The following is a 57,671-nucleotide window of genomic DNA, read 5'->3' as shown; positions in this document are numbered from 1 at the left end:
CAATACCGCAAAAAGTGCGATCTCAATCATTTTAGACCTCCTTCGACGGCGGGTTCGGCAAGGGGGGAAAACAGCGCGCGCAGATGCACCAGCAGGTGCCAGGCTGTAAAGATCATCATCAGGACCAACCCGACAAACAAAGCGGCATCGACATAGAAGGTCGGCAGGTACAGCGTCGGGCTTTCGCGCCAAACACGCATCGAATATTTGGTGAAGTCCCAAGCCCAGGTGGTCAGCCAAATACCAACAATCAGGCTGATGACCTCACCTATGACCGCAAGCACCTGATGCTGGCGTTCGGTAGAGAGAAAAATTTCAAGCACATTGGCCCGAATATGCGTGTTCTCGCGCGAGGCATTGACCGCCCCCAGCATGTACAGCCACAGAGTGGGGTAAAGCAGACTTTCTTCCAGCCCCATAACCGGGATTTCCAGCACATAGCGTGTGATCACCTGCACAAATTGCCCAAGAGCAACCAGGCAAATCAGGACTGTCAGCAAGACGCTAGCAAAGCGTGTCATTTCCCCCTCCGTCATTGCGAATGCATGCGGCGCATTCGTGGCGGGAAAATCACGAGTTGAGCATATCAAGTCAAAACGATTAAATTGATTGCTGAATAAAGTTAGTTTATGAGGTGACAAAAAGTTAAGGATTAACAAAGGCGCATGAATCTCAGCTTTCGCCAATTGCAGGCCTTTCGAGAGGTTATGCGGACAGGATCTGTATCTGACGCCGCCCGAATCCTTGGCCGAACTCAGCCTGCTGTGAGCGCGCTAATCGCAAATCTCGAGGCCGAATTGGATATCGCTCTGTTCCGCCGACAGCGCGGGAAAATGGCCCCCACCCCCGAGGCGCAATACTTCCTCACCGAGGCCGAGGCGATTCTGGATCGCCTGTCGCTTTCAACCCGAACGATGCGCGAAATCGGGGCGCTGACGAAGGGGCGCCTGAACATTGCCTGTATGCCAGCCGCCTCCGGCCTTTTAATGCCGCAGCTTCTGGGTGAGTTCTTGTTAGACAAACCAGACGTAAAGGCTTCGTTGATGATGCGCGCGTCCCCGGTGATCGAGGAGTGGGTTGCATCTCAGCAATACGATATTGGATTGGGGGAAACCCCGAAACCCACTGCTGCAATTGATACGGTCGATTTTGACATGAAATGCGTATGTGCGATCCCTGCGGGTGATCCACTGGCTGAACTTGAAACAGTCCAGGCTCACCACCTGTCGGGTCGTCCGATGGCCGGGTTGCAGGAAGGGCACCCGAACCTGATTGCAACCCAGAGAGCATTCACCAATCAAAAAGCCAGTTTCGAACAACGGTTCGAACTCAGGACCTTTCACCCGGCGTTAACTCTGGTTGAAAAAGGGCTCTGCTACTGTGTCTGCGATCCCATTACCGCAGCTGGGTACGCCAACATGCGACCCGAGCCGAGACCCATCGTCTTTCGGGCGTTTCACCCCCATGTCGTTTTGAACGTCTCAATTATGCAACCGGCGCATCGTCCTCCATCTGCATTGGCCAGTGAATTTGTTCTGGATTTGGAGGCGGCTCTGGAACGCGTTAACAATCAGTTTTGAGAGGAACCGTTGCAAAGTTTTGACCGTTGTGGCTCACCAAGGTAGCCAGTGAATGGCTGTCAGTATTTTTCTTCGAAAGACGATTCATGATCTCTTTCAAAGGCGCACAGAATCCAAATGATGTGATCATGTGCGCGGTCTTCTTCTTTGTTCGGTTTGGCGTGTCGTATCGTGATCTGGAAGAGATCATGCATGGGTGAAGCGTTGCGGTGGATCAAACTACGCGGCAACGCTGAGTACCACGTTATGCACGCGCAATTGCTGAAGTAGCGCGTCATCGTAAGGGACTGTGCGACCGCTCCTGGAGAATGGCTGAAACGTATATCAAAGTGAATGGCAAGTGGGTCTATCTCTATCGCGCTGTAGATAGAAACGGCAAAACCCTGGGTTTCATGCTTTCAGAGCGGCTTAATTTGCCGGCTGCCAAAAGGTTCTTCGCCCGGATGCTTGACGTCGACGGTCTTCCACGAAAGATCGTTATCGACAAAAACGGCGTTAACACCGCGGGCATCAAGGCAATTAACAAGATGCTTGCGGGCTTTGGTTGCCCGATCCCGGTGAAGATGGTCAGGCGGAAATATCTGAACAACATCGTGGAACAGGACCATCATTTCGTCAAAAGACGAACTCATGACCGGCTCAGAATACCTGTGGTCTGGGCGGTTTCATGCGTGATTGCAATTTTCATCCGCCAATATGCGCGGATCGCACGTGATTGGGTGATGCCAATTGAGTTGGGGGCGAGCACTTACGGCACACATTCAATACACGGACAAACGTGACACAGATCCACAAGAAGACCGGCAACCTGCGGGAACAGCAAATCTTGCTCTGCCATACAAAGATGGACAGCACAGTTCGGTATCTCGGTGTTGAGCTTGCGGACGCATTGGCAATAGCTGAAGCTATTGAAATTTAACGCTTCCGGGCCGCTTTTCATGGGCGGTCCATTGCGAAAATTTGACCGAGTTTCATTATGCTGCGTTACGGCCCGCCAAACCTGCCATTCACTACGAGCGTAAAAAAACTACTCGTTGAGCTAGCGGTTCGCGGGCAATACTGACGTTCCCTTTGCCGCTTCAATTGATCACCTTGCTTGTATGCTCGTAATTCCAAAAGGTCAGGGCAACTATCGAGAAACATTGCCTTGCAGGCTGTGGGTGTCGGCTCCTTCTCAGATTCTGGAGATACTATCCGACCGTCACATTTCTACTTCCAGTCCCAAGTACTTTTACTTCTAACCAGTGGAACCCCAAAGCGATCACACCCGCTACGATAATATAAAACACGGCTAACAGGATCAGCGGCTCGTAAATAATGAACGTGTCCGAACGTACCCGCGAAGACACAGCGTAGATGTCGACAACAGTGATGGTCGCAACCAATGGGGTTGCCTTCAATTGCAGGATGGTTTCACCTCCCAGTGTAGGCAGAACGTTGCGGATCGCCTGAGGTAACCAGATACGGCGGAACATGGTCAGCCTTGGCATGCCAAATGATTTCGCTGCTTCAAGCTGCCCCTTAGCGACCCCCTTGAAGGCACCACGCATGACCTCGCCTTCGTAGCCGGCATAAGACAACGTCAGCGCCAGCACTGCATAAGGCCAAGCCTGTCGCAAATAGGGCCACAGCTCTGAAGAGCGTATCCATGGGAACTGCGGAAACAGAGACCCAAGCCCATAATACAATAACCAAAGCTGCAGCAGCAGCGGTGTGCCGCGGATGATGGTACAAAATGCCTTTGCAGGGGCGGCAAGATACCAGGGCCCGACCGCCTGCGCCAGTCCAAGCGGAACTGCGAGAAGGAAACCAAGAACAACGGTGACAACCAACAACCAGATAGTTGTCCAGATGCCCTGAACGGCGAGCGGTGCGTATTTCGGTATCCATTCCCACTGAAGCGAGACGGTGCACCAGACGACGATCCCTGCAAATATCAGCATCATCACGATGCGATGTGGCTGCATCAACGATCTGGAATCGATCATCTGCTCCCTCCCTTCACAGAGGGTTGGCCGCGACGGGCCCATTTCTCAATCCGGGCGAAGATACCGCCAGAAAACAACGTGACCATGAGATAGAGAAAACCCGCTGCCAGAAAGAAGGTGAAATAGGCGCGCGTACTGCTGGCGGCCTGTCGCGTTTCCAGCGTCAACTCGTTGAAGCCCACGACCGCAAGCAGTGCCGTATCTTTGGTCGCAATCAGCCATAGGTTCGCCAAACCAGGCACCGCAAAGCTCATCATGGCGGGGATTGTGACACGCCGCATGGTCATGAAGGCAGGCATACCGTAGGATTTGGCAGCTTCGATCTGACCGGGTGGAACTGCCTGAATGGCACCGCGCAGAATCTCGGTCGCGTATGCGCCCTGAACGACGCCCAGCACCCATATGCCTGCGCCAACGCCGCTTACCTCGACCCGGCCACCCCCCATGGCGGCAGAGATTTTGTTGATGATGTCAGATCCCACATAATACAGGATCAGAATCAGCACCAGTTCCGGTACGGCCCGGATGACAGTCGTGTAAATGGCGAGGAGATCGCGCGTAACCTTCCCGCCGTATAGTTTGCCGTAAGCTCCGAACAATCCGATCACGAGGCCGAGCGCATATGCGCCAAAAGCGATCTGCAATGAGTGGGACAATCCGCGCAGCAGATTGCCCCCCCACCCCGGTGGCGAGAGCGACAGCAACTCTGCGCTCTGCGCCAATCCAAGTGAATCCAACAGTCCGGTCACGGCAGCAGCTTAGTAGATGCTGGCCGAGAAATAGTTCGAAGTGATTTCCTCGTGCGTACCATCGGCGAGAATAGCAGCGATGCCCTTGTTCAGTGCCTCGCGCAAATCATCCTGCCCTTTGCGGACGCCAGCACCTACACCGCGTCCCAGAATAGCGGGGTCATCTGCAACGGCACCTTTAATTTCGCAGCAGGCCCCAGCATCAGAATTCACAAAGTCAGCCATGGCGATGCTGTCCGCCTGCGTGGCATCAATGCGGCCTGCGAACAGGTCCTGGTTGGCCTCATCCTGAGTCTGGTAGACGCGCAGTTCGGAATCTTTGAAGTATTCCTGTGCATAGGCCTGATGGATAGTCGAAGCTTGAATGCCAACAACTTTACCTGCAAGCGACTCTGGGGTCGCTTCGATATCCATCGATTTATCCGCGACGATGACGGCAGGTGTGTTGTAGTAAGGGTCGCTGAAATCAATGGTTTTCAACCGCTCTTCGGTGATCGACATGGAAGCCATGATGGCGTCGATTTGCTGCCCGGTCAGCGACGGGATGATACCGTCCCAAGCCACCGGTGTGATGACACAGTCAAGCTCCGCAGCGGTGCAAACAGCATTGATGACATCGATCTCCCAACCAACCCAGTTGCCTGAGCTGTCCAGCGAAGCGAATGGCGGATATGGCTCGGCCGCGATGCCAATCTTGACCTCTTCAGCACTGGCAACACCAGCCGAGAGGATAGCGGCGGTAAGCCCGGACGCGAGCAATTTCTTGACGTTCATTTTGTTACTCCCTTTGGGTTCATTATGTTGTTTTTACTGGATCAGGCGACCGAGCTGAGGAACTGCTTCAGGCGCTCTGATTTTGGGTTGCCGAAGACCTCGGCAGGTGGGCCCTGCTCTTCGATGCGGCCCTCGAAGAGATAGACAACGTGGTCTGCGACTTCGCGTGCGAATTTCATTTCATGGGTGACAAGCAGCATTGTGCGCCCTTCGGCGGCAAGATCGCGGATCACGGTCAGAACTTCGCCAACAAGCTCGGGATCAAGCGCCGACGTCGGTTCATCGAAAAGCATTACCGAAGGATCGACCGCAAGCGCCCGGGCAATGGCGGCGCGCTGTTGCTGACCACCCGAAAGATAGGCCGGATAGGTGTCAGCCTTGTCGCCGAGCCCTACCCTTTCTAGCAATTCATGCGCCCGTGCGATGGCCTCTGCTTTTGGTACCTTGAGAACATGCACCGGCACCTCGATCACGTTCTCCAGAAGCGTGCGGTGTGTCCAAAGATTGAACTGCTGGAAAACCATGGCCAGCCGCGTACGGATACGCTCGATCTGGCGGCGGTTGGAGGGGCTGCCATCGGCGTGCATCTCAACCAGTTCGCCGCCGATGGTGATCTTTCCCGAACTCGGGGTTTCCAAGAAGTTGATGCAGCGCAGCATGGTGGATTTACCAGAGCCTGATCCCCCGATGATGGCAACAACATCCCCCTTGTTAGCTGTCAGGGACACACCCTTCAAAACCTCCAGCGTACCAAAGGATTTGTGCAGGTCCTCAACCTTTATCGCCTCATCGGACGTGGTTTCATCGAATGTGGGTGATGCTGCTTTGGCTGTGTCCATATCCAAGAATCTTCTGATTTCAGCTTGCAGTAAGCCCCGAATCTCGCAATTATGCAAGTGTATAATAACTCCATGCCATGGATGACCCGGACGTGCAGGACGACAGCCGCAAATTTACACGTGAGTCTGCTGAGTTTCGCCGCGAAGCGCTGATACTGGCAACTTTGGACCTTATCGCTGAGATGGGCGTTCGCGGTGCCACGGTGCGTGAGATTGCAGCCCGTGCAAACGTGACCCAAGGGTTGATCCGGCACTACTTCTCATCCAAGGAAGAGCTTGTGCAGGCAGCGTATGAGCATCACATGAATACGCTGACCGATCAGACAGCCGCCTCATCAGGGAAAGGCAGCGCGGTATCTCAGCTGACCAACTTTGTTGACGCGTCGCTGCGACCACCAATCGTTGATCCAAGCGCTGTGGCCTTATGGGCTGGCTTCCTTAACAAAGTGCAGCATGATCCGAAAATGCAACGCATTCACCAGCAAACCTATAATTATTTCCGGGATCACCTTGAGAGGTTGATCGTCGCCGCATTGCAAGAATCCGGGCGCTCAGTCGTACCGACGGAAGCAACGCAACTGGCCATTGCCAGCAATGCGGTGATCGACGGCCTTTGGTTGGAAGGCGGTGCGCTTCCGGATGCTTTTTCCGATGGCCAACTGGCGCAGATCGGGTTGGATTCTGTCAGCGCCATCGTCGGGATTCGATTAACCAAAAAGCTGGAGCAGCCATGAAGACCACATCTGTGACTGAACGGTTGGCAGGCTTGGGTGGCGCCAAATGGGGCGTACACCTGAAAGCGCGCGACCTTATCAAAACTGGAGCGGATATCGTCGAAATGACGATTGGAGAGCCGGACGTGCCCGTTCCGGACGCGTTGATTGAAGCCACCGTAAACTCGTTGCGGGCTCAGCGGACAGCGTATTCCAATGGGCGCGGTGAAGCCGGGCTGCTTGACGCACTTGCTGCACGCTATTCAGCCTCTCGCGGGCGGGCTTTTGTGCCTGAGAACTTTCTGTGCTTTCCCGGAACTCAAACGGCCCTGTTCGCGGCCATGGCTGGGGTTGTAGAGGCTGGTGACGAAGTTCTGGTCGGTGATCCGATGTACGCAACCTATGAAGGGGTCGTGCGTGCATCCGGGGCGGAAATGGTGCCCGTACCACTGCGGCCTGAACACGGGTTTCGCATGCAGGCCGAGGATATCGCTGCATGCATCACTCCGCGTAGCCGCGCCATTCTTCTGACAACGCCGCACAACCCGACGGGTGCGATCCTAACCGCCACGGAAATTGCCGAAATTGGCCAGCTCGCGATGGCGCATGATTTGTGGATCATCTCGGACGAGGTCTATGAAGAACTGATCTTTGACGGGGCCGGATTTGTTTCACCATTGGCAGACCCGGGACTGGCGGATCGTGTCATCGGTGTATCATCCATCTCAAAATCACATGCCGCCCCGGGGTTCCGCAGTGGCTGGTGTGTTGGACCCGCTGCGTTTTGCGAAGCGCTGCTGCCTTACTCTGAGACCATGCTCTTTGGCAATCAGCCTTTCATCGCGGACATGACGGAAAAGGCGATCCGAGACGGGTCCGAGGTTGCCCCCGGCATGGCTGCCCGATTCTCTGGACGCGCCACGTTACTGGCCGATCGACTAGAAGCGGAAACGGATCTGACCGTTCACCGGCCCGAGGCAGGAATGTTCGCCCTCATCAATGTCTCTGCCACCGGGATTGATGGCGAAGCTTATGCCTGGGACCTGCTGCAGGCCGGGGTAGCTGTTATGCCGGGATCCGCCTTTGGGGACAGCCTGAAAGATTGGGTTCGGGTAGCACTGACGATTAGCGAAACCGATTTTGCCACTGCGGTCTCTCGCATCATCGATCACGCCAACCGCAAATCACGTGAGGTTGCATGAGCGGAATGACAATCGGTGAAGCTCTGGTTTCCCAGCTTCGCCAAAGGGATGTGACCTGCGTCTTCGGAATTCCGGGCGTTCACACGATTGAGTTGTACCGCGGGCTTGCGGCCTCGGGTATTCGTCATATTACACCCAGGCACGAACAGGGTGCGGGCTTTATGGCCGATGGCTATGCGCGCGTGTCGGGCAAACCGGGTGTGGCCTTTGTGATCACCGGCCCCGGATTGACCAATACGCTGACCCCGATGGCCCAGGCGCGCGCAGATTCAGTGCCAATGCTGGTAGTGTCCGGTGTCAACAAAACCGCGTCGCTCGGCAAGGGCTTGGGACATCTGCATGAATTGCCAGACCAACAGGGGCTGGCCAAAACAGTTGCGTTGGTGTCTGAACAAGTCTCCTATGCCAACGCACTGGACCCGGTCTTGGACCGCGTTTTTCACAGCCTCACCAACGGTCGCCCCGGGCCGGCGCATATCGAGGTTCCGTTGAATATTGCAGCGATTGAAAACCAGGGAACACCAATTGAGACGCTCGGTTCAGAGCCACCGGTTGACCCGATATTGATTACACAAGCCGCAAAGCAACTGGCTGAAGCGAAGAAAGTTGTCATTCTGGCGGGTGGCGGCGCAAAACGTGTTGAAACTGGACTACAGGCACTGGCCGAAGCTCTGGATGCCCCCGTGGTGCAAACCGTCAACGCGCGCGGCCTGCTGCACGGGCATCCACTGACCGTTCCCGCCAGCCCCAGCCTGAACGCCGTACGCGCACTGATCGAAAGTGCCGATTGCGTACTGGCCTTGGGAACCGAGCTGGGGCCGACCGACTATGATATGTATGCCACCGGTCAATTTGCGGAAATGTCCGGCCTGATCCGAGTTGATCGGTGCAGTGATCAACTGACCCGACACGAGGCAACGCTCGCCATTCAAGGTGACGTTAACGTGGTTGTGCCGGCGCTGTTTGAGGCATTGCCGCAAAAGACAAAGCAAAGAGATGGTGCGGAACGTGCCAGCAAAGCACGCGACGCAGCGTGGGAGGAGCTTAGTCCGGACTATCGCCATCAGGTAGAAATCCTGAATGCAATACGCTCTGGGGCTCCGAATGCGCTGATGGTCGGAGACTCCACCCAACCAATTTACGCCGGCAATCTTTTCTACGACCACGACCGGGCCGGAGGTTGGTTCAACGCAGCAACGGGCTATGGCGCGCTCGGCTATGGCATACCTGCAGCCATCGGCGCATCGATCGCCGATCCGACGGCACGGGTGGTCTGCATTACCGGCGACGGCGGCGCGCAGTTTTCATTGCCGGAAATCATGGCTGCAGTAGACGAAAATCTGCCAGTCACCTTCCTAATCTGGAACAATCATGGATATCGGGAAATCGCCACGTCAATGCAGGATGTGGGCGTGACAGTCATAGGATGCGATCCCTCACCCCCCGATTTTGCAGCAACGGCCAAGTCATTTGGCATCTCATTCACCACGGTTCCCGCGGAACCACAGGCTGTGGCGCAGGCGTTGCGCGAAACCACCGCACTGAATGGGCCGACAATGATCGAAGTCACCGCTCCGAAATACGAGCCTCAGAAAGATTGAAACATGTCAGACCCGACCTTTGAGTTTTCCCGCGCCATCACCCGTCGTCCGGCCCCAACCATTGCTGGCGGATTGCGTGCAGAAGATATCGGAAACCCGGATTTCGACGGGATGATGGCGGCGCATAAAGATTACGTGGCTGCGCTGAGAAGCACCGGGGTTGAGGTGATCGAACTTGATCCCCTCGACGCGTTCCCTGATGCGCAGTTTGTCGAGGATACGGCCCTTTGCCTGCCGCAAGGCGCTGTGCTGATGCGGCCCGGCGCACCATCGCGAATGGGTGAAGTGGCCGAAATGGCTCCGACACTTCGCGCCTGCTACGAAACGGTCCTTGAAATCAAGGGCCCCGGCCATGTCGAGGGTGGAGATATCCTTGTAACCGGCCGCGAAATTCTGGTGGGCCGGTCAGACCGCACGGATGCTGAAGGTGTCGCCGAGCTGGCGAAAATCACCACTGAGTGGGGGTATAAACTGCGCGAGGTGTTTACGCCGGTTGGCGTTTTACACTTCAAAACAGATTGTTCACTGATGGATGCCGAGACAATCCTGTCGACCCGACGGTTGGATGCATCGGGCTGCTTTGAGGGCTACCGCGTGCTGCACGTCGCCGATGGGGAAGAAGCTGCCGCCAATGCGATCCGCTTCAACAATCTGGTGTTGATGGCCGCGGGCTTCCCACGCACCGCAGAAATGCTGGATCGTGAAGGGTATGAGATCGTTGAGATAGACAACACCGATTGTGCAAAGCTGGATGGTGGCATGTCATGTCTTTCACTGAGATTTTGAGGGGTTTGTCACTAACTTTTCGTCATTGGCGTTCTTGAAGCTAAACAAGCGTGGAACCGTCGTCATGGACTCCACTGACCAGACATTTGTAGATCATGCGGCAATCGACATATTGGGCTCACTGCCGCCACCGGAGCAAACGCAACATCTGCACAGGAAACGCATTTCGCTCCTGGGAAACAGCCCAGAGCTGACGTTGGTCCACTGGCACCGTTGCTACGATGCCGCCTGTTACAGGAGACACTCGCTGCGATCGTCTTATGATTGAACGCAGGCATCTTGCTGAGCCTCTATAACGAGAAACACGAACTATTACCTGAATGGCCGGCAGAGATTTTCCTGATGGGTGATTGAACGATAAAGCCCAACCCAGGGGCTTCCACACGCCATGCAGAAACCATTGCGAAAGCTAGCTTTCAAAAAGCTTTGCAAGAGCGTCTTGGTCAGCGTCGTTATGCAGCAATCCAATCATGAGAAGTAGGCGAGCTTTGGCAGCAGGAAGATCTCCGGCCAAGATGCAACCGGCCTTCTGTAGCGTTTCACCGCCACCTGGATCTCCATAAATCGGTTCAACGCTACCATGATAAACCCGGGTCGCGACCACGACTGCGATGTCTTTTGCCAAGGCGTATTTGATCGCCTCAAATACGTCTGAATTGACATTGCCCGCCCCTACTCCGTTGACAACAATACCCTTGGCACCGGTATCGACCGCGTGGCGTAGCAATCCGCCATCAGACCCGGCATAGGCCATGATCAAAGGCACATCTGGCAACGTGTCCGGAAGAGATTTTGGCAACGGAACCCGCACCCGATGCAGCCGATCATTGAAACGCTGCACCTGTTTGCCGAACACGTAACCAAGATAACCCTTTTCACCCGAGTTGAAGGTCTGAATATTCGTGGTTTGCGTCTTGCGCACGTGACGCGCTGAGTTGACGTATCGATTGAGAGTTACCGTAACACCCCAGTTCCGGGCTTGGGGTGACAGCACTTGAACCACAGCATTGTATATGTTCCCCGGACCATCTGGATTTGGGGTCGAGGCATCGTTCATGGCACCGGTGAAGACGACCGGCTTGTCGCTTTTCAGCGTAACATCCGCAAAGAACGCCCCATCTGCCATTGTGTCCGTTCCATGAGTAACAACGGCTCCGCTGATATCTTCCCGAGAAAGAACCTCGTCCAGCTTGGCGCTGAGCTGCGCCCAATCCTTGGGCGTCATCTGAGATGAGTCAATATTGCTAAATTGCAGGACACCAATGTTCGCAATGCCTGACAATCCGGGCAAAGCCGCCACAAGGTCTCTGGCCGAAACAGCGGGAACAGCACCACCGGTCGTAGGATCCGTCTTCTCTGCGATTGTCCCTCCGGTGGCGATGATCGCTACTGATGGTAGATTGTCGTTACGGGATGCAAATTCCAATTCCGAATTCTGTTGATCAGCTTCTGCCGCTCCGAAGAAAAATAACGCCAGGCAGGCCAACGCTGACATCGAATTTCGAATACAACTCATGGCTGACCTTCCAAATCCTACAAAAAAACCGTACGAAATGCGCCGGTATTCGTTTCGCGAAACATGCTGCACGTTGTCGAGGCTGGCAAGCTACTTGTTCAAACCTTTTGGAAACACGACCGACACATCCATCCGGAATGCAAAGCCATCCGGCCCACCCTGCTGGCTATCGGCCCAATAGGTCACGCAGCCCATTATCTGAATCGGAACCTCGCGGAACTGCACCAGTTATCCAACTTCTGCAGTCTACCGGAACCCATCATTCATCTGCGGTCCGATTGTATTCGCTCTCGGCGAATATCTGGATGGTCCATTGCGACGCGTTGGTGTAGGCCACAAACGGCTCAAGGAAAGTCGTGTTCACACTTGAGACGTTATTCCGCGTCTCCCAAACGCCCCAATGATAGGTGACCAACCCGCCACAGGTCCAGCCGTTCTTTTGCACCAAAGCGGCGGCTGTAGAACCAAGCGCCATAGTGCCTTCCCCAAGCAACGAATCTGTACTGGTCGGCCACGTCACCTGTACCCCAGCTCCCAAAGAGAGATCGCCAAGTTTCGTTTACTTGGCTTTGGATGCGAAAAAGAACCCCTGCTCAAAATCGCCGAAGCCAAACTGACTGCCGGACGATCCGATGATGTCGTTCTGCTGGACCAGCGGTATGGTTGTCCGGATCGTCAGATTGAGATTTGAGCTCAAGTGCAAAGGGTAAATCGGCTGAAAACTGAGAGAGGTTCTGTAGCCATCCTCAGATCCGATATTGGGCGTGTATTCCGGGATTAAAGGCAACACAATCAGATCCGCGAATGGATTGGCGAGGTCCTTGGCGATTTCTGCAGCCGCGTCGCTACTTTGACCCGACGCAACTCCTGCGATTGAAAACATGATTGCAAAAGGTGACATGTTATCGACCCTGAGAATTGATCACCCTTGGCATTATTTGTGGCGCAAGCTCTGGACTTGCATCTTTGACAGGCAATGCGAGGACTCCATTCGCAAAAATAAGCGGTATCACATTGCATTGGATGGGTCGTTGTGACGGATTCCCAAAATGACTTTTTTTGGTACAGCACAAACCTACGGAAGACGAGTTATCTTCACCTGATTTGGAAGAACGTCATAAGATTGCCAAATGGCTTGCAGAAAAAACCTGGGTCAGAGATCGAAGACAGGGTAGGTCGCGCGGTCCAAGGCTTATCGCGAGATCAAGTGCAATTTTTCAAAACACAGAAATAATGGAATTGAAAGGGAACTAACTTGTAACGAAAATCGGGCCAGAAGTTGATTAAGCTCTGGCCCGGTTCTTTGTGTATTACACGGAAATCAGAACGACCACCTCAGACCCGCCTGGAAAAACGGCCCCTGAGCGTCGCTACCGATTTCCTGTTCCGCATTCGCTTCGAATTGCATGTTGGGAACGAACTCGTGTTCATACCCGATCAGCACACTGGCGCCGGTGAAATCCGTTGATGGGAAAGACAGCGACTGCGTGGTCGAGAAAACTGTCACGTTCGTGTCATTGTCCCCCAGATCACGCCGCAGAACTCCCGACAGCTGTCCGACAATAACACCGCCGGTATTCAGCGCCTTCTCGGCCTCGACACCCAGACGGGCTTCGATCACTTCGGTGGTGCTGTCTCCGACCGTGGCATTCGCGGATGACCCAGTTTCGGTATAACCGTCATCGTCCTGACGGGTATAGCGGACATCGCCAAAGCCCAGCAGTCCGAAAGCGTCACTGACGTCGAATGCTCGCTCGACACCCAGATAAGCCGTCAGCAGGGTGCTGTCGTAATCGGCATCCGCGTCTGCGCTACCGGTGATCTCGCGCGACCGTTCGGTCGACAACAAGCCATAGCCCAGCCCGGCTTCGATCGTGTATGATCCGATCTGGCGACCCAATGAGGCGTCCAGATAGAATCCATCGGTGTCGAAATCCGTGGTGTCGGTGTCACCGTTGGACCGGAACACACCCAGCCCCAGTGCCAGCGCCAATCCGTTGTCCAATTGCCCGGAAAACCCGGCGCTGCCGTTGAAAATCGCGACATCAGTATCAACCCCGGGCACGTTTTCGATTTGGCGTGCGGCACCGTCAACCGCCACGTAGGGACGGAACGGGCCGAATGTCACGCCTGCGATACGACCCGTGGTCGAATTGCGCGTCACCTGAGCCTGCGCCCCATAGCTCAGCGCATTCGTCGAACCGCTGATGGTGCTGCCATAGAAGGCTACGACATCGCCCGAGGTCAGCACCTCGGAAGAATCAACGCTGGCATAAATCGGAGCCGCGCCGCCTTCGTCCTGCACGAACCAGGCCGAACGACCATCTGACACTGTCGTTGTAAAGGTTCCGGACCCCGTTGCGGCGTCTTCGAACTCGAAAATCGCGCTGCCACCATTTGCATCCAGGTTAACGTTGTGATCCTGAACGCGGATCAGACCATCAACCTTATCGGTGCTGACAAGGTTCAATGTCCCTGTGCCTGTCCCAAGGAAGATCGCATAGGCATCACCGGTGTCAGAGGTCGCGGAAATCTCACCAACTTCTGTGATCACACCATCGAAATTCTCAAAATACAGGCCATAGGCATTGGATTCTGCCGCGCCCGATGCCGTGGCGGTGATCACACCACTGTTCGAGAACGTCCCCTGCACGTCATCGGCCAGAACACCAACTGCAGTCCCCTGAAAGAAGTCTGTGTCATTGGTGATCGTAGCTGAGGCCGTCAAGGTGCCGGTGTTCGTAAAGCTGCCTGCAAACGTATCGTCCAGGAAAACCGCCTGCGCCTCGGCTTCGGTCGAACCTGTGGCAGATGCCTCAACACCGCCGCCGTTGAGGACCGTTCCGTCGGTTCCGTTGCGCATATAGAGACCCCGAGCTAACGCCTCTTCGGTCTCTGACGTAGCGGTGGCGGTGATCACACCGGAATTAGACAGCGTCCCGTCAAATTCGGAAACAGTGACGCCATAAGCCGTCGCAGAGGCGCTGGTGTTTCCACGGGCCGTCACCTGAATCGTACCGGAGTTCGTTACGTCACCAATTGTCGTGCCACTGGAATAAAACCCGTAGGCTTCTGCCGAACTGGTGTTATCCGTAACAAGCACTGTGATCGAGCCGGAGTTGGAAAAATCACCGTCCAGACCACTGGTAATGTAAATCCCAGCACCCGTGCCTTCCGAAAAGCCATGGGCCTCAATGTCGATGGAGCCGGAGTTCAGAACATTCCCGGTCATGCCACCACTGACATAAAAGCCATAAGCCTCGGCTTCTTCGGTCTGATCGGTGGCAATCGCAGTGATGGTACCAGTGTTGGTGAAATCACCGTCCAGTCCGCTCGAAATATCAAAGGCGTATACCGTCGCCGATGAATATCCATCACCTCTTACGAAGATAGTGCCGGTATTGGTGATGTTGCCGGTCATACCGCTGCTGACATCAAGGACATATGCCTCGGCTTCCTCGGTTTGGTCCGTGGCAATCACGCTGATGGTGCCGGTGTTGGTGAAGTCACCTTGCAAGCCGCCCGAAATGTCAAACGCGTAGACCGACGCGGACGAGTACCCGTCACCGCGTACGGAAATAGTCCCAGTATTGGTGATGTTGCCGGTCATACCGCTGCTGACGTCAAGAACATAAGCCTCGGCTTCTTCGGTCTGGTCGGTCGCTATAACGCTGATGGTGCCCGAATTGGTAAAACTCCCCTGCAAACCACCAGAAATATCAAACGCGATTGCTGTGGCGTCCGAATATCCATCACTTCGCACCAGAATATTGCCGGTGTTGGAAATGTCTCCAGTCATCCCACCGCTGACATCCAACAGGTATGCGTAGGCTTCGTCATCCTCCAGATCGGTGGCATGTACAGTGATCGACCCGCTATTCACGAAACTGCCGTCGAGGCCGCCACGGATTTCAAACGCCGTTGCAGTTGCAGAGGAAACCCCGTCAGCGAGGACCGAGATAGAGCCGCTATTGGCAATATCTCCGGTCATCGAGCCGCGGACATAAAGACCGACGGCTTCGGCTTCTCCAGCTGTTGCGTTCGCGGCAACTGAAATCGTTCCGGAGTTGTCGAAACTTCCGTTCAGGTCGCCCGACAGATAATAGGCCGACCCTGAGGCGGACTCGGAGGCGCTGCCAATGGCAACTATAGTTCCGGTGTTGGTAATATTGCCGGTCGTGTCACCCTCGACATAGACAGCTGCACCGTCCGCGCTGCTAAACGTGGTGTCGGCGATGGCGCGGATCGTCCCGGTGTTGGTGAGGCTTCCGGTTTGATTGCCTTCAACGTGATACCCCCAGGCAACTGCATCACTCGCCGATCCCTCGGCCCTGGCAACAATTGTGCCAGCATTGTTCAGCGCACCATTTGCGTCGCCCTCAACGCGAACACCTACGGCTTCGGCTTGACCGGCAGTCTGAGACGCTGTGGCCTGGATTGTGCCGGTGTTGTCAATGTCACCGTTCAGATTATCGGTTACCAGAATGCCGATTGCTTCCAGTGTGCTCGCGCCTCTGGCAGCTGCCGTGATGGTTCCATCATTGACGATATTCGTGTCCATGTCTCCGTCGGAAAGCAACCCGATGGCTGTTGCGTTGCTTGCACCCGACCCGCTGGCCCTTGCCGTGATCGAACCTGAGTTGGAAAATGATCCGGTTGCGTCGATACCGCCCGTGAAAAGAACGGCAAGGGCGGTTGCATTGGTAGAAGTCGCGCTCGCCTGGGCGGTGACTGTCCCGGTGTTCACGAAATCACCGGCAAAGTCCCCACCCATAAGGTAGCCAAGCGCTGCCGCAAATGACGAGGCATCGACGTTAACGTTGACTGTGCCGTTGTTGATGATTTGTCCGGTTGCCAACAAATCGTCGGTCAAAAGCACGCCAAACCCGACAGAACTGGATGCGGAAGGACCAGAGATCGTACCATTGTTAATGAATGTGCTGGAATAGTCAGTATCAATGACGACTGCCGGACCACCCCCAGTGGTCAGGTTGACCGCGCCGGTGGCCGTGATCGTGTTGTCTTCGTCATTCAAAAACACCTGTCGCGTGTTTTGCGGTGCCGATACCACCTCGGCTGTTGCAATCCCGACAGACAACGCCGCGACAGACACGGACGCTAGGAAAACCGATGGCGCAACACTGGCCACCCGCCCTTTCCATTTCACAACACGACCCCCACGCGCCACACGTTCCCGTGTGCGCTCAGTTGCGCAACCTTTCATTTATGAAGTCCCTTCCTTAGGAGATAACTCGTTAACTTTTTGTTCATTTTGCTACCTAGGAGCGAAGCAGGGCGCAAATATGACCACCTAAAAAATCTTTCGAATATTTCGTGGTATTGCATCAAGAACACACAATATATCGTATTGATACTTGGGAATACTTGACCCAGCCAACGGATGGACGGCAGGGAAAGAATGTTCTACCACACGTGCGCCAGCGCTATAAATAAGCGGTTCTCAATCAGATCTGCGCTGGTCGGCAGGAGGCATTCTTATGGCAGAACAGCTGCAGATTTCGGTGCAGGAAGCATTCGCCCGGGCGATGTCGCATTATGAAAAAGGGCAGTTGAAGCAAGCCGCCGCTCTTTTGTCGGAGATTGTCAAAGCCGCTCCGCAACACGCGGACTCACACCACATGCTGGGCCTAATCGCATTTCGGGCCGGACAATTGGACCCTGCGGTGAAGGCTGTTGGCCGCGCCGTTGATTTGCGACCGGACTACGTGATTTTTTTGACCAATTTCACCGAAATATTGCGTGCGTCCGGGCAACTGGAAAAGGCCCGCGCCATTGGTGAGCGGGCGGTGCGGCTGGCACCCGGCCACGCGGCGGCCCATTCGAATTTGGGCCTTGTTCATTATGATCTGAAAGAGCTTGAGCTTGCGCGCACATCGCAAGACCGTGCGCTGGCCCTGTCGCCGGACTTTGACCGGGCCCTCAACAATCTGGGCAGTATCGCCCGGGATCAGGGTGATCGTGATAAAGCTGCGGACCTGTACCGACAGGCCCTACGGATAAACCCGGCCTCTTCCGAGACCGCGAACAACCTGATCTCGGTTCTGATTGAGGCCGAGGACATCTTCGCCGCCCAATCCGTTGCCGTAGCCCACGCCAAGCAAGCGCCGCGCGATGCAGAGTTGCACCGGAACTTTGGCCGGATATTCATGCTAGAGAACGATCTGGACAAGGCGGAGAACGCCTTTCGAAACGCGATCTCGCTGAACGGTCAAAAGGCCGAAAGCTATGTTGGCCTGTCTCAGGTTCTGTTTGAAAAGAACCACCCCAAACTGGCCCTGATCGAAGCGGAACACGCATTACGTCTGGATCCCGAAAATGCCGCCGCCTGCCATCAGATGGCGCTAGTTAAGGCGCATCTTGGCGACACGGACACGGCGCAAACCCTGTATGCCAAAGCGATTGAGCTCAAACCCGACCTAACCGCAAGCCGCCTGGCCCTAGGACATCTAGCCATGGAACAGGGTGACTTTGACAAAGCGCGCCAATTGTTCAACACGGCTGCGACCTCGGCGGATGATCCGCTCAGCGCGCAAATCTCATTGGCGCGGCTGGACACGATCACCAAAGACAGCCCGGTCTTTCATGCGCTTGAGGCTGCCCTGCCCTCAGCCGATAAGATGTTGCCGCAAAAGGCTGTTTCCTATCGTTTCGCAATGGGTGATTGCTATGAAAAGTTAAAACGTCATGACGAAGCTTTCGCGCAGTTTCAAAAAGGCGCAGCCTTAAAAAGATCGCTGATCACATATGACCCAGCTGAAACGGACAAGCTTACGGATGATTTGATTTCGACATTCGATGCCGACAGGATCAAGCAACTCGGCCAATGTGCGATCCCGAGTGAAAAACCCATCTTTGTTGTCGGAATGCCCCGTTCAGGCACCACGCTGACGGAATCCATCCTCGACGCCCACCCGCAAGTATTCGGGGCCGGAGAGCTGAACGATTTGCAGAACCTGTTCGGGCGTCAGGCCGATGGCCGTACGAATGTGCCACAGGCGACGGCCTCGGCTTCCTACGATCAGCTAAAACGGCGGGCCGAAGACTATGTTGAAGTTCTGTCGCGCCTTGGGGGGGATTACCCGCGCGTGGTGGACAAGATGCCGGCAAACTTTCAGATGATCGGGCTGATCCACGGCCTGATGCCAAACGCCCGAATTATCCACGTCACCCGTGACCCCCTGGATATCTGCCTATCTTGCTACACGCGCCTGTTCGAACGCAGCCAGTTGCACAGCTATGATCAGGTCGAGTTGGGGCGCTATTACAACAATTATGTCCGGATCATGGAACACTGGCAGAATACCCTGCCACAGGGTGCATTCCACACGATCCGGTACGAAGCGCTGGTGGACGATATCGACACCGTCGCGCGCGGCATTGTTGACTATTGTGGGCTGAACTGGACCGAAGCCTGCCTAGAGTTCTATTCGGGCAAGCGCCGTGTCCGCACCGCCAGCGTCCAACAAGTTCGCCAGCCACTTTATTCGACATCCAAGGAAAAATGGCGGCGGTATGAAAAACACCTGCAACCGCTGATTGACACGATCGGTGATAACCGCACTAGGTGACTTAGGAATCCCGCGTGGAACCGCTTTTCTTCAGGTTTCGGGCCATCTTGCTAAGATCCGCATAGAGGTCACCCGCGGAGGGATACCATCGGGCCACGTCAGCACCCTGGCTGGAAACGACCATGTCGTCCCCCCTGGCCGCTGGACCGGTTAAGGCCTGTTGCGGGCCAAACGCAGCCACGTTTTCTGCCGTACTATTCAGAAGCTTGGTGTTGAGTTGTTGCGCCACTTTGTCGGCAACGCCTGCTTCGGCCCAAGCCTCACGTGCGATGGCCTGCAATACCACTGTGAAGTTATTCGAGATCACCGCGGCGGCGTGATAAAGACTTTTGCTTTCTGACCGGATGGAAAAACACTTGGCGCCTATGTTTTCCAACAAGGGCACAATAAACTCCTTGGCATTTGTGTCCCCTTCCAGCCCGCAAAGCGCGCCTTTGAACTGATCCCGTGCCGCCAGAGGATCGGCAAAGGACAAAACGGGATGCACGCTTGCAAGATGCCAATTCAGTTGACGCAACGGTGCCATCTGCTCGGCCGGGAAATAGCCGCTGCAATGGAAGGCGACCGGTGGTTGGCCATTCGATATTTGATCCCTGAAAACCCTTTCTAGCTCAGACGCGGCAGCGAAGATTTGAGTGTCAGGGACAGAAATGATCCATAGGTCGGCAGGCTGCAGCCCTGAATACTCTTCCACAGCCCGCCCATTTGCGGTCAGTTGGACTGCGTCCCGCGCGGATTGAAACCTGGCACTCAGTACGTCCTGCACTGAATAGTCATCGAGAGTGTCCAGCAAGTGGATCAGGGTTTGCCCCACCCGCCCGGCTCCAATGACATTCACTTTGAAAGGGCACATATTCGAACCTCTTTATTGCGACAACCTCTCTGTCCGCCAGCATTTGTCCAGCCTACAAATGGGGCAAGGCAATTTAGATCCTACAATCTCCAGCCAGCGCTTCTTTCGAATTGCGCGAAAACCTCATCTTGGCGTTTAAGCTTTTCATAACAGTTGCCCATCACAAAATGATAGGAAACGTGCTTGTGCGGCAACATCTTGTCGGTTGCAGGGTCAAAACACCCCATTGTCATTCACCTTCGCAATAGTCATCACAAGATCGCCAGCGTCATCTTTGACAAAAATCTTCGAAGCGGCAGCATTGGAAGCAAATCCCTTCGAATACGTGTCGTGAATTCCAAGCGCGCTGCCTGACCAACAAACTCAACTGGACACGGGGTAGTTCCGGATGGTGGATTGGCATTGGACAACCAGGACTATAAACGTGCTTTCAACGCTACTTTTGCGCTCTGTTCAGGACCAAATCTTGCTCGGTCGTAGACCGATACGGCAAAGCTGAGCGCCCCGGATAGCCCAACAGAAATCAAGGCGAGCAACGCCAGTGCAATCAGTAGCTCAAAAGGCTGAGGCCGGATCGCGCGTTCATTCCGGCACCCTAATTCAGTAGCCTGAAAAGTACTTTGCCCACCATATCTTCAACCTCAATCGCCAATTGCATCAGATCAAAACTTGAACCTGTTCCAGTATAGGGATCGAAGCGTTGACACAGTGTCCAGCTTCCAATTCTTTTAGTTCTTTCACCTATGGTCAGAGGCCGCGTGATACCCAGTTCACTCAACCCGGAATACGCAAATTCCGCTGCAACGGTCTTTTGGAATCTGGAGGTAGAGCGTTCTAGAAACTCCGCCTGACGTGGCAAAACCACAGCGTGCACCATCGTAATAACCTCAGATGCGATCAGTACATCAAACAATGGATACCCTGCCCGTCTATTCATCGGATGAAGCTCTCGAAAACTGTTCGAAAAAGGTGACAGAGTTAGAGTTTCCTGGCGTGCACCGACCTCCAAGCAAATCTCGTCACCCTCCGCCGTCACATCAGGCATGAAGCTCAAATTCAACGTTTCATTGTCACAGTCGGTTATTGCGATGCCGATCATCTGGCCCGATCTGATTGCACGAAGACGTGCTTCGCTGACCCGTGAAGCAAGTTCTGAAACCCACTGGCCTAATTTCGTTTCATCTGAAGGTCGGCGAAACCCTGTAGCAGAAATAACGACGGCCATCGCAAGGGCCGAAAGAGCAACTAACAGTTCGAACCAAGAATAGCCTGCTGCATACTGCGCGGGTGCTGGCGAAAAGGAGTTATCGAAAGAATATAACATCGTCCTATGTCTTGATGGCAGAAATGATGATTCCTCCAACGCCAAACCCAATGGCAAGGGTGAGCATGGGAGCAATCAAGCGGACGGATTGCCCACGTATCTAAGCGCTTCGCAGGCGAAGGTCAGCGACGAGGCGATCCTGAACCTGAACCATTTGGTCCGATACGGTTCCGTAGCTAACTTCTAGATGACAGAGCATCGGTGGAATTGCTGAGCAGTTTACCCTGCCAGGACAGATGTGGCTGAAGCGAAAGATTTGAATCCCGGCATGGGTCTAATCCGTCGTTTGATGAAACGGTAATCCTGTTCAATGATGTTATTGAGGTCTTTTCGCCTGACCATTTCGATCGGGATCAGGCAGCCAATGCTTTTGAGCATCTTGTTGATCGCTTTGATGCCAGCTGTATTGGCCCCGCTTTTGTCGATGACGATAATGCGCGGTAGACCGTGCACTTCAAGCCCGCGGATAAAGAACCTCGTCGCAGCGGCTTTATTCCGGCGCTTGGGCAACATGAAATCCAGGGTCTTGCCGTGTTTGTCGATCACTCGATAAAGATAAACCCATTCGCCTTTCACTTTCACATATGTCTCATCCATGCGCCACGAACAGTCAACGGGATGCTTTCTGTACCGAGCCGCTTCAGCAATGAGGCCTGCATATCGGCTGACCCAACGGTTTAGCTTTGCATGATCCAGATCATCGCCACGTTCGGCCATGATTTCTTCCAGATCCCGATATGAAACACCGTAGCGCAGGTAGAAGGAAACCGCGTGCAAGATCACGCTTTCCGGAAAATGCGTGCCCTATAATGAGATCGTCACAGCCTGCTCCTGTCTTGTTCGAGTGCGCGCTACCAGACATGCCCTCGACCTGACAGGTAGGATCGATGTCTGCGACAGAACCCTTTACCAAGTGTCTTCAAGCATCAGAGAAATTTGTGACAGAACCACGTTGAAATAAAGCACGCCGATATGACGGCTCTGTTGCGTAGCTTTCGCTGATTGAATTGGCAACGCGGTTCCAGCGGCTTAGGCTGCCAGTTCCGAGAACGTGGCGTCTACATCTTCAGAACCGAGTATTGTCAGAATCGGGCTGACTGCCGTATCGAAGCCGCAGCATATTCACAAACTTCCCAAAAGCTATCGGCGATGTCTGAACTTGGTATTTTGTTGGAAAGCATCACAGAACAAATCTACCGGGAGTCCGACTGGGGTTCGCCGGCGGGGTACATACGCGAATTGGCCGAAGTCGACCCAGAGCAATTTGCAATATGTGTTTGCACACCTGACGGTGAGACGAATTGGGCCGGTCGCGCCCAACAGCCGTTTTCGATTCAAAGTGTTTCAAAAGTCTTCGCCCTGATTGCCACGTTGGGGCGCATTGGCGGTCAACTCTGGAGCCGCGTGGGGAGAGAGCCATCAGGAACATCGTTCGATTCGGTCATTTTGCTGGAAAGCGAGCGCGGCCGTCCGAGAAACCCATTTGTTAACGCTGGGGCTATCGTTACAACCGATGCCCTTCTTTCGGGCCGCGAACCAAAGTTTGCCTTGGCAGAAATCCTGAATCTTGTCCGAGCCGCGGCCGAAGACGACGACATTCACATCAATGCGGCGATTGCAAAGTCGGAACAGGAAACCGGGTCCAGGAACAAGGCACTGGCGCACTATCTGGCCTCATATGGCAACCTGGACAATCCACCGGAACTGACGCTTGGAACGTATTTTCATCAATGTGCAATCGAGATGACCGCGATTCAACTGGCTCGCGCCGGGCGCTGCCTGGCTGGCTTTGACGATGCGCCCAATATTGTCTCGACCCTAAACGCGCGTCGCGTGAATGCGCTTATGATGACCTGTGGTCACTATGACGGGTCGGGGGATTTCGCCTTTCAAGTTGGTTTGCCTGGAAAAAGTGGTGTTGGAGGCGGGATATTGATTATCGCCCCAAAGGTCGCCTCGATCGCAATCTGGTCGCCGGGTCTGAACACATATGGCAATTCTAAGGCTGGCACACGTGCAGCAGCAATGCTCACGGAAAAAACAGGTTGGTCGGTATTCTGACAAAACGGCGCAGCGGCTTGTTCCAGGGCGAAAAGGTTTAACCGCGCCTAGGCCATAGCCTTTCGGTACTCTGTGAAATAACCTCGTCGGCCAATGGTGCAGAGGCTGAAAAGCCAGCAATGTCGAGTTACCTTGGAAAGTTCTCGGTTCGGCCTCTTACAAAGATGCCGCTGCGCGCGAAGCTTGGTCATACAGGCCCGACAAATTTCTAAGCACTTTTGCAACATGACTGATCTCATCAAAATCCCGGTCAGCCGCCACAGCGGTGTCGAGAAGGCATGCCTGGCGTACCTTGCCATATTCCAGGCAGACCTCTTGTCCACGTTCTGTGGTTTTATAAAAGACTTCTTTTCCTATTTTCTCGCCTTCGACCAACTGGGTTTTGATTAGCTTCTTGACCGCGTAATTGACCGTATGCGTGTCCTCGATATTGAGCATAAACGATATGTCCGCGAGCCGCTTCTCTTTCCCGCGGTGGTTGATATTGTGCAAGATAAGGATATCGAGCGGATTGAAATCCTTGTGCCCAACAGATTTCATGCAATGCATCATCCAGCGAGAAAAGGCGTTGTATGTCATCGTCATAGCATATTCCAGCTCGCTGAGCTGCCAGCCAACCGGGGAGTCCGCAAGATGGGACGATGACACAATGGCAGTTTCGCTGCCGCCAGTTCCGTCTGGATTGTTTTTTTGTGTCACTGCCAGCCTCACTTTACTTTGTTCTCCCACATGTTACTGCGCAGCAGGCAAACGCACAAGAAACGCTGTCGAAACATTTGCATTTTGCGAGCGAAGCGGCGCATTTGCCTAGTGTGACAAGAACAGCAGAACAGTTGTGTTGCGAAGGATATACTGAATCATCCTGCAGAACCGGAAAACGCTTGAAAGAGTAAGCCATAACAAGGCCCTACATGTTGTTTGGCAGAAAAGTGACGATGCCGGGCACAGCCACAATGATCGCCAGCGCAATAATCATCAGAATGAAAAACGGCAGCGCCGCCTTGGCGATAACAAGGATATTTCGGCCTGTTAGAGATTGCAGAACAAACAGATTGAACCCCACGGGGGGCGTGATCTGGGACATTTCGACCACGATCACCAGAAAGATACCGAACCAAAGAGGATCGACGCCAACCTGCTGCACCATTGGCATCACAACAGATGTTGTTAGAACGACAACAGAGATCCCATCCAAGAACATCCCCATTATGATGAAAAAAACGGTCAATGCGGCAAGGAGAGCATATGTCGACAAGTTCATGCCGCCGATCCACTCTGCAAGTACGCGGGGAATACCGGTGAAGCCCATAGCAACTGTCAGGAACGACGCACCAGTCAGAATGAACGCGATCATACAGGACGTTTTTGTCGCGCTCATCAGACCTTCTACAAAGGTATTTTTATCGAGAGAACCAGAGTGCCAGGACAGAACCAATGCCAGCACAACCCCAACGGCGGCGGCGTCTGTTGGAGACGCGATACCCGCATAGATCGAACCAATCACGCCACCTATCAGCAAAATGACGGGGACCAAGCGTCGAGACCGGTACATTTTTTCACGAAACGAAAACTCGAAAACCTCATCCGGCAGATTGTCACGGTTCAGAAGGGCCCAAATCGCCACGTAGCCGACGAACAGGGCCACGAGCAAAAGTCCTGGCAAAACTCCGGCCACGAACAGCCGCGCGATGGATTGCTCGGTGGCAACGCCATAAACGATCAAGATGATCGACGGTGGGATCAACAATCCCAAAGTGGCCGCGCCTGCCAGGGTGCCGATCATCAGGTTCTCTGGATATCCGCGCTGCGACAGTTCCGGGATTGATAATTTGCCGATGGTGGCGGCCGTTGCCGCCGAGGAACCCGAGACAGCTGCGAAAATACCGCAACCGAAGATATTCACATGAAGAAGCCGGCCGGGCAGTTGATTCATCCAAGGTGAGAGCGCAGTGAACATGTCATCGGACAGCTTGGAGCGGAACAGAATTTCCCCCATCCAGATGAAAAGAGGCAGGGCCGCCAGAGCCCACGAGTTACTGTGGCCCCAAATTGTTGTCGCCATCACCAGGCCAAGCGGTGCATTTGAAAATAGCGCCATGGCAGCGATGCCCACGCCCATCAAGGCGAAGGCGACCCAAACTCCGGCCCCAAGCATAGCAAACAAGAGGACAATTAGGATGACAGAGAGAATTCCGACAGTCATGTTGCGCTCCTATTCGCTCAGGAGGTTTTCGCCCTGACCCTCATAGGTCGGAGCCTTGCCACGCACGACAAGAAAGAGTTCGTCGGCTAGTGCGATTGTCAAAACCGCCAGACCGACCAGTACAGGCACCTGCGGAATCCACACCGGGATCGACAGCATGCCCGATGTCATGTCCCTGAACTCAATGGATTCTTCAACAAGACCCAGCATGTAGAACGTGGCATATCCCGTCATTGCCAGACCAATCAAAAGAGCCATGGCTTCGAAGCCGCGTTGCAGTCGCGCCGGCATCAGCCCGGTTACAAGCGTCACGCGGATATGGCCCCCAGATCGAAGCGTGTAGGCAAGCGCCAGAAACGATGCTGCTGCCAGGAAGAACCCTGTGAAATCGGAATAAGATGGGATTGTCAGTCCAAGTGCGCCGCCTGTCAGGGCCGAGTAGATTTTATCGGTCAAGTTCAGACAGACTTGCGCGAATACAATGGCCACGATGGCGCTGATGAAAATCGCAGCTGCTACACCGCTATAAAGGTAAAGGGCGTCCAGTACGCGTCGCATAGTTAGTTCCTCCCCTAACTTGCGGGGGTGCGATCACGCCCCCCACCAGTGTATTTTGCGGTCTTACTGATTGTAGGCGTCAAGGATTGCTGCACCCGCCTCGCCGGACGATGCGGTCCATTCCTCAAGCATTTCGGTGCCAATGGCTTGCAAACCGCTCATCAGTTCGTCGGTCGGCTGCTGCACGTCGATCCCGTTCTCAGAAAGGGCCGCAGTTTGTGCGTCGGTTTCTGCACGGCTCATCTCCCAGCCGCGGGCTTCGGCAGCGGCAGCAGCTTCCAAAACACTCTGTTGGGTTGCTTCGTCCAGGCGACGGAAGGCGCGTTTGTTGACGACAACGATGTTCTTGGGAATCCAGGCCTGAATATCGGTGTAATTGGACAGAAAATCCCAAGCCTGTGAGTTTACACCTGTGGATGGCGACGTGATCATCGCTTCAACTCGGCCCGTGGAAAAAGCCTGCGCGATGTCAGGAACCTCGATTTGGGTCGGAGCGGCGCCCGCCATGGATGCAAAGGTTTCCAAGGTCGAGTTATATGTGCGGAACTTTAGCCCCGCCAGACCTTCGACTGTTGGGATTGGCTTGGTTGTGTAAAGACCTTGCGGCGGCCATGGCACAGCGTAGAGAACCATAATCCCCTGCTCGTCCAAAAGGCTCTCCACAACCGGCCGTTGGGCCGCCCAGAGACGTTTAGCGTCATCGTAGTTCGTCGCAAGAAACGGCAGCGAGTCAACGCCGAAAGCGGGGTTGTCGTTGTTCAAAAGCGAAAGGAAGAACTCGCCGGCTGGAACCTGTCCGCTGCGAACGGCCTTGGAGATTTCCGGGTGCTTAAACAGCGAACCCGCCGAATGCACTTTGATGTCTAGCGCACCATCCGTCGCTTTTGCCACGTCAGCGGCAAACTGATTGATGTTTTGGGTATGGAACGTGGCATCAGGATACGGCGTTGCCATGTCCCAGGTTTCGGCAAGAAGGCTTGTCGACGAAACGGAAAGCGCAATCGCGGCACCACTCAAGAACTTTACAAAACTCATTTGGTTTCTCCCTGTTTTTGAGTTTATCGCAATATACTGATGTTACGTTGACACTTTGTCAATGTTTTACTATCGTAATTCCTGACGTGCCAATCCTGACATGTGCATCTGTCAGGAACTCGCTACCGCAAACCCAGGGAGAGACTTCGATGAATTCAAACGATAACAGAGCGTTATGGCAGTTCTGGGTGGACCGTGGCGGCACATTTACCGATATTGTTGCGCGTAAACCTGACGGTTCACTGCAATCGCATAAGTTGTTGTCAGAGAATCCAGAACGCTACAAAGATGCAGCTGTTCAAGGGATTCGCGAGCTTCTGGAACTGGAATCTGACGACGAGATTCCCGGTGGCATCATTGAGGCCGTAAAAATGGGGACCACGGTTGCCACCAATGCGCTGCTTGAGCGTAAGGGTGATCGAACAGTTTTACTGATCACCAAAGGAATGCGTGATCTGCTTCGGATCGGCTACCAGAACCGACCCAAGCTTTTCGATCTGGAAATCGTGCTCCCTGAGCTTCTCTATGATGAGGTGATCGAAGTCGAAGAACGGCTGGATGCGGATGGCACCATCGCGACGCCGTTGAATTTGTCACAGGTGCGAACGGCGCTTAGCGCCGCATATGGCAAAGGCTTCCGCTCTGTGGCCGTCGCCTTGATGCATGGGTATCGCTTTCCCGAACATGAAAAGAAAATCGGTGATATGGCGAAACAACAAGGTTTCAGCCAGGTCTCACTCAGCCATGAAGTCAGTCCGCTGATCAAGCTGGTTTCCCGCGGCGACACTACAGTTGTGGATGCATATCTGTCCCCCGTCCTGCGCCGGTATGTCGAACAGGTCAGCGACACCTTAGGAGCCGGTCGAGGTGGCTGCAACTCGTTGATGTTCATGCAGTCGAATGGCGGCCTGACTGATGCGGGTCTGTTCCAGGGCAAGGACGCCATTCTATCGGGACCCGCCGGAGGTGTCGTCGGTATGGTGCGCACCGCGGAAGAGGCAGGCTTTGACAAACTGATAGGCTTTGACATGGGCGGCACCTCGACGGACGTTTGTCACTATGCAGGTGAATACGAGCGGTCGTTTGAGACAGAAGTTGCTGGCGTGCGAATGCGTGCCCCTATGATGAGCATTCATACGGTTGCTGCTGGCGGAGGATCGATCCTCAGTTTCCGACAAGGCCGGATGCAGGTCGGGCCGGAAAGTGCCGGTGCCAACCCCGGACCTTCCAGCTACCGTCGTGGCGGACCTTTGACAGTTACCGATTGCAACGTTCTGCTTGGAAAAATTCAGCCGAGTCAATTCCCAAGCGTGTTCGGCCCGGAGGGAAACGAACCGTTGGATGTGGCAGCGGCCCGTACCAAGTTCGAAGAGCTTGCAGCCCAGATTTCGGTCGAGATCGGCGAAGCGCCCAAAACACCAGAAGAGCTGGCCGAAGGCTATCTGCGCATCGCAGTTGAGAATATGGCCAACGCGATCAAAAAGATCTCTGTGCAGCGTGGGTATGACGTCACCAAATACACCATGAACTGCTTTGGTGGGGCCGGTGGGCAACACGCGTGTCAAGTTGCCGATGTGCTTGGTATGGAAAGCATTTACATTCACCCCTTCGCGGGCGTTCTGTCCGCCTTTGGGATGGGGTTGGCCGATATCCGGGCAATCCGCGAGCATCAGTTCGCCAGCTCGATTGCCGACCATGTGAAGGCCGGGAAAGTACTCGCCGGCCTTGGTGCAGCCGCACGAGACGAAGTGCTGCAGCAGGGCATTGACCCTTCGAAAATTAAGCTGATGTATACCGCACAAATTCGCACCCCTGGCTCACATCAGACGTTGCTGGTTTCGTTTGGCGATCAAGAAACGATGCAAGCTGCGTTCAATGACGCCCACCAACAACGCTTTGGGTTCGTGCCTGTATATGATGATCTGGTCATTGATCTTTTGACGGCCGAAGCTGTTGGTGCAACCGGTGAAAGTGTGGCCCCGTCGCAGAACGGCACGACTGAATTCGGGAACCATACCGCCCGCATGTTTACCAAGGGCGCGTGGCAGGATGTGCCACTGGTCATGCGAGAGACAATCCAGCCTGGTGATAGGGTATCCGGTCCAGCAATTATCGTTGAGCCAACCGGCACCAATGTTCTGGAGCCGGGTTGGAATGCCGAAGGTCTTGCAGGTGGGGGGGTGATCTTGCGCCGTGTCGAAGCCATCAGCCGAGAAGAAGCCATCGGCACGAGCGTCGATCCAGTGATGCTGGAAGTGTTCAATAACCTGTTCATGTCGATTGCCGATCAGATGGGCGCGACGCTTGCCAACACTGCCTACTCTGTGAATATCAAGGAGCGTTTTGACTTTTCTTGCGCAATTTTCGACGCCAATGGCGACTTAGTCGCCAATGCGCCGCACGTTCCGGTTCACCTGGGCTCTATGTCTGAAAGTGTACGGACGATCTTGCGTGAGAACGAAGGCAAAATCCGACCTGGCGACGTGTTTATGATGAACAACCCCTATAATGGGGGGACACATTTGCCCGATGTTACCGTGATCACTCCGGTTTTCGATGATCGCGGTGAGAAGATTATCTTCCTGACGGCGTCTCGCGGACACCATGCGGATATCGGTGGCAAGACACCCGGATCGGCACCGCCTGACAGTCGCCACATTGATGAAGAAGGTGTGCTGATCGATAACTTCCTGCTGGTCGAACGCGGTACGCTGCGTGAGGATGCGACGCGCGCGCTTCTAGCATCGGGACGTTATCCGTGCCGCAATATCAATGAGAACATGGCCGACCTGGCGGCACAGATCGCGGCCAATGCCACCGGCGCGATGGAGCTTGGCAAGATCACCCGTCAGTTTGGACTGGAAGTTGTGCAAGCCTATATGGGCCACGTGCAGGACAATGCCGAAGAAAGCGTGCGCCGGGTTCTGGATGTCCTGAAAGACTGCGAATTCACCTATCCGTTGGACAGCGGTGCGCAAATTGCTGTCAGTATCAAAGTCGACAAAGATACGCGCAGTGCCTTAGTCGACTTTGAAGGCACCTCATCGCAGGATCAGTTCAACTACAATGCTCCGTTTTCAATCTGCCGCGCGGTTGTCCTCTATGTTTTCCGGACGCTTGTTGGTGCAGACATCCCAATGAACGAGGGCTGCCTGAAGCCGATGGACATTCGCGCCCCAATAGGGTCGATGATCAACCCGAACTATCCGGCGGCTGTGATCTCGGGCAACACTGAGGTCAGCCAAGCTATCGCGGATACGCTTTTTGGTGCACTTGGGGTGATTGCCGGATCGCAAGGGACCATGAACAACTTCGTCTATGGCAACGCGCGCCTGCAAAACTACGAAACCATTTGTGGGGGTACTGGCGCCGGAGACGGCTTCGCCGGGGCTAGCGCGGTTCACAGCCATATGACCAATACCCGAATGACGGACCCAGAGGTTCTGGAAAGCCGTTTTCCCGTACGTATCGAAGAGTTCTCGATAAGGCAGGAATCTGGCGGCAATGGATACTGGCGGGGCGGCAACGGGATTACCCGCAAGCTTCGTTTCTTTGAAGAGATGACGGCAACCGTCTTGTCCTCACACCGGCAAGTTCCACCACATGGAACCGCGGGCGGGGAGCCTGGCAAATCTGGGGAGAACCATGTCGAACGCAAGGATGGAACCATTGTCCCTCTTCGCGGGAATGACGAAGCGCTGATGGCTCCGGGTGACATCTTTGTCATGAAAACCCCGGGCGGTGGTGGCTATGGACAAAAAGGCGCCACTAAATGAGCAGTTTCCTATCTGACGTTGGCGCGATGTTTGATTCGGCCGCTGGTTCGCTGGACCTTCCCGATGGTCTGGCCGAGAAAATCCGGGTCTGCAATGCCACCTACGTCACCCGTTTCGGGGTCCGGCTGAGAGGCAAAATGCACACCTTCACCGGCTGGCGTGCTGTGCATTCCACGCACAACAACCCAGCGAAGGGTGGTATTCGCTACTCTCTCCAGGCCGACCAGGAAGAGGTCGAAGCCCTGGCTGCGCTGATGACGTATAAATGTGCCTTGCTCGGCCTGCCGTTTGGTGGGTCGAAAGGCGCGTTGATGATCGACCCACGCGATTGGGAAGAGCACGAGTTGGAAAAAATCACCCGCCGGTTTGCGCAAGAACTGATCCGGCACGGTTTCCTGAATTCAGGTATGAATGTGCCGGCTCCTGACATGGGCACCAATGATCAAACCATGATGTGGATTGCGGACGAGTATCGTCGCCTCAAGCCGGATGACATCAACGGGATGGGTTGCGTGACCGGCAAACCACTTGGGGGCAATGGCATCGAGGGTCGAACCGAAGCCACCGGCCGTGGAGTCCAGTATGCAGTGCAGGTTTTCTTTGAGACGGCTATAGACGCTCAAAAAGCAGGATTTGGCGGCAATGATCTGGCTGGTCGGTCCGTTGTCGTACAGGGGCTTGGCAATGTTGGTTATCATGCCGCCAAGTTCCTATCCGAGGAAGACAAGTGTCGGGTCACGTCGGTTATCGAACGTGACGGTGTTATTCGCAACCCGAGAGGTCTCGACATCGAGCGCCTGAAATCACATGTCATCGAAACGGGTGGCGTTCAGGGATTTGAAGGTGGCCACTTTGATCACGACGGAACCAAAGCCCTGGAAGATGACTGCGACATTCTCATCCCCGCCGCGCTTGAACGTGTAATCCACAGCCGCAATGCCGGAGCAATTCAAGCACGCTTGATCGTCGAAGCCGCAAATGGCCCCGTAACCTATGAAGCAGACAAATCGCTGCGCGAGCGCGGCGTGGTTATCATCCCCGATCTCTTCGCCAATGCAGGCGGAGTTGCAGTCAGCTATTTTGAATGGGTCAAGAACCTGACCCACATCCCTTTTGGCCTGATGGAACGCCGCTATGACGAGAAGGGCCACCGCACTCTGGCCCGCTCGCTGGAGATGATGACGGGGCAGGCTTTTCCCAGGGAGGCCGAAGCCGAGTTCTTTCATGGTCGTCGCGAAATCGACCTGGTTCGGTCTGGTCTGGATGACATGATGCGGTCAACCTATGCAGAACTTTCGCGCGGTTGGAACAGCCCGAACGATCCTTCGACAGATCTGCGCACTGCCGCCTACAGCCTTGCAATCAATCGGATAGCCGAGGCCTACAGAGCCATCGGCATCTGACGTGGTGAGAGTGGTTTTCTCCAACCACTCTCATCTCAACAGTGTTCTCCGCGGTTACCACGGTTGGAGCCCGCAACGAACCTATGCCTTCGAAAGGCAGTAGGTGGCATGATCCACGTGCTTACCGCTAAGAAATCCGGCGCTGCGTTTGGTGCGTTTAAACACAAACCCCAGCCGTTCAGCTGAAGCGCGACTCTTTTGGTTCTCAATGGCAATACCAAGCGTCAACTGCTGGATTCCATCAGTTGCAAATACCAGCGCAATCAACTGCGAAACGCTGGCGATTATAAGTCCTTTGCCCTGTAAATCTCCTGCCGGCCAGTGACCGATCTCAGCCGATCCTTTTTCAGCATCAATCTCCTTCAGGCCAAGCACACCCAACAAACAGTTTTCGGCGAAAAGCCCAAAGTTGCAGGCCCGCGCATCGGCTTTATCCCGTTTGGAGTTCTGTATGAAGCTATAGGTGTCCGCCAGACAGGTCATGTGGGATACCCAGGGTAGCCAGAGACCAAGCTGAGCGCGGTTTGCATCCAGCAAAAGCGGGGCGATCACAGCTGGCATCAAAGGCATCAACAAAACGCTGAAGGGGATTGGTTGCCCGATCCCGATTGAGATGGTTGGGCGGAAATGCGACTTTGCACGTTCGCAGGAGGACTGAATTGATGCTTTATTACGAACCCGTACCAAGGGGCCCTGCTATCTCAATCGAACTATCGTGCCAGCTCGGGTTGAAAATTTTTTCAAGGAGATTGCAGCCGAGCGGAGAGTGCGTCGCCCAACCAGGTTTGGTGCCCCTGCCTATGGCGCAGACACCGATTCTATTGTGTCTAAGAACAAAATTGAAAAGTGTAACTTGGCCGGCGCAAATCAAGGATTTCGGCAGAAATACGCGAATTCCGCAGCTTTCTTTTTGGCAAGAAACGGAGTTGCAACAAAAACTACCTTCTGATAGGTAGTCTTTGAAAAACACGATTACTGACGGAGATGCACAAATGAAGATTTATGATACTGAAGGATTCCCAAACCCTGCCCGTATCCGTATCGCTTTGGCCGAAAAAGGCGTGACGGACAAAGTTGAGTTCATCCCTGTTGACGTAATGGGCGGCGAGCATCGCACGCCGGAATTCAAAGCCAAGAACCCTGATGCCGTTGTTCCTTGCCTCGAACTGGCTGATGGGTTCCACATCTCGCAGTGCAACGCGATCACCGAATACATTGACGGTGAATTCGAAGGCCCATCTTTGACCGGGAAAACTCCGAAAGAACGTGCCCGCATCTCGATGATGAACCTGCGTGCGGAGAACGGTTTGTTGAACGCAGTGGGCACCTATTTTCACCACGCCACACCCGGGCTGGGTCCCGATCTGGAGACCTATCAATGCGCGGAATGGGGCAAAAAGCAGAAAGAGGTTGCCGGTAACACAATGGCCTATCTTGACTCAGTTTTGGCTGAAAATGAGTATTTGGCTGGTGACAGTTTTTCGATGGCGGATATCACCGCTTTTGCCGGGTTGGCTTTCGCCGATTTCGCAAAAGTTGAAATTCCTGAGAGCCTGACCAACCTTCAGGCCTGGCGTGCTAAAGTTGCCGCGCGCCCATCCATCGCCGCCTGATCGAACTCTGCCATCTAAGTCGAAAGGATATCCCCCATGGAACTCAACTCGGACTTTTCCACCCGCGTCGTTGTTCACTCTGACCAGCTTGAGTGGCAGGCCTCGCCCATGAAGGGTGTGGACCGCCGCATGCTGGATCGAATTGGTGGCGAAGTCGCCCGCGCAACCACGATTGTGCGTTATGCACCGGGCAGTAAGTTTTCGGCCCATACCCACACGGGCGGTGAAGAATTCATCGTACTGGACGGTGTGTTTCAGGATGAGCACGGCGATTTTCCCGAAGGAACTTATGTGCGCAATCCGCCAACCACCCAGCATACACCCGGGTCGGAACCCGGCTGCACGATCTTCGTCAAACTCTGGCAGTTCGACATGGACGATCGCAACCAGTTCCGCAAAACCATGGCCGATGAACTAGCTGCACCGGTGAACGGCGTCGCCACTGCCACGCTGCACAAAGATGACCGCGAGGTTGTCACCTACAGCCATCTGGACGCCGGGGCTCAGATGACATCAAACGCTCCGGGCGGTATCGAGCTTCTGATGATCGGGGGATCGCTTACGTCGGGCGAGGACGTTTTGCAAAAGAATGACTGGCTGCGCCTGCCCGAAGGTGAGCCTTTAACCGCCATCGCCGGGCCGGAGGGCGCAAAGGTCTGGATGAAATCCGGGCATCTGCCATTTGCGCAACCACCGGCGGTATGACACATGGATACCTCTAAGTCTCTGGCGCTTGTCGCCGGTGCGGGGGCTGGCCTTGGCCAGTCTCTAGTCTCGCGGTTTCAGGCTGGCGGTATGACAGCCGTTGGCCTCGGGCGCACCCGGCCTGAAAATCCCGTTGGCAGCTTTCATGAACTTGATCTAAGCGACCCTGAGGCCGTCGGCCCGGTCATATCTGATCTGATCGCTACCTATGGCCCACCGAAAACTGTCGTTCACAATACGGCCGAACTGGTGATCGCACCCTTTCCCGAAACCACGTTGGAAGACTACCAGCGGACATGGACATCTATGGTGCAATCGCTTGTCATTCTAGGCCAATGCGTTTTGCAACCGATGGTGCGCGGCGGCGGTGGCACATTGATCGTGTCGGGGGCAACGGCGTCTCTGCGCGGTGGGCCGCGCTTTTCGGCCTTTGCATCGGCCAAGTTTGCTTTGCGTGGGCTAACGCAATCTCTGGCACGGGAATATCAGCCCGCAGGCGTGCATGTGGCCCATGTCATTCTGGACGGTATCATCGACACCCCCCGGTCGCGTGACATGCACAGCCTAGACGCGTCAAAAATGATGAAGCCTGACGAGATTGCCGAGGCGTATTGGCAACTGGCGCATCAACCGCAATCCACATGGACGCATGAGCTGGATCTACGCCCGGCCTCAGAAGGGTTCTGACCGGTGCAGACGCAGACTCTGATTATTGGTGCGGGGCTATCCGGGCTCAGCCTGGCAACGCAATTGGACGAGCAAGACCACGACTATCTGCTGGTAGAAGCACGGAACCGTCCGGGTGGGCGTGTCCTGACCGAGATGTTTGAGGGCGGCTATTTTGATATGGGTCCGGCCTGGTTCTGGCCCGGACAACCGCGCGTCGCTGCTCTGATAAAACGGTTCGGGCTGGATTGGTTTGAACAATACTCGACAGGGGCGTTTAGTTTTGAAGATGAATACAGCCATGTAGAACGCGGTCGTGGATGTGCCTCGATGCAGGGATCCTATCGTCTCAAAGGCGGTCTGAGCGCCCTCACGGATGCACTGACCGCCGAGCTGCCTGACAATCGCCTTCTGCTATCTACACCCATCACTGCATTGGAAAAGTCGGCTCACGGCATCAACGCAACCACTCAATCGGGGCAAAAGATCCTTGCGCAAGCAGTAGTGTTGGCCCTTCCGCCTCGCATCGCAAGCCGGATCGCGTTCTCGCCAGCTTTGACAAAAGAAACGCAAGCTGCCATGACCGGCATCGCGACATGGATGGCAGGTCAGGCCAAGGCCATGGCCATTTACGAATGGCCATTCTGGCGCACAGCCGGGCTGTCCGGTGACGCCAGGAGCCGTGTAGGACCGATGGTGGAAATCCACGACGCTTCACCTGCCGATGGCGGACCTTACGCGCTGTTCGGCTTCATTGGCATCAATTCAACAGCGCGCCAAGACGAACACCGCCTGCGGCAGGCCATCAAGGAGCAGCTTTCACGGCTGTTCGGCCCTGAAGCTGCAGAGCCAAAAGCACTTTTTGTCAAAGACTGGGCCTTTGACCCGTTCACCTCTATCGAAGAGGATCAACAGCCGCTATACGCTCATACGCAATATGGGCTGCCGCAGGCAATGACTCGCCTCTGGGATGGTCGACTGATCTTTGGGGGAACCGAGGTCGCGCGGCAGTTTGGAGGATACATCGAGGGTGCCCTTGAAGCCGCAGGCGAAGCGGTAGCCTTGGTCAAGACAGAAAAGGTTTGAACGCGCATGACGGTTGATACCAAAACTGCCTTGCTGGATGCCGCCGAACGTGCGGCGCGTGCGCGCGGAGTTGATGGATTCAGTTATGCCGATCTGGCCGAGGCTGTGGGTATTCGCAAAGCGTCAATCCACTATCACTTCCCAACGAAAGCCGCCCTTTCAGCAGCCCTCATGGATCGCTATCACACGACACTTGAAGCAGCGTGCGAGCGTATCCGGGTGGATTATGAAACCGGGGCTAAGCAACTACTAGCTCTGATCGCGCTGTACCGGGACGCTTCGAATGATGGCAAGACACTGTGCCTTTGTGTGTCCCTGATCAGCAGCAGAGAGAGCTTGTCCGACGAAGTCATAGAAAAGATCCGCAGATTCCGCGCCATGATGGTCAGCAAGATCGAAGCGATTCTGAAGCTTGGCCAAGCGGATAATTCGATATCTGGGATCACTGATCCTGCCGCCGAGGCAAGGGCCGTTCTCGCATTATTGGAAGGCGCGCATCTGACCGCACGCGCAGAGGAGAATGTTGAGACATTCGATGAAGCTCTGGGTGTCTTGAAGTCACGCTGTTGATGTTGTGCGAAACTCGGCAACTCAGCTGTCACTGTGCCCACAGTTCCCGGACGCAGACATACTCGAGGTGGAATATCGGGGTTTCGTGCCCTTAATGTTGGGATATCCACAACCGACCACGAAGTGATCGCGCATTAACTAGCCGTATGAAAAATGGGCCATTTGCCCAATTCACGTATGGCCGCAACACAGTTCTTCCACAGGATTTACCGTCCTAATTTGGGGGCACAATCCGTCAATTGATGACACAGTCCAGAAATTGAAGGCACAAGTGATTGTTTTGCTCAACTTTTTGAAGCGAGTTTCCAGCAATTATGGACACCGTGATACTCAGCTCGCGCAACGACTCGGTGGAAAAGTCGCGATGGTTGCACTTGCTCCCCGCATCGCTTTCATCCGCCATCGGACTTGGGTCGACGGCTCCGTATTTCAGCCCGGCGCCGCTTCGAACAAGGGAATTTGAGACATATGTAGACGCCAAAAACGCAAGAGGTAATTTGATGGGTCTTTAGCATCGGTTCGGGTACTGACATGTGTTCGGCCTATTTCGCGGCCTAAGTAAATGCCGCTGGCCCGTATGGTGTTGGCGGATTCGGGCGAACTCAAAACCACGTGCTCGAAGCTCTCTGTCGCAAGCTGGTTTTCCCGACCCGGTCTCACGACCCTTTTGCCGTACCGTCCATTGTCCTCTTCCGTTTCCGCCGCCGCGCAGCTGCACACGCTTTAGGCTTGGGCAGCCGGAGCCCGGTATCCCGGCGCGGCGATCGTCATTTTCGAGGATTTTTCTATGAGGCTGCCACCGTTATCCCGATCCGCAGTTAAGCCGATTGTGACTGGGACCTCAAACTCCGTGAGAAGAACGGCTATTACCGCGCGGCGTTTTCCGTCGCGCACAAGCTGGCCGTCACAATGCATGCCATACTCGAAACCGGCAGGTTCTTCGAACAAAGAGCCGAAACGGCAGCGGGACGATATCACGGCTCGCGTTTAGCGTATGATAACACTTTGACGTCCTCACCGAGACATGAGCAGAGCCATTCCGCTGAAGGTGTTGCACCGCTGGATCAGCTGATTGCGCCATCTACATTTGGAAGGCGCCCCTCGCAGAACTCTATCATGCGGTGACCGATGTTTACCGCGAAAACAACCTTGCACCCGGCAACCGTTATTCAAAACGCAAAGTAACTGGGTCTAGGCTGTGCGATTAGACAACACCTTCACAACCCAGTCCGGTTCGCGGATAAAGGGAACACGATTGTGTGGCACCTTGGGCGTGCAAGATGATCTAAAATGTCTCTTTCGGCACTAGCCCTGCTCAAGGCTTTCGGTTCCATCGGTGAATCGCGAAAACTTTGAAGCAGCGGTTTTCAGGACGTTGACAAAATCCTCCAGTAGCTTTGAGGAAGGCAACCCCTCGGGCCGAGCGATCGTATAGGAATACTCAATACTGGGTTCAAAGCGTCGGGTGACTACTCCGTTGGCACGCCAGGGACCAGCGCCAAAGGGTTCGATAATACCAATTGCCAAGTTCTCCGCGATCATTGAATAGCCGGTATGAGAGCTCTGGATGCCGATATCGGACTTGTATCGAACGCCAGCTTCGTCGAGCACAATATACGTATCGTCCCAATTGACCTGTTGCTCCGGCAATATCCGCAGCACGTTTTCGCCTTCCAAATCCTTAGGCCTGATCACGTCACGCATCGCCAGTGGATGTGTTTCGTGCATTGCGCAGACGTGAGCGGCTTTGATCAATAACTCTTTCTGCATGCCCGGTAAGTCTGGAAACCCATGCGCAATCCCAAGAGTCGCCTGATGCGTTTGGAGTTTGAGTGCAATCTGCGTAAATGAGCCGGTCTCGATCTGGAAAGCCACAGAGGGGTGAGATTCGCGGAATTTTTTGACCGCCATGGGAATGACACTGGTTGATAAGGCGGGTGTCGCACAGATTTTTAAGTCACTCGGCCGCTCCTCCCGAATTTGTTTCGCCGCGCCATCAAGCTCTTCGATGCCAATATAAAACCGTTCAACTCCATCGTAGAAACGAAGCGCTTCTGGCGTTGGAAACAAACGTCCCTTGGTACGTTCGAACAATTTGAAATCTAGGTAAATTTCGAGATCTGCAATCAATCGACTGACCGCCGGTTGGGTCACAGACATCAAGTTTGCAGCTTGGGCCGTGGTCCCGGACTGCATGACACTACGGAAGGCTTCAATTTGACGGTGTTTCACTGCGGAAATCTCGTGTATAATATTTCGGCATAGATCAATGTATTAATATGACTTGAGATTATCAAGGTCGTTCGTCCATGGTTTCTGAAACTGAAAACCAAGGAAGTACGAATGGCGCATCAGCCGAAGATATTGGTGGCGGGTTATGGTCCCTGGGCTAAGGCGGAAAACAACCCGGCGGCACAGACCGTGGAGGAGCTGCGCAAGCGTGTTTGGCATGATTGCGATCTGAGCCTGCACGTCCTTCCTGTGTGCAGCACGAGCCTGACAGATAATGTGAAAACACTTCTTGAAGAGCAGTGCCCGGACGCATGGCTTGGGCTCGGAGTTTCGGACGCAGGAATCATCGAGGCTGAAATGGTCGGCATCAATTGGCGACATTTCTCTGTTCCTGATGTGGCGGGCAAAAGCTATGAAAGAACCCCGATTATGACCTCTGGACCTGACGCCTACAACGCGACGCTTCCCAACGAAGAAATGGTCGATGCGATCAATAAAGCGGGTATACCTGCGGCGCTGTCCTTTCACGCGGGCACCCACCTTTGTAACCAGATGCTCTACACCACAGCGCATTTGGTTCACCAATGGGGCATGCCTACTTGGCACGGATTCATTCATGTGCCCCAGACCCCCGCAAACATCGCCATGACAAAACGCCGTGAGGCGAAAGTACCCTCGATGAGTTTGGCCATGATCACCGATGCCGTCGCGATCTGCATCGGTACGCTGAGCCATCAGCTCTCCACACAGCGATCGCTCTTCGTATAAGGATCACGGCAATGCCAGACAGCTCTACAAATGTCGCCCCTCTGCTTTCCGTTCGCGGTTTAACAGTCGAATTCGGCTATGGGGATTTCGCGGTTCGGGCTGTCGATGGCGTGTCCTTCGATCTTGAGCACAACAAAACCTTGGCCATCGTTGGTGAATCCGGTTCTGGCAAATCGATCTCATCGCTCGCGATCCTGGGACTGCTGCGACACATCGGAGGCCGTGTTCCAAAAGGCAAATTACTTTTCGGAAGTGAAACTCTGGGGCGGCGTGTGGACCTCGCCCAGCTTTCTGAGCGCGAGCTTCGCAAAATCCGCGGCAATGAAATCGCGATGATCTTCCAGGAACCTATGACGTCCCTGAACCCGGTGTTCACGATCGGAGGGCAAATGGGCGAGACGCTGGTCTTCCACCAGGGGTTGAGCAAACGCGATGCTCGCGCCAAGGCACTGGAGTTTCTGGACCTTGTGCGCTTGCCCAACGCCGCGCGCTTGCTGGACAGCTATCCGCACCAATTGTCCGGTGGTATGCGCCAACGTGTCATGATCGCCATGGCACTTTGCTGCCAGCCAAAAATCCTGATCGCGGACGAGCCGACAACGGCACTCGACGTGACCATTCAGGCACAAATTCTTCACATCATTCGTGAACTGCAGGCCGAGATGGGAACCTCCGTGATTTTCATCAGCCATGACATGGGGGTCGTCTCCGAGATGGCTGACAATGTTCTGGTGATGAAGGCCAGCAAGTTCGTCGAAACCGGATCGGTGGAAACCGTCTTGGGGACTCCGAAAGAAGCCTACACGCAGGCGCTATTGGCAGCGGTGCCGCGCATTGGCAGCATGACCGGCACCACGCGTCCGAAACTGTTTGACATTCCGGGTCGAACACCGATCCGCGACAAGACCCCGGCCAAGGCCGTGGATCGCAGCCAGCCATTGCTTGAGGTTGAAGACCTGACGACACGATATGACATCCGTGGCGGGCTCTTGAACCGCGTGACGCACCGAGTGCACGCGGCAGAGAAAATCTCATTCAAAATCTATCCCGGAGAAACACTTGCTCTGGTCGGGGAATCCGGCAGCGGCAAATCCACGGTCGGGAAAACCATTCAACAGCTGGTGGAACCGGTATCAGGCGCGATGCGGTACAACGGTCAGGACATCTTTTCTCTGCCAGCGGGACAGCGCAAATCGTTCCGCAAGCAAAGCCAATATGTCTTTCAGGACCCCTATGGCTCGCTGAATCCGCGCAAGACTGTCGGCGAAAGCCTAATTGAACCTGCGAAAGTCCACGGGTTGGTGTCATCCAAAGAGGAAGCCGAGGCGAAGATTGCAGATCTGCTGACCAAAGTCGATCTGCCCGCAGCCCATTCCACCCGATACCCGCATCAGTTCTCGGGTGGCCAGCGACAGCGTCTCTGCATTGCCCGCGCTCTGGCCTGCGACCCTAACCTGATCATTGCTGATGAGGCGGTCTCTGCGCTTGATGTGTCCGTGCAGGCGCAGGTTGTGAATCTCTTGATGCAGCTGCAGGCTGAACAGGGGTTATCCTACCTCTTCATCACCCATGACATGGCAGTGGTAGAACGGATCAGCCATCGCGTGGCAGTGATGTATCTGGGCCAGATCGTCGAGATCGGTAGCCGCCAGCAAATCTTTGAGAACCCTCAGCACCCCTATACGAAAAGGCTATTGTCCGCTGTTCCGGTTCTAAGTCCGGGTCACCGCCCCTCCCGGCCACCGTTGGAAGGGGAAATTCCAAGCGCAATGCGCCCTGTCGGCGACGGGCCGGCGCTTGTCGATCTTCAATCCGTCGAAGACGGCCATTTCTACGCTGCGCAATCCACCGAGGAAATGGGGGTATCGCTGCACTAGCCCGCCACCCAATCAGCGCAACAACAAGGGCGAATGCCCCGTTCACAAATCACCGACTGGAGGACTTATGTCTAAACTCTCACGATATCTCACGGCCAAGAACGCGGTCCGTTCGACACTTTTGGCATCATGCCTCACTTTCGCAACGCCCATGATTGCGTTTGCAGAAACCACATTGAACGTCGCACAGGGGCGTGATCCGCAAAATCTCGATCCGATCGACACTTTCCGCCTAGCCTGGGGTTCGATCGCAAGCAATGTCTTTGACGGGCTGGTTTTCCGCGGTGAAGACTTGCAACTGCAACCGGGTCTCGCCACCAATTGGGAATTCCTGGATGACGAAACCCGTATTCGGTTCACCCTGCGCGAAGGTGTCGAATTCCACAACGGTGAACCCTTCAATGCAGAGGCGGTGAAATACACCTTTGATCGTTTACTCGGCGAAGAAGGTGCCAAGGGTCCGCAGCGCGGCAACTACACATCGATCCGTGAAGTTGTGGTTGTTGATGAGCACACCGTAGATTTCATGATGGAACGTCCCGATCCGGTCCTGATCACCAAGCTGTCCGGCTACGGCGCGATGATCGTTCCGCCGAAATATATCCAAGAAGTCGGGGAAGAAGCATTCGACATGAAACCGGTCGGCACCGGTCCGTTCAAGGTCGTTGAATACACCCCAACCGTTGGCGTAAAGCTTGAGCGGTTCGACAATTATTGGAACGGCGAAGCCAAGCTCGACATTGTAAACATCCGTTTCATTCCAGAAGACGCGACACGCATGGCGGAGCTTCTGTCCGGCGGCATCGACATCTCTCTGAACATTCCGACGCCATCGGTTGAAACCATCAAGCAAAGCGATGTCGTGGACCTTGTCGCTGTCGATGGCCCGTCCGTTGTCATCACGCGTTTCAATACGGAAAACGGTATCACCACTGATCCGCGTGTGCGCAAAGCAATCTCAATGGCAGTCGATCGTGAGACCATCATTGAGGCGCTGCTCGGTGGACTCGCAAGCCCGATATCCAGCGCTCAGGGCGAGAAATCCTTTGGCAATGATACGTCACTTCAGCCCTATCCATACGACCCGGAAGGTGCAAAAGCGCTGTTGCAAGAGGCAGGTGTTACGCCGGGGACCGAAATCACGCTGGATATTCCAAGCAACAATGACACGTTCCGCGAAATTGCACAGGTCATGGCAGCTTATCTTGAACAAGTTGGCTTGAAGTTAAAGGTTCGCACCCACGAGACCAGCGTCTTCTTCAACGAGATCGTGACCAACGGCAAATCCGGCGAGATGTTCTACTTTGGCTGGGGTGGTTGGACTTTTGACTTCGATAACACGGCCTATCTGCTGTACCATACAGGTGAACGCAATAACCCCTACATCGATGATGCAAAGCTGAATGCGCTGCTCGAAGAAGAACGGGCGACCTACAACGCCCAAGTGCGCCGGGACGCGTTGCAGAAAGTGGCCGCTTATGCGCACGAGCATGCGCTCGATCTGCCTCTCTACAACCTATCCACGCTCTATGGTGTGAACAATCGTGTCGAAGGCTTTGTTCCGGCGCCAGATGACCGCGTCCGCTACATGAACATCACCCTGAATTAAACCAATTCCGGCTTCCAATCCTGCTGGCTTGGGAGCTGGTTGCCATCAGCATTGGTCGCTGGGAGGAGATCTCGTGCCCGTCTTTCGCTTCATCCTGCAACGTGTCTTTCAAGCGGTACTTGTGATGCTTGCTGTGACCCTCTTTGTTGCTTTCGCCATCCGCCTGACTGGTGATCCAGCGATCATGATGACCGCTGAATCAAGCAATGTTACAGAAGAAGACCTTGCCCGCATCCGCGAGGCTTTGGGTCTGAACCGTCCGTTCTTTGTTCAGTATTTCGACTTTGTCAAAAACCTTCTGACCGGTGATCTCGGGGATTCGTTTTTTCGCGGCTCAATCCGCGATCTGATCGGAATAGCCATGCCCGCAACCCTGCTGCTGGCGGTCGCTTCCCTTGGGGTGTCGATCCTTGTTTCGATCCCTTTGGGAATCCACTCGGCGCTCCACAGAGGCGGTCTGTCTGATCAGGTCATCCGGGTGTTATCGTTGGTGGGGCTTTCTTTCCCGAACTTCTGGCTTGGGATCATGTTCGTGCTTCTTTTATCGATCACCTTCCCGCTCCTGCCGGCGTCGGGCTTTGAAAGCTGGTCCGCACTGATCCTGCCCGCCATGACAATCGGGATCATCCTGACGGCGACGAATGTTCGTCTGGTTCGCACCCAGATGTTGGAGACGTTGTCGGCCCAATATGTGATGGTGGCCCGCGCCAAGGGCATGACCGAGGGAGTAGTGATTTACAAGCACGCCCTGCGCAATGCGGCAATAGCAATTGTAACCTTCCTCGGTCTGCAGTTTGGCAATCTGATCGGCGGGCTTGTGGTGGTCGAACTGGTGTTCAACTGGCCCGGGATGGGCACGCTGTCTATCGAGGCCATAGCGCAACGCGATTACCCGCTTCTGCAGGCAACCGTTTCCATTCTGGCGATCATGATTGTCGCCGTTAACCTTGCTGTCGATTTGGTTTACGGCCTGATCGATCCGCGTATCAGGGTGGCTTAAATGACTGATCAAACGCGACAAAAACCTGTGCGTGCCGTTCCGAAGTTTCTGATGAGCCGCTACTTCAAGTTCGAGTTCATTGCGGGCGCTTTGCTGACCGGAGCTCTGACCCTACTGGTTCTGTTTTCCGGGGTCATCTATCCCGACGGGGGGGCTACAGTTGACCTTCTGGCACGTTTGACGCCGCCTTTCCTATCGTCTGAACACCCGTTGGGGACAGATCCGTTGGGCCGGGATATTCTGGAACGCATTATCCACGGTGGGCGTGTTTCACTGTTGGTCGGCGTGCTCTCTGCCGTCGGGTCGGTGGTGCTGGGAACAGTGATCGGGCTCTTCGCGGGCTACTATCGCGGATTCCTGGATACCTTTGTCATGCGGTTTGCCGATGTCCAGTTGGCCTTACCGTTCATCCTGATGGCGATCACTGTCATTGCCATAGTGGGTCCCGGGATCGATCGGATCATCGTCCTGATGATCGTTTCGCAATGGGTGCAATATGCGCGCCTGGTTCGGAGCTCAGTACTGAGCCTGCGAGAGCGGGAGTTTGTACAAGCCGCACGGAGTTATGGCTTGCCGGATGTGAAAATCATCTTTTCGCACATTCTGCCGAACGCCATGGGTCCGCTGATCATTCTGCTGACACTGAATGTGGCTAACAATATCCTTCTTGAAAGCAGCCTGACCTTCCTTGGCCTCGGCGCAGACCCGCAGACGCCAAGCTGGGGTGGCATGCTTTCTGAAGGGCGCAGCTACATCCAAACTGCCTGGTGGGTTACCGTTTTCCCAGGTGTCGCCATCATGCTTACGGTGCTTGGCCTAAACCTGCTTGGAGATTGGCTAAGGGACGAGCTGGATCCATTGGGGCAAACCCGCTGATCTCAAAAAATGCAAGCTGAAAACGGTCCGCAAACGCGGACCGTTACTTTTTCAAGAGACATAGCCAACATGATTTCGTTTTTATTGCACCTTTGATCACGTCGGGTTTGCCGTAACGCTTCGTCCGCTATGCACCCGCGACGCTGCATCTTTGCTCGCTTTGTCGATGACAGTCTTTCGTGGCAGACCGTTGACCTCCAGCATACGAGCAAAGAATTTGACGGAGGTCAGTCTGTTACGGCGCTGCGACAGCATGAAGTCAGGCGTATTGCCATGTTTGTCAACGGAGCGATAGAGGTTGCCCTTAACCTTGATGTAAGTTTCACCCATTCTCCAAGAGCGGACACACAGCACTTTGCGGCGACGAGCGTTCTCAGAGATTGCACCGGAATACCGTGTCACCCACCTGTTCAGCGTGGTGTGGTCCACAGAAACGCCTCGTTCGTGTATGATCTCTTCCAGATCACGGTATGACACGCCGTACCGGACATAGAAGAAGACCGCGAACAGGATCACATCCTAAAGATATTGTTCGCCTTTGAATAAAATCATGAGCCGACTTTCGACCTAACTATTAGAAGGACAATACGCTCGCTACATCCACGCGCGACAATGGTCAAAACTCTGCAACAGAACCATTAGAAGAACACAGCGCACAAGACCACGTCCCTGGGGAAGTGGCCGTATTTCAAAGACGGCCATACTGAAACCTGCTCGCAATTGATTTTAAGCCAAAAAAGCCAAGACACGTGATTTGGTCAACCAATGCCCAAAGTTTGCGACAGAACCTTCAATTCAAAGCACTATGCATCATAGTGTTGCAATATTGAGTGGTATATCCCACAGTATGGTGCATAGTGCGGGATATTCCTGCATGTTCAACGAGCGACTCTGCTCAATTCGGAGATTACCGGAATGAAAAAGAAGCCTGCCACTCTGCCACGAGGTTACCGCACCTGCACTGCATCTCTTGCAGTTGCCGACGTTACTGCCGCAGTGCAATTTTATGAATGCGCGTTTGACGCAAAGATTCAGGCATTTGACGCGGATGAGGCGCCGGGCTTTGCAGCCATCAAGATCGGCACCTCGATGCTGTTCGTCACGGCAGGTTGGGGCGCTCATGGTCCAACTGCACCGGGCACGGTCACACCGGTTGGGCATCACATGTATGTTGAAGATACCGACGCCACGCTCGCGACCGCACTCGAGAACGGTGCCAGCCTGATTTCAGAGGCGAACGATACCTATTGGGGCGAACGCTGTGCCACGATCGCCGATCCGTTCGGACATGTCTGGACGTTGGCAACGCGCCTCGAAAACCTCAAGCCTGCTGATATCAGTGAGCGACGCAGAGCGCTTTTGAATTCAGAGCAAACTGAAGCTGCATGATCGACATTTTTGAGTATTTGGCGGATCACAAGGAGCGCCGCGCATGAGCGACGCTCCGCTGCCAACTTTTACGATCCGTCAAAATGATCTGGGGATTCTCGCTGCTGAGAATCGCATTGGTGACTATCCCGTTGCCGTTCGCACTGCGCGCGAAGTCGTCAGTGGCGGTTTTGCCAATCAGTCAGCGCACCCTAACACTTGGACAGTTTATTTTCTGGTCGACGGCCAATGGGCACTGGTCGAATCCACCCGTGGGTTGCGGCGGGAATGGTCCAGCCTTGATCGGCTGGAGAAATGGTTGCGCAGTTGCGGGTTCCGTTTCTTCTGGGTTCGAAATGACATCGATTTTGTGGAACCGCAGGCAGAAGATACCACCGAGGAAGAGGCAGTATGAAGGCAGTGTCCTCTGAAAACCACAGCCTGTGGACAGCAGGCTTGCGCGACCCCACAGTTTTATGCTCCGATGAAGAACGCCGGATCACAACGGCGATCGCAATCGGCAAGAAAAAGAGAAGAAAAACGAAATGACCCCTTTTGCGATAACCGGAATCCAGATGCATGTCGGTGCGTTGCAGTCGAATGTCGACGCGATGCTGCATCGGATCGACATCATGATGGCCCGGTTCCCCTGGACCCAGATGGCGCTGTTCAGCGAACTGGCGCCTCATGGTCCGCTCGACCGGTTTGCTCAGCCCTTTCCCAATAATGACCTGTCGCGTTTTCAGGATGCGGCTCGGCGTTATGGGATCTGGCTTATCCCCGGCTCGATGTTCGAAAAGCACGAAGACGGGCGGATTTTCAACACCTCGGTGGTGATCAACCCGGATGGTGAGATCGTCTCGAAATATTCCAAGATGTTCCCGTTCAAGCCTTATGAGCAGAACATCGCCTCTGGCACGGATTTCTGCATCTTTGATGTGCCGGATGTGGGCCGGTTTGGCCTATCGATCTGCTATGACATCTGGTTCCCCGAAACCACCCGCCACCTGACCAGCCAGGGGGTCGAGGTTCTGCTGCACCCGGTTCTGACCGGCACCACCGACCGCGAGGCCGAGCTGTCGATTGCCAAGGCAACCGCTGCGCAGTTCCAATGCTATGTATTCGACGTGAACGGGCTGGCTGCTGGGGGCGTGGGCCGCTCGCTGGTCGTTGATCCTTCGGCCACTGTGTTGCACCAGTCCGCAGGGCAAGAAGATATCTTCCCCATCGAGATCGATCTCGATCAGGTCCGCCGCCAGCGCGAAGTCGGACTGAAGGGATTAGGGCAGGTTCTCAAAAGCTTCCGCGACCGCGAAGCTGACTTCCCGGTTTATGACCGTACCAGCGGGGCGGATGCTTACCTGCATACGCTGGGCCCACTGCGTATTCCGCAAAAAGGCGACGTTGCAGGTGTCGCCGCATCCGACCCCAGAACGGCGCTGGGATACAGCGAAGACGCCGCGACCAAGCCCGACAATCTGTTTCTCTACAAAGGGCGCTCTGGCACAGACTGATACCGACCCAGCTTTTTGGTATCCGCAGAAAGGAAAAGTTTCATGCACGGCATTTCCGATAGCGAAAAGCTCCACAGCATCTCGGACTACTACAGCGCCTCGCAGTTGAGGGCAGACCGATGGAGCGCGCTACGGGAAACGGCCGAGTCACTGGACCAGGGCGGCAGCGAAAAAGATCGGGACCGGGCGCGGCAATTGTTGCAGGCGCTGGCCCCGATCGAAGTGTATTTCGCTTTTCCTGGCGGTTCTGCCTTCGACTATCTGCGCCGGTTGCTGGACCATGGCAATTTCGGTGATTTCTCAACCGCCGTGCGCCGGGTGTCGCGTGCGCTGACCTCAGGCGCGTATCGTCGCCGCTCGATCCCGCTGATCGCGGATGAGACCGAAGTTGATGAGTTCGAGGACGAGTCCACCCAGAGCCATGAGGCCCGCGCGCTAGGCCGGCCTTATTTCGAGGTGATGATCGTCGACAATGTCAATGAGCATCAAGAACGATTCCTGCAAACCAGCCTGCAACGGATGCGCCGCAGCGAAGATCCGTTCATCTATGAAACTGTTGTCGTTCCCAGTGTCGAGGACGCCCTGATCGGGGTTCTGTTTAACCAGAATGTGCAGGCGGTCATCGTCCGCCCGGGGTTAAGCCTGAAGTCCAAGAACGAAACCAATGTTCTCGGCCGCTATATCAGCCTCTATGGCGAGGGTTCCGATCTTGATGCGCTGTCACCCTCGGAATACGGGCCAGAAACCTGCCGCCGGATCGGCATGCTGCGTCCGGAACTGGATGCGTATCTGATCACCGATCGTTCGGCGGAAGATATCGCCGGTCTCGATCTCGGCCTGTGCCGACGCGTATTTTACAATCAGGAAGACTTTCTGGAACTGCATCTGAACATCCTGCGCGGGGTGCAGCGGCGCTATAAGACGCCGTTCTTCACAGCGCTCAAGGAATACTCCAAACAGCCCACAGGCGTGTTCCACGCCATGCCGATCAGCCGCGGCAAATCGATCAGTCGCAGCCATTGGATTCAGGACATGGGGGCGTTCTACGGATCAAATATCTTCATGGCGGAAACTTCGGCCACATCTGGTGGGCTGGACTCGCTGCTCGAGCCGAAGGGCCCGATCAAAGAGGCGCAGGAAGCCGCCGCCCGCGCATTCGGGTCTAAACAGACGTTTTTTGCCACCAACGGCACCTCAACCTGCAACAAGATCGTGGTGCAGGCGCTGGTCCGGCCCGGAGACATCGTGCTGATCGACCGCGATTGCCACAAATCGCACCACTACGGCATGGTACTGGCCGGGGCAAGCGTAGTCTATATGGACAGCTATCCGCTGCACGATTACTCAATGTATGGCGCGGTACCGATCCGAGAGATCAAGCATAAGCTGCTGGCCCTACGCGCGGCAGGAAAGCTTGACAGGGTACGGATGGTCTTGCTGACCAATTGCACCTTCGATGGCATCGTCTACAACGTGCAGCGGGTGATGCAGGAATGTCTGGCGATCAAGAAGGACCTTGTATTCCTGTGGGATGAGGCCTGGTTCGCCTATGCTAGATTTGCACCAAACTCGCGTGTACGTACCGCAATGCGGTCGGCCAAAATTCTGCGCGAACAATTCCGTACGACAGAACAAGCCGAGGCTTATGAGGCTCAGCAGGCAGCTCTTGAAGGCGCTGACGATGAGGTATGGCTGAACACACGCCTGATTGCGCCTCCCGATGCACGGGTTCGGGTCTATGCGACGCAATCAACACATAAGACACTGACATCCTTGCGTCAGGGCTCGATGATCCACGTCAACGACCAGCAGTTCAAAGGTGCTGTCGAAGAAGCGTTTCACGAGGCCTATATGACCCACACCTCAACCTCGCCCAATTACCAGATCATTGCCTCACTGGATGTAGGCCGCAGGCAGGTTGAGATCGAAGGCTATGAATTCGTCCAGCGGCAGGTCGAAAGCGCGATGGCAATTCGCCGGGCGGTGACAACGCATCCACTGCTCAGAAAGTACTTCAAGCTGGTCACAGCGGGCGACATGATCCCCGAGCAATATCGCGAAAGTGGCATGACCAGCTATTTCGACCCCGATCAGGGCTGGGCCGATGTCTGGGATTGCTGGGCCAAGGATGAGTTTGTTCTGGATGCCACCCGTATCACGCTGCATGTGGGCGCGACCGGCTGGGATGGCGATACGTTCAAAACCAAAATCCTGATGGATAAATACGGCATCCAGATCAACAAGACCTCGCGCAATACAGTGCTGTTCATGACCAATATCGGCACCACGCGAAGCTCAGTCGCCTATCTGATCGAGGTGCTGGTCGAGATCGCCAAGGAACTGGACGATCTGATGGACGACGCCTCGAAAATGGAAAAACTGGCCTTTGACAAGCGCGTTAGGAATCTGAGCGAACACGTCCCGCCTCTGCCCGATTTCAGTCGGTTCCACGACGCATTCCGCTGTGAAGAAGGTACCGAAGCCGGTGACATTCGCACGGCGTTTTTCCTGTCCTATGACGAAGACAATTGCGACTACGTCGAGCCCGACAAGGAGATGTTGGAACGGCTTGAAGCCGGGGAAGAGATGGTTTCGGCCACCTTCGTGATCCCCTACCCGCCGGGCTTTCCCATTTTGGTACCAGGACAGGTGATCAGTCCCGAAATTCTGAAATTCATGCAGGAACTGGATGTTTCGGAAATCCACGGTTTTCGCGCCGATTTGGGCCTGCGCATTTTTACCGAAGACGCTTTGAAATCAGTAAAGAACCCCTAAAGGGTCAGGGAGGACAACAAATATGCCAAAAAAGGTACTGAAGAACATCTCGGAAATCCGTCGGTATTTCCACACCAACAAGGACCCGATCTATTTCGTGTCGGCGACCAATTTCAACCTTTTGGGGCTGGATGAATGGGTGATGAACTTCACCTATATCTGCTACATGGATTGCTTTGACGGGCGACATCCGAACGTGTTTGTGCCTTCTGAAATGCCGCATGATGAGTTTCAGTCCATCGAAGACATCAACAACTATCTGCTGCAGCACAAAGAGGTCATCGATCTAGTCAAACGGCGTGGCGGCAAGCCGAAATTCGTCTTCCTGATGTTCGATGAGACGACCGAGAAGCTGGTCAAGGAGCTGGGCGGTCAGCTGTGGTTCCCCAAGGCCAAGCTGCGCACCAAATGCGACAACAAAATCGAAACCGTTCGCATCGGTAACAAGGCAGGTGTACCATCCGTGCCCAATACGCTAAGTGTGGTCAAAAGCTATGACCACCTGAAAAAGACCTGCGACAAGGCCGGCCTGGGGAACGATCTGGTGCTGCAATCCGCCTTTGGCGACAGCGGCCACACGACGTTCTTCATCAAGTCCGAAGCCGATTTCAATAAGCACAAAGACGAGATCGTCGGCGAAGGCGAGATCAAGATCATGAAGCGGATCGACTGTCGCGGCGCAGCGATCGAGGCTTGTGCGACCTCGGAGGGTACCATCGTTGGCCCACTGATGACCGAGCTTGTGGGGTTCAAGGAACTCACCCCCTATCGCGGTGGCTGGTGCGGGAATGAGATCTTCTCGACTGCGTTCCCGCCCAAGGCACGCGAACAGGCGCGACAGCTGACCTTCCAGTTCGGGGAAGAGCTGCGCAAATCCGGCTATCGCGGATATTTCGAACTCGATTTCCTGATCGACAAGAAAACCGATGAACTTTGGTTGGGCGAGCTGAACCCGCGCATCACCGGCGCCAGCTCAATGACCAACCATGCGGCTTTTGCTCATGCCGACGCACCGCTGTTCCTGTTCCACCTGCTGGAATTCTCGAAGAAACCATTCGAGCTGGATGTAGAAGAACTGAACGCCCGCTGGGCTGACCCGGACATGATCGATAGCTGGTCGCAGATGGTAATCAAACACACCGATGACAGCGTGGATCGCATCACGCAGGCCCCGCAATCGGGAATCTACAAGATGCTGGAAGATGGCCATGTTGTATTCGACCGCTTCGACTATCACCGCCGCGCCGTTGGTGAGAACGAGGCGTTTTTTCTACGTATCTCCAACGTGGGCGACTACCGCTATGAAGGCGCTGATCTGGGCATCCTTGTGACGCGCGGGAGATCGATGACCAAAGGGTTCAAGTTGACGGACAAGTCGAAAAAGTGGATTCACGGCATAACCTCGGCCTACGCGGCAGAACCCCTGCCCGCCGCACAGCCGATGGAAGACCCCGCGTTCAAGATTATGTAGAAAGCCCCATGGCACTTGTTTTTCGCTCGATCGACGAGGCGCAGCCCGGTCCCAAACTGGCCGGGCTGTTTGCCGAATACTGGCCCGCCTACCGCAAATGGTGGGCGCAAGAGGGGTATTCGGCTCGCCCTACCTATCGCGAATGCTTGCGCGCGCTGCAAAAGCACATGCCCGAGATCGTGCCGATGTATGAAGAGGTCGTCGAGCTTGTGGGAGGAAGGGACAGCCAGGCGCGGTTTCTCAGTTTCTACTGCCCGCCAAAATATTTGTCAGGCTGCAGTCAGGCGATCTGGCGCGGCAAGACGCCGTTTCTGGTACGCAACTACGACTATCACCCAAAGACCTTTGATGCAGCGCTGCTGAAAACCCGCTGGGACGGACGCGGTGTCATAGGGATGAGCGACGGTGTTCTGGGCTTGCTCGACGGGATCAATGATGCCGGTCTAACCATTTCGCTCACCTTCGGTGGTCGGCGCGAGGTGGGCGACGGGTTTGGTGTTCCGCTGATCCTGCGCTATGTCCTGCAAACCTGCGAGACGACTGCGCAAGCTGTCGACTGCCTGTGCCGCATCCCCTGCCACATGAGCTATAACGTCACCGTTCTGGATGCGAAGCATAACCACAGTACAGTGTACCTTGCCCCGGACCGGCATCCACAAATCTCGGACCTGCCGGTGGCAACGAACCACCAAGGTCATGTTGAATGGTCGACCCATGCGCGCTTTACGGCCACTGTGGAACGCGAGCGATTTCTGCTTAACCGCCTGAACCAGCACCCGGAAAGCGAGAAGCGGTTCATCGACGCTTTCCTGCGCCCGCCGCTCTATTCCACCGCGTTCAAATCAGGGTTCGGAACGCTTTATACCGCCGTTTACAGGCCCAAACAAAAGTTCCTGACTTTGTTGTGGCCGCAATCGGCTTGGAATTTGTCATTCGAAAAATTTGTTGAGACGGACTTGAAAATTTTCGTTCCGGGTGAAGAGGTAACGGGCAGTTAACTATACGTTCTCATCCACTCATTATCTGTGAATCCGGAAGATATCCAAACCGGGAAATAGATGAGCAGTTCTTCGCGAACCATATTGAGCAAAGTTTGCGACAGAACCTTTGGGTTCAGTGCTTGACTGCTAGGGTCGGGATCCATTGATTTCTGCTATCGCAAAGACCAAGGCCGGCTGGTCCGAAGAAAAGCCGGCCAGACTGGAAGAGGAAATCCTGTCCGTATATGAGCGGATCAAGCCGAGTATTGAAGGCGGCAACGCCTTTGAAAACGCCAGAATGTCCGATGTGAAACCCACCGTTGACGTCGCCTCGTCCATTGACGGGTTTCTGGAATAGCCAGCCCTTGTTTTCAATCTCTATGGATGCCGCTTCGCATCAGGATGTTGCGTGTTTTCTTGCCGTCCGGGGGCGGCAGGATATCAGGATCAGGACCAGAAATGACAGGTTGAGTACGACATTGAAGGGCGCGCCAACCAGAATGGCGCCTGAGCTGTCGACGCAGAACCAGGACCATGCCGCAATCTGTGCGGTCTTGGACGCGGCCACCGCCGATACTGGGGCTACATAGGTTCCCAGTGCCCACTGCATGCCCCCCAGACCAACGGTCAAACCACCGGTGATGACAAGCAGCAAGGGCGAAGGAACCGTCAGTTCCGCGGCAACGTCGTGAATTGGCCAATACGCGATTTGTAGGAAGATATGCGCGAAAAGGTGCAAAAAAGGCAGCGCGGCTAGCGCAAAGAGCACCCCGGTCGCAACAAGAACACCGCCTGAGATTCGCATCGCCGACTGTTGTTGGGTCATGATCGTCTCCTTTCGATATACGTCTTTCATGCGACTTTCGGCAGGCGCAAATCAATTACCTCAGAGGTAAGTGAATTCTGTTCGGACCCTTGCTAAACTCAGGTCATGACACCCTATCCCGGCATGCTGAAAGAGTGGCGAAAGCGACGCAGGATGAGCCAGCTGGACCTTGCGGTCGAAGCCGTGGTCAGCGCGCGCCATATCTCATTTCTTGAAACCGGGCGGTCCCGGCCCAGCCAGGACATGATCCTTCATCTATCCGAGGTCATGAACCTTCCGGTCGAAACCCGAAATCAGATGATGCGCGCCGAAGGGTTCGCGCCGCGTTTTGCGGCAACGCCGATTGACGACGCGGTGATGTCGCCCATCCGGGATGCGGTTGAATGGACTCTGCAGCAACATGCCCCTTACCCTGGAATGGTGTTGGACCGGCTCTGGACGGTTGTAATGCTCAACAGCGGTGCCCAAAGGCTGTTCAAACCACTGGGGATCGGCGAGGGGCAAAGCCTGCTGGACCTGCTGACCAGCCCGCTGATGCCTGAGCTTGTCGAAAACTGGCCCGAGGTCGCGCATCACACGATGTTACGGCTGCGCGCTGAAAGCGCCAACGCAGGCGGCATACCCGCACTGGACGCCGCGGCGCGCACGTTGTCGCAACAGGGGCACGCCCGCAGTGACGCGGTGATCGGGCCGACAATTTCTACGATCTACCGCTTTGGTGGTCAGCGGCTTTCCCTGTTTGGAACCATTGCGCAATTCAGCACAGTCACGGACGTCACGCTAGACGATATGAAGATAGAGCTGTTTTTTCCGGCCGACGAACAAAGTGCCAAATTTCTGAGTGACCTTGCCCACGTGGCTGCCAATTAGATGATAGTTTGACCAGAGCCCCACCACGTCCCGGTGAACTCCGCTCATTCCTGACCTTGGCAGGGTTCGGCAAACAGCCCTGTTAAAGCGATCTGGACGCCGAACAAATATTCCCTTAGAACCTTATCTGTTAACTTGTCCCTAAAAGGACCAATTTCATGGTGTTCCCGTCGCAGGGCTGAGCAGCCCCTCTTCATTCCGAGCATAAAGCTCCTGACCGCGACTCTTTCGCCGGACGTTGTCCGGCAGGTACCCCATGACAGATCAAATCCTGATTCCGCAGGCGTCCACCCGCGCCGAATTCACGCCGTTGATCCGGCTTGCCGTGCCGCTGATGGTCGGGCTGGCCGCCGCACTTTTGATCGGTGTCGTAGATACGGCGATGATTTCTCCGCTTGGCACGGTCCCGCTGGCGGCGGCAGGCGTGACCACGGCCGTTTTGATCATCCTTATCTCCGCTCTTTGGGGCGTAATCACCGCAATTTCCGTCCAGATCAGCCAAGCCGAGGGCGCACGCGATGCCGCGCGGGTTGCTCTGGCGTTGCGCAGCGGGCTGTTGCTGTGCTTTCTGGGCGGCGGCGGCGCGGCATTGGTGATGATGGCACTCTATCCGCTGCTGGGGCCTTTGGGGCAACCGAAGGAGGTTCTGGCGATCCTGTTGCCATACTGGATGTCGATGGCGATCTGGATCGTGCCCTTTACACTGTTTTTCGGCCTGAAAGCTCTGTTCGACGCCGTTGGACGGCCCTGGACAGCCGTTGCACTGTCTTATCTGGGTGTCCTGTTCAACGTACCCGCAAACTATGCCTTCATTCACGTCCTTGATCTTGGAATTCTGGGCGCTGGTCTGGCCAGCATACTCTCACAATGTACGTCGCTGGTTGCCGGGATTTATGTGTTGATACGCGCGCCCGGGCTGGCCGCCTTTCGCCAGCGGGTGACCGTTGCATGGGCGGATGTCTGGTCACAGGCCAAAGACGCCCTGCCGCTCTGTCTTGGATACGCAGGTGAGGGCGGTGCTTACGCAGTGGTGGGTCTGATGATGGGCTGGTTGGGGGCCGAGGCGCTGGCTGCCCATCAGATCGTCAACGCGCTTGCGGGGTTGGCCTATATGATCCCACTTGGCATGGCGGGTGCAGCCTCGATCCGTGTGGGACTTGCAGTCGGCGCAGGTAGTCGGGAAAGGCTAAGACCAATCCTGAAGGCGTCCTTTGTGATGGTCACGCTCTGGCAGGCGGTTGCCGCAATCGTATTCATTACTGCTGGCCGAATGCTGGCGGAAACGATGTCGGATGACCCGGCCGTCATTGACCTCGCGGTTACGTTGTTTTTCATCGTGGCACTGCTGCAAGTTGCGGATGGCGTTCAGGGCACTGCGTTGGGTGCGCTAAGGGGAATGTCGGACATGAACCTGCCGACGATAATTACCCTGACAACCTATTGGCCACTTGCCTTGCCGGCCAGCTATGTTCTGGGTTTCCTCTTTGATCTCGGAGCCGTCGGCATCTGGATCGGTTATACTCTGGGTCTGGTTGCGGCGGCGATTGCCCTGCCCCTGCGGTTCTGGTCGCTGACACGACCCTGAGATTAGCGCAGATCGATTGAGGATACCTCCGCAATTCCGCTCGTAGCTTTCGAAATAGGGCTCCAAATTCGATTACCAAATTGGTTGCCAGTATGAGAGAACAGAAGATGGCCGATGTTGCGCGGGACACCAAGTAGATCTTGAAACAAGATGCAGCTTCGCATCTGAATCATCAAACCCGCGCCAAACAATAGTATTTAACCCGCTCTCCTTTGGCGTTTAGAAGTCGATGTGAGACGATTATGCGAACCGTTCCGATAGTCATGAGGCGGACGGTTCCTATGCCGGCAAAACAAAAGTCAGTCTGATCGGCCCCATCCAAGTGGTCCGGTTTGACTGTAAGTGCATGACTGGACTTTGGTCCATCGTGACGACGGTTTCTGGTGCAGGCGGGTGGTAACCCAGAGCTGCCGTTCGACTGAGGCGTTGAAGTTCTGCGGTGGCGGTCCGCGTGGCAGACATTTGCAGGCACTCCTTAAATGTCTGCACAGCGAACCTTTGCCGCCTTTTCCGCCAGTTCCTTCTTTGGTTGCTTTCTTGATGTTTGCAAACTCAGTCCTTTCTACAAGTAAGCAAAGTAGTCGAGTTGTGGTACTACCTGAGTCTCATGCGTGCCCACCAAAGCCGAATGCACCAAAACTAGGGTCAGGACTCATAGCCAATAGATGACGAGTGCTGCGAGGGCGATGGCTGACAGGAAGACCTTCGGGCACCTGTCGTAGCGGGTCGC

At 55.0% G+C, this 57,671-nt stretch carries 49 protein-coding genes and 5 pseudogenes (1 of these 54 running past the window's edge); 32 read left to right on the top strand and 22 right to left on the bottom strand.

The window, feature by feature from the left end; all coding sequences use genetic code 11:
* Together ACR0IK_RS16085 and ACR0IK_RS16080 are read right to left on the bottom strand one after the other, a co-directional pair.
* A protein-coding gene (locus ACR0IK_RS16085) for a TRAP transporter large permease (protein ID WP_480642227.1) crosses the window boundary here: on the bottom strand, positions 1-30 show its 5' end (the start). It extends 1,269 nt beyond the left edge of the window; the window shows 30 of its 1,299 coding nt (coding positions 1-30); its start codon is at positions 28-30; its stop codon lies off the left edge, out of view.
* Entirely contained in the window at positions 27-686 is a 660-nt protein-coding gene (locus tag ACR0IK_RS16080) for a TRAP transporter small permease (protein WP_480642225.1), read from the bottom strand. Before ACR0IK_RS16080 ends, ACR0IK_RS16085 begins: the two co-directional genes overlap by 4 nt.
* Here ACR0IK_RS16080 and ACR0IK_RS16075 point away from each other — a divergent pair.
* From ACR0IK_RS16075 to ACR0IK_RS16065, 3 genes and pseudogenes are all read left to right on the top strand, one after another.
* Positions 666-1,580 carry a LysR family transcriptional regulator gene (locus ACR0IK_RS16075; protein WP_480642224.1) on the top strand — a complete coding sequence of 305 codons (915 nt, stop codon included), beginning with the start codon at positions 666-668 and terminating at the stop codon, positions 1,578-1,580. The genes ACR0IK_RS16080 and ACR0IK_RS16075 overlap by 21 nt on opposite strands.
* 86 nt (positions 1,581-1,666) lie before the next feature.
* Positions 1,667-2,221, top strand: a pseudogene (locus ACR0IK_RS16070) (IS6 family transposase); the annotation flags it as partial.
* Positions 2,199-2,499, top strand: a pseudogene (locus tag ACR0IK_RS16065) (site-specific integrase); the annotation flags it as partial. The pseudogenes ACR0IK_RS16070 and ACR0IK_RS16065, both read left to right, overlap by 23 nt.
* A gap of 271 nt (positions 2,500-2,770) precedes the next feature.
* Here ACR0IK_RS16065 and ACR0IK_RS16060 read toward each other — a convergent pair.
* The 4 genes from ACR0IK_RS16060 to ACR0IK_RS16045 are packed head-to-tail and all read right to left on the bottom strand — an operon-like array spanning position 2,771 to position 5,930.
* Entirely contained in the window at positions 2,771-3,568 is a 798-nt protein-coding gene (locus ACR0IK_RS16060; RefSeq protein ID WP_480642222.1) for an ABC transporter permease, read from the bottom strand.
* The gene (locus ACR0IK_RS16055; RefSeq protein ID WP_480642221.1) at positions 3,565-4,317 is read right to left on the bottom strand and encodes an ABC transporter permease; all 753 of its coding nucleotides are present in this window, start codon (positions 4,315-4,317) and stop codon (positions 3,565-3,567) included. The genes ACR0IK_RS16060 and ACR0IK_RS16055 overlap by 4 nt, the downstream gene beginning before the upstream one ends.
* Positions 4,318-4,326: 9 nt before the next feature.
* Positions 4,327-5,091, bottom strand: a complete 765-nt coding sequence (locus tag ACR0IK_RS16050; protein ID WP_480642220.1) for a transporter substrate-binding domain-containing protein — start codon at positions 5,089-5,091, stop codon at positions 4,327-4,329.
* 41 nt (positions 5,092-5,132) lie between these two features.
* Positions 5,133-5,930 (bottom strand): ABC transporter ATP-binding protein, encoded by a 798-nt coding sequence (locus tag ACR0IK_RS16045; RefSeq protein ID WP_480642219.1) that lies wholly within the window; start codon positions 5,928-5,930, stop codon positions 5,133-5,135.
* A gap of 77 nt (positions 5,931-6,007) precedes the next feature.
* Between ACR0IK_RS16045 and ACR0IK_RS16040 the strand changes: the two genes are divergently transcribed.
* The 4 genes from ACR0IK_RS16040 to ACR0IK_RS16025 are packed head-to-tail and all read left to right on the top strand — an operon-like array spanning position 6,008 to position 10,232.
* Positions 6,008-6,664 (top strand): TetR/AcrR family transcriptional regulator, encoded by a 657-nt coding sequence (locus ACR0IK_RS16040; protein WP_480642218.1) that lies wholly within the window; start codon positions 6,008-6,010, stop codon positions 6,662-6,664.
* Positions 6,661-7,845: a pyridoxal phosphate-dependent aminotransferase gene (locus tag ACR0IK_RS16035; RefSeq protein WP_480594636.1), complete on the top strand. Its 1,185-nt coding sequence runs from the start codon at positions 6,661-6,663 to the stop codon at positions 7,843-7,845. The genes ACR0IK_RS16040 and ACR0IK_RS16035 overlap by 4 nt, the downstream gene beginning before the upstream one ends.
* The gene (locus tag ACR0IK_RS16030; RefSeq protein WP_480594635.1) at positions 7,842-9,446 is read left to right on the top strand and encodes a 5-guanidino-2-oxopentanoate decarboxylase; all 1,605 of its coding nucleotides are present in this window, start codon (positions 7,842-7,844) and stop codon (positions 9,444-9,446) included. Before ACR0IK_RS16035 ends, ACR0IK_RS16030 begins: the two co-directional genes overlap by 4 nt.
* Before the next feature lie 3 nt (positions 9,447-9,449).
* Positions 9,450-10,232: a dimethylarginine dimethylaminohydrolase family protein gene (locus ACR0IK_RS16025; RefSeq protein ID WP_480642217.1), complete on the top strand. Its 783-nt coding sequence runs from the start codon at positions 9,450-9,452 to the stop codon at positions 10,230-10,232.
* Between the two features lie 409 nt (positions 10,233-10,641).
* On the opposite strand, the gene ACR0IK_RS16020 is transcribed toward ACR0IK_RS16025, so the two are convergent.
* The 5 genes from ACR0IK_RS16020 to ACR0IK_RS16000 form a co-directional block, all read right to left on the bottom strand.
* Positions 10,642-11,748 carry an asparaginase gene (locus tag ACR0IK_RS16020; protein ID WP_480642215.1) on the bottom strand — a complete coding sequence of 369 codons (1,107 nt, stop codon included), beginning with the start codon at positions 11,746-11,748 and terminating at the stop codon, positions 10,642-10,644.
* A 90-nt stretch (positions 11,749-11,838) separates the two neighbouring features.
* Positions 11,839-11,973 (bottom strand): hypothetical protein, encoded by a 135-nt coding sequence (locus tag ACR0IK_RS16015; protein WP_480642214.1) that lies wholly within the window; start codon positions 11,971-11,973, stop codon positions 11,839-11,841.
* Between the two features lie 34 nt (positions 11,974-12,007).
* Positions 12,008-12,223, bottom strand: a complete 216-nt coding sequence (locus tag ACR0IK_RS16010) for a hypothetical protein (RefSeq protein ID WP_480642213.1) — start codon at positions 12,221-12,223, stop codon at positions 12,008-12,010.
* An 84-nt stretch (positions 12,224-12,307) separates the two neighbouring features.
* Entirely contained in the window at positions 12,308-12,649 is a 342-nt protein-coding gene (locus ACR0IK_RS16005) for a hypothetical protein (protein WP_480642211.1), read from the bottom strand.
* A gap of 420 nt (positions 12,650-13,069) precedes the next feature.
* Positions 13,070-16,972 carry a beta strand repeat-containing protein gene (locus ACR0IK_RS16000; protein ID WP_480642210.1) on the bottom strand — a complete coding sequence of 1,301 codons (3,903 nt, stop codon included), beginning with the start codon at positions 16,970-16,972 and terminating at the stop codon, positions 13,070-13,072.
* A 274-nt stretch (positions 16,973-17,246) separates the two neighbouring features.
* Between ACR0IK_RS16000 and ACR0IK_RS15995 the strand changes: the two genes are divergently transcribed.
* Positions 17,247-19,337, top strand: coding sequence for a tetratricopeptide repeat protein (locus ACR0IK_RS15995; protein WP_480642209.1), 2,091 nt, complete (start codon positions 17,247-17,249; stop codon positions 19,335-19,337).
* 1 nt (position 19,338) lies between these two features.
* Here ACR0IK_RS15995 and ACR0IK_RS15990 read toward each other — a convergent pair whose 3' ends face one another.
* From ACR0IK_RS15990 to ACR0IK_RS15980, 3 genes and pseudogenes are all read right to left on the bottom strand, one after another.
* Positions 19,339-20,190 (bottom strand): Rossmann-like and DUF2520 domain-containing protein, encoded by an 852-nt coding sequence (locus ACR0IK_RS15990; RefSeq protein ID WP_480642208.1) that lies wholly within the window; start codon positions 20,188-20,190, stop codon positions 19,339-19,341.
* A gap of 595 nt (positions 20,191-20,785) precedes the next feature.
* Positions 20,786-21,514 carry a pilus assembly FimT family protein gene (locus ACR0IK_RS15985; RefSeq protein WP_480642207.1) on the bottom strand — a complete coding sequence of 243 codons (729 nt, stop codon included), beginning with the start codon at positions 21,512-21,514 and terminating at the stop codon, positions 20,786-20,788.
* 222 nt (positions 21,515-21,736) lie between these two features.
* Positions 21,737-22,318 (bottom strand): annotated as a pseudogene (locus tag ACR0IK_RS15980) (IS6 family transposase); the annotation flags it as partial.
* Positions 22,319-22,663: 345 nt separating this feature from the next.
* Here ACR0IK_RS15980 and ACR0IK_RS15975 point away from each other — a divergent pair.
* Positions 22,664-23,575: a glutaminase gene (locus tag ACR0IK_RS15975; RefSeq protein WP_480642313.1), complete on the top strand. Its 912-nt coding sequence runs from the start codon at positions 22,664-22,666 to the stop codon at positions 23,573-23,575.
* 156 nt (positions 23,576-23,731) lie between these two features.
* Here ACR0IK_RS15975 and ACR0IK_RS15970 read toward each other — a convergent pair whose 3' ends face one another.
* The 4 genes from ACR0IK_RS15970 to ACR0IK_RS15955 all read right to left on the bottom strand — a co-directional run bounded on the left by ACR0IK_RS15970 (position 23,732) and on the right by ACR0IK_RS15955 (position 27,371).
* Positions 23,732-24,274, bottom strand: a complete 543-nt coding sequence (locus ACR0IK_RS15970; protein ID WP_480594621.1) for a winged helix DNA-binding protein — start codon at positions 24,272-24,274, stop codon at positions 23,732-23,734.
* A 208-nt stretch (positions 24,275-24,482) separates the two neighbouring features.
* Positions 24,483-25,778: a TRAP transporter large permease gene (locus ACR0IK_RS15965; RefSeq protein WP_480642206.1), complete on the bottom strand. Its 1,296-nt coding sequence runs from the start codon at positions 25,776-25,778 to the stop codon at positions 24,483-24,485.
* Between the two features lie 9 nt (positions 25,779-25,787).
* Positions 25,788-26,336, bottom strand: coding sequence for a TRAP transporter small permease (locus ACR0IK_RS15960; RefSeq protein ID WP_480594616.1), 549 nt, complete (start codon positions 26,334-26,336; stop codon positions 25,788-25,790).
* A gap of 63 nt (positions 26,337-26,399) precedes the next feature.
* The gene (locus tag ACR0IK_RS15955; protein ID WP_480642204.1) at positions 26,400-27,371 is read right to left on the bottom strand and encodes a TRAP transporter substrate-binding protein; all 972 of its coding nucleotides are present in this window, start codon (positions 27,369-27,371) and stop codon (positions 26,400-26,402) included.
* A gap of 149 nt (positions 27,372-27,520) precedes the next feature.
* Between ACR0IK_RS15955 and ACR0IK_RS15950 the strand changes: the two genes are divergently transcribed.
* Both ACR0IK_RS15950 and ACR0IK_RS15945 read left to right on the top strand, forming a co-directional pair.
* The gene (locus ACR0IK_RS15950) at positions 27,521-31,147 is read left to right on the top strand and encodes a hydantoinase B/oxoprolinase family protein (protein WP_480642203.1); all 3,627 of its coding nucleotides are present in this window, start codon (positions 27,521-27,523) and stop codon (positions 31,145-31,147) included.
* Positions 31,144-32,550: a Glu/Leu/Phe/Val family dehydrogenase gene (locus tag ACR0IK_RS15945; protein ID WP_480642202.1), complete on the top strand. Its 1,407-nt coding sequence runs from the start codon at positions 31,144-31,146 to the stop codon at positions 32,548-32,550. The genes ACR0IK_RS15950 and ACR0IK_RS15945 overlap by 4 nt, the downstream gene beginning before the upstream one ends.
* A gap of 81 nt (positions 32,551-32,631) precedes the next feature.
* On the opposite strand, the gene ACR0IK_RS15940 is transcribed toward ACR0IK_RS15945, so the two are convergent.
* Positions 32,632-33,111: a GNAT family N-acetyltransferase gene (locus ACR0IK_RS15940; protein ID WP_480642312.1), complete on the bottom strand. Its 480-nt coding sequence runs from the start codon at positions 33,109-33,111 to the stop codon at positions 32,632-32,634.
* Between ACR0IK_RS15940 and ACR0IK_RS15935 the strand changes: the two are divergent.
* The 6 genes and pseudogenes from ACR0IK_RS15935 to ACR0IK_RS15910 form a co-directional block, all read left to right on the top strand.
* Positions 33,086-33,178, top strand: a pseudogene (locus ACR0IK_RS15935) (IS6 family transposase); the annotation flags it as partial. The gene ACR0IK_RS15940 and the pseudogene ACR0IK_RS15935 overlap by 26 nt on opposite strands.
* A 364-nt stretch (positions 33,179-33,542) precedes the next feature.
* The gene (locus ACR0IK_RS15930; RefSeq protein ID WP_480594609.1) at positions 33,543-34,163 is read left to right on the top strand and encodes a glutathione S-transferase family protein; all 621 of its coding nucleotides are present in this window, start codon (positions 33,543-33,545) and stop codon (positions 34,161-34,163) included.
* Between the two features lie 36 nt (positions 34,164-34,199).
* On the top strand, positions 34,200-34,868 hold the full coding sequence (locus ACR0IK_RS15925; RefSeq protein WP_480594608.1) for a cupin domain-containing protein: 669 nt from the start codon (positions 34,200-34,202) through the stop codon (positions 34,866-34,868).
* A gap of 3 nt (positions 34,869-34,871) precedes the next feature.
* Positions 34,872-35,555 carry an SDR family NAD(P)-dependent oxidoreductase gene (locus ACR0IK_RS15920; protein ID WP_480594607.1) on the top strand — a complete coding sequence of 228 codons (684 nt, stop codon included), beginning with the start codon at positions 34,872-34,874 and terminating at the stop codon, positions 35,553-35,555.
* Positions 35,556-35,558: 3 nt separating this feature from the next.
* Positions 35,559-36,620 carry a flavin monoamine oxidase family protein gene (locus tag ACR0IK_RS15915; RefSeq protein WP_480642200.1) on the top strand — a complete coding sequence of 354 codons (1,062 nt, stop codon included), beginning with the start codon at positions 35,559-35,561 and terminating at the stop codon, positions 36,618-36,620.
* A 6-nt stretch (positions 36,621-36,626) separates the two neighbouring features.
* On the top strand, positions 36,627-37,190 hold the full coding sequence (locus ACR0IK_RS15910) for a TetR/AcrR family transcriptional regulator (protein WP_480642199.1): 564 nt from the start codon (positions 36,627-36,629) through the stop codon (positions 37,188-37,190).
* Between the two features lie 1,305 nt (positions 37,191-38,495).
* Here ACR0IK_RS15910 and ACR0IK_RS15905 read toward each other — a convergent pair.
* A complete protein-coding gene (locus ACR0IK_RS15905; RefSeq protein ID WP_480642198.1) occupies positions 38,496-39,422 on the bottom strand; it encodes a LysR substrate-binding domain-containing protein in 927 nt (308 codons plus the stop codon).
* Positions 39,423-39,533: 111 nt separating this feature from the next.
* Between ACR0IK_RS15905 and ACR0IK_RS15900 the strand changes: the two genes are divergently transcribed.
* The 5 genes from ACR0IK_RS15900 (at position 39,534) to ACR0IK_RS15880 (ending at position 45,552) form a co-directional block, all read left to right on the top strand.
* Positions 39,534-40,190, top strand: a complete 657-nt coding sequence (locus ACR0IK_RS15900) for a pyroglutamyl-peptidase I (RefSeq protein WP_480642197.1) — start codon at positions 39,534-39,536, stop codon at positions 40,188-40,190.
* Between the two features lie 11 nt (positions 40,191-40,201).
* Positions 40,202-42,067, top strand: a complete 1,866-nt coding sequence (locus ACR0IK_RS15895; protein WP_480642196.1) for an ABC transporter ATP-binding protein — start codon at positions 40,202-40,204, stop codon at positions 42,065-42,067.
* Positions 42,068-42,218: 151 nt separating this feature from the next.
* On the top strand, positions 42,219-43,676 hold the full coding sequence (locus ACR0IK_RS15890) for an ABC transporter substrate-binding protein (protein ID WP_480642195.1): 1,458 nt from the start codon (positions 42,219-42,221) through the stop codon (positions 43,674-43,676).
* Between the two features lie 73 nt (positions 43,677-43,749).
* On the top strand, positions 43,750-44,676 hold the full coding sequence (locus tag ACR0IK_RS15885; protein WP_480642194.1) for an ABC transporter permease: 927 nt from the start codon (positions 43,750-43,752) through the stop codon (positions 44,674-44,676).
* The gene (locus tag ACR0IK_RS15880) at positions 44,677-45,552 is read left to right on the top strand and encodes an ABC transporter permease (RefSeq protein WP_480642193.1); all 876 of its coding nucleotides are present in this window, start codon (positions 44,677-44,679) and stop codon (positions 45,550-45,552) included.
* 141 nt (positions 45,553-45,693) lie between these two features.
* On the opposite strand, the pseudogene ACR0IK_RS15875 reads toward ACR0IK_RS15880, so the two are convergent.
* Positions 45,694-46,068: pseudogene (locus ACR0IK_RS15875) on the bottom strand (IS6 family transposase); the annotation flags it as partial.
* Positions 46,069-46,467: 399 nt separating this feature from the next.
* Between ACR0IK_RS15875 and ACR0IK_RS15870 the strand changes: the two are divergent.
* From ACR0IK_RS15870 to ACR0IK_RS15835, 8 genes are all read left to right on the top strand, one after another.
* A complete protein-coding gene (locus ACR0IK_RS15870) occupies positions 46,468-46,941 on the top strand; it encodes a VOC family protein (RefSeq protein ID WP_480642192.1) in 474 nt (157 codons plus the stop codon).
* Positions 46,942-46,984: 43 nt separating this feature from the next.
* On the top strand, positions 46,985-47,335 hold the full coding sequence (locus tag ACR0IK_RS15865; RefSeq protein ID WP_480596965.1) for a hypothetical protein: 351 nt from the start codon (positions 46,985-46,987) through the stop codon (positions 47,333-47,335).
* Positions 47,332-47,469, top strand: a complete 138-nt coding sequence (locus tag ACR0IK_RS15860) for a hypothetical protein (protein ID WP_480596963.1) — start codon at positions 47,332-47,334, stop codon at positions 47,467-47,469. Before ACR0IK_RS15865 ends, ACR0IK_RS15860 begins: the two co-directional genes overlap by 4 nt.
* Positions 47,466-48,434, top strand: coding sequence for a carbon-nitrogen hydrolase family protein (locus ACR0IK_RS15855; protein ID WP_480596961.1), 969 nt, complete (start codon positions 47,466-47,468; stop codon positions 48,432-48,434). Before ACR0IK_RS15860 ends, ACR0IK_RS15855 begins: the two co-directional genes overlap by 4 nt.
* A gap of 42 nt (positions 48,435-48,476) precedes the next feature.
* Positions 48,477-51,209 (top strand): aminotransferase class I/II-fold pyridoxal phosphate-dependent enzyme, encoded by a 2,733-nt coding sequence (locus tag ACR0IK_RS15850; protein WP_480596959.1) that lies wholly within the window; start codon positions 48,477-48,479, stop codon positions 51,207-51,209.
* Between the two features lie 22 nt (positions 51,210-51,231).
* A complete protein-coding gene (locus ACR0IK_RS15845) occupies positions 51,232-52,680 on the top strand; it encodes a biotin carboxylase (protein ID WP_480642191.1) in 1,449 nt (482 codons plus the stop codon).
* Positions 52,681-52,688: 8 nt separating this feature from the next.
* Positions 52,689-53,678 (top strand): C45 family autoproteolytic acyltransferase/hydolase, encoded by a 990-nt coding sequence (locus ACR0IK_RS15840; RefSeq protein ID WP_480642190.1) that lies wholly within the window; start codon positions 52,689-52,691, stop codon positions 53,676-53,678.
* Between the two features lie 145 nt (positions 53,679-53,823).
* Positions 53,824-54,018, top strand: coding sequence for a hypothetical protein (locus ACR0IK_RS15835; RefSeq protein WP_480642189.1), 195 nt, complete (start codon positions 53,824-53,826; stop codon positions 54,016-54,018).
* 39 nt (positions 54,019-54,057) lie between these two features.
* On the opposite strand, the gene ACR0IK_RS15830 is transcribed toward ACR0IK_RS15835, so the two are convergent.
* Entirely contained in the window at positions 54,058-54,486 is a 429-nt protein-coding gene (locus ACR0IK_RS15830) for a hypothetical protein (RefSeq protein ID WP_480642188.1), read from the bottom strand.
* Between the two features lie 105 nt (positions 54,487-54,591).
* On the opposite strand from ACR0IK_RS15830, the gene ACR0IK_RS15825 reads away from it, so the two are divergent.
* The gene (locus tag ACR0IK_RS15825) at positions 54,592-55,356 is read left to right on the top strand and encodes a helix-turn-helix transcriptional regulator (protein ID WP_480642187.1); all 765 of its coding nucleotides are present in this window, start codon (positions 54,592-54,594) and stop codon (positions 55,354-55,356) included.
* Positions 55,357-55,612: 256 nt separating this feature from the next.
* Entirely contained in the window at positions 55,613-56,941 is a 1,329-nt protein-coding gene (locus ACR0IK_RS15820; RefSeq protein WP_480642186.1) for an MATE family efflux transporter, read from the top strand.
* Positions 56,942-57,671: the final 730 nt, after the last annotated feature.

Source organism: Ruegeria sp. BF7 (genome assembly GCF_056538605.1).
Note: the sequence above shows the minus strand (reverse complement) of the source record. Positions and strands in the feature narration are given on the sequence as shown.

Coding starts and splice junctions, on each gene's coding strand:
- ACR0IK_RS16075 (WP_480642224.1), top strand. CDS start 666: ATGAATCTCAGCTTTCGCCAATTGCAGGCCTTTCGAGAGGTTATGCGG.
- ACR0IK_RS16060 (WP_480642222.1), bottom strand. CDS start 3,568: ATGATCGATTCCAGATCGTTGATGCAGCCACATCGCATCGTGATGATG.
- ACR0IK_RS16050 (WP_480642220.1), bottom strand. CDS start 5,091: ATGAACGTCAAGAAATTGCTCGCGTCCGGGCTTACCGCCGCTATCCTC.
- ACR0IK_RS16045 (WP_480642219.1), bottom strand. CDS start 5,930: ATGGACACAGCCAAAGCAGCATCACCCACATTCGATGAAACCACGTCC.
- ACR0IK_RS16040 (WP_480642218.1), top strand. CDS start 6,008: ATGGATGACCCGGACGTGCAGGACGACAGCCGCAAATTTACACGTGAG.
- ACR0IK_RS16035 (WP_480594636.1), top strand. CDS start 6,661: ATGAAGACCACATCTGTGACTGAACGGTTGGCAGGCTTGGGTGGCGCC.
- ACR0IK_RS16030 (WP_480594635.1), top strand. CDS start 7,842: ATGAGCGGAATGACAATCGGTGAAGCTCTGGTTTCCCAGCTTCGCCAA.
- ACR0IK_RS16025 (WP_480642217.1), top strand. CDS start 9,450: ATGTCAGACCCGACCTTTGAGTTTTCCCGCGCCATCACCCGTCGTCCG.
- ACR0IK_RS16020 (WP_480642215.1), bottom strand. CDS start 11,748: ATGAGTTGTATTCGAAATTCGATGTCAGCGTTGGCCTGCCTGGCGTTA.
- ACR0IK_RS16010 (WP_480642213.1), bottom strand. CDS start 12,223: ATGGCGCTTGGTTCTACAGCCGCCGCTTTGGTGCAAAAGAACGGCTGG.
- ACR0IK_RS16005 (WP_480642211.1), bottom strand. CDS start 12,649: ATGTCACCTTTTGCAATCATGTTTTCAATCGCAGGAGTTGCGTCGGGT.
- ACR0IK_RS16000 (WP_480642210.1), bottom strand. CDS start 16,972: ATGAAAGGTTGCGCAACTGAGCGCACACGGGAACGTGTGGCGCGTGGG.
- ACR0IK_RS15995 (WP_480642209.1), top strand. CDS start 17,247: ATGGCAGAACAGCTGCAGATTTCGGTGCAGGAAGCATTCGCCCGGGCG.
- ACR0IK_RS15990 (WP_480642208.1), bottom strand. CDS start 20,190: ATGTGCCCTTTCAAAGTGAATGTCATTGGAGCCGGGCGGGTGGGGCAA.
- ACR0IK_RS15985 (WP_480642207.1), bottom strand. CDS start 21,514: ATGTTATATTCTTTCGATAACTCCTTTTCGCCAGCACCCGCGCAGTAT.
- ACR0IK_RS15975 (WP_480642313.1), top strand. CDS start 22,664: ATGTCTGAACTTGGTATTTTGTTGGAAAGCATCACAGAACAAATCTAC.
- ACR0IK_RS15965 (WP_480642206.1), bottom strand. CDS start 25,778: ATGACTGTCGGAATTCTCTCTGTCATCCTAATTGTCCTCTTGTTTGCT.
- ACR0IK_RS15960 (WP_480594616.1), bottom strand. CDS start 26,336: ATGCGACGCGTACTGGACGCCCTTTACCTTTATAGCGGTGTAGCAGCT.
- ACR0IK_RS15955 (WP_480642204.1), bottom strand. CDS start 27,371: ATGAGTTTTGTAAAGTTCTTGAGTGGTGCCGCGATTGCGCTTTCCGTT.
- ACR0IK_RS15950 (WP_480642203.1), top strand. CDS start 27,521: ATGAATTCAAACGATAACAGAGCGTTATGGCAGTTCTGGGTGGACCGT.
- ACR0IK_RS15945 (WP_480642202.1), top strand. CDS start 31,144: ATGAGCAGTTTCCTATCTGACGTTGGCGCGATGTTTGATTCGGCCGCT.
- ACR0IK_RS15940 (WP_480642312.1), bottom strand. CDS start 33,111: ATGCCAGCTGTGATCGCCCCGCTTTTGCTGGATGCAAACCGCGCTCAG.
- ACR0IK_RS15930 (WP_480594609.1), top strand. CDS start 33,543: ATGAAGATTTATGATACTGAAGGATTCCCAAACCCTGCCCGTATCCGT.
- ACR0IK_RS15925 (WP_480594608.1), top strand. CDS start 34,200: ATGGAACTCAACTCGGACTTTTCCACCCGCGTCGTTGTTCACTCTGAC.
- ACR0IK_RS15920 (WP_480594607.1), top strand. CDS start 34,872: ATGGATACCTCTAAGTCTCTGGCGCTTGTCGCCGGTGCGGGGGCTGGC.
- ACR0IK_RS15910 (WP_480642199.1), top strand. CDS start 36,627: ATGACGGTTGATACCAAAACTGCCTTGCTGGATGCCGCCGAACGTGCG.
- ACR0IK_RS15900 (WP_480642197.1), top strand. CDS start 39,534: ATGGCGCATCAGCCGAAGATATTGGTGGCGGGTTATGGTCCCTGGGCT.
- ACR0IK_RS15895 (WP_480642196.1), top strand. CDS start 40,202: ATGCCAGACAGCTCTACAAATGTCGCCCCTCTGCTTTCCGTTCGCGGT.
- ACR0IK_RS15890 (WP_480642195.1), top strand. CDS start 42,219: ATGATTGCGTTTGCAGAAACCACATTGAACGTCGCACAGGGGCGTGAT.
- ACR0IK_RS15880 (WP_480642193.1), top strand. CDS start 44,677: ATGACTGATCAAACGCGACAAAAACCTGTGCGTGCCGTTCCGAAGTTT.
- ACR0IK_RS15870 (WP_480642192.1), top strand. CDS start 46,468: ATGAAAAAGAAGCCTGCCACTCTGCCACGAGGTTACCGCACCTGCACT.
- ACR0IK_RS15865 (WP_480596965.1), top strand. CDS start 46,985: ATGAGCGACGCTCCGCTGCCAACTTTTACGATCCGTCAAAATGATCTG.
- ACR0IK_RS15860 (WP_480596963.1), top strand. CDS start 47,332: ATGAAGGCAGTGTCCTCTGAAAACCACAGCCTGTGGACAGCAGGCTTG.
- ACR0IK_RS15855 (WP_480596961.1), top strand. CDS start 47,466: ATGACCCCTTTTGCGATAACCGGAATCCAGATGCATGTCGGTGCGTTG.
- ACR0IK_RS15850 (WP_480596959.1), top strand. CDS start 48,477: ATGCACGGCATTTCCGATAGCGAAAAGCTCCACAGCATCTCGGACTAC.
- ACR0IK_RS15845 (WP_480642191.1), top strand. CDS start 51,232: ATGCCAAAAAAGGTACTGAAGAACATCTCGGAAATCCGTCGGTATTTC.
- ACR0IK_RS15840 (WP_480642190.1), top strand. CDS start 52,689: ATGGCACTTGTTTTTCGCTCGATCGACGAGGCGCAGCCCGGTCCCAAA.
- ACR0IK_RS15830 (WP_480642188.1), bottom strand. CDS start 54,486: ATGACCCAACAACAGTCGGCGATGCGAATCTCAGGCGGTGTTCTTGTT.
- ACR0IK_RS15825 (WP_480642187.1), top strand. CDS start 54,592: ATGACACCCTATCCCGGCATGCTGAAAGAGTGGCGAAAGCGACGCAGG.
- ACR0IK_RS15820 (WP_480642186.1), top strand. CDS start 55,613: ATGACAGATCAAATCCTGATTCCGCAGGCGTCCACCCGCGCCGAATTC.